The organism is Anaerococcus tetradius ATCC 35098 (genome assembly GCF_000159095.1).
In the GTDB taxonomy this organism is placed as follows: Bacteria; Bacillota; Clostridia; order Tissierellales; family Peptoniphilaceae; genus Anaerococcus; species Anaerococcus tetradius.
In genome coordinates this window covers 10,078-58,577 of sequence record NZ_GG666295.1, presented here as the reverse complement: position 1 = coordinate 58,577, position 48,500 = coordinate 10,078, and the positions used below count along the sequence as shown (strand labels likewise).

The window sequence follows — 48,500 nt, the reverse complement described above, 5'->3', positions numbered from 1 at the left end:
CTTCTATTAGTTAAGCTTTTCTTCCCTCTTAGCCTTGTTTTCTTTGGCTTTTTCTAAGAAATTTTCTTTAGCATAGGCTATGATATCATCTGATTCGTACATAGCCAGTCCATCAATCACCATACATGGTACTTGGACCTTGCCACCTATTTTTGCTAATTTATCTTGGTTTTCATAGCCAGTTGATGCATCTTCTGTATTATATGAAGGATATTTGATTATATCATTGTCCCTAAAAAAGTTTAAAACCTTTAGGCAATAAGGACAATCTGGTTTAAAATAAAGTTCAAAATCCCATTCTCTTATGATTTCTTTTCTCATAATAATCCTTTCTCTTACAAAACTTACCACTAATTACTTACTCAAAAGCTAGAAATTTATTCTTATAACTTTGGGCGGGCCTTGTAAGAAGTGTGAAGTAAGCTTATAGCCTTATCTGAACCAGGCTCACCCAAGAATTCGTCATATAATTTTTTTATATATGGGTTCTGATAAGACTTTCTTAACTTTTTAGACTCATCTAGTTGGTATAAGGCATTTGATCTTCTTTTAAGGATTGATAGGTCGCCATGGTGGAAAGGTTGACCGCCCCCACCAATACAACCTCCAGGACAAGCCATTACTTCTATAGCATCAAGGTCTATTTCTTTATTTTTAAGCTTTTCCAAAAGTTTTCTAGTATTACCGAGGCCATTTGCAACTGCAATTTTTATTTCTCTTCCATCAATATCAACACTTGCGTATTTGATACCTTCAAGACCTCGAAAATCCCTAAATTCGACTTTCTCTAATTCCTTTCCTGTAAGCATATCATAAGCAGTCCTTACAGTTGCTTCTATTACTCCACCACTTGTGCCGAATATATCACCAGCTCCTGTTGACTCGCCCATTGGATTGTCAAAGGCTTGATCTTCTAGGCTTGCAAAGTCAATTCCTACTTCTTTAATCATTTGGGCAAGTTCTCTTGTCGTTATGACCGTATCTACATCAGAAAATCCTTCATTTTCCAATTCATCTCTTTTAGCTTCGTACTTTTTGGAAATGCAAGGCATAACAGAAACAACTACGATATCTTTAGGATCTATTCCTTCTTTCTTGGCATAGTAAGATTTAGCTATGGCTCCAAACATCTCGTGAGGAGACTTGCAGGATGATGGAATATCAATCATATCTGAAAATTGTTGCTCCATAAAGTTAACCCAAGCAGGACAACATGAAGTAAGAATTGGAAGTCTTCCTTCACCCTTTAGCCTATGAATAAATTCGTTAGCTTCTTCCATTATGGTAAGGTCGGCAGCAAAGTTTGTATCAAATACCTTACTAAAGCCCAAGGTCTTTAGGGCTCTTACAATTTTGCCTTCGACATTTAAGCCTACTTCCATACCAAACATCTCTGCCAAGCTAACCCTCACAGCTGGTGCTACTTGGACTATGACATGCTTATCAGATGCTAAAAGCTTCCAGACTTCTGCCACATTATTCTTTTCAGTAAGGGCCCCTGTTGGACAAACTGATAGGCATTGACCGCAAAAGGTACAAGTTGTTTCAAACATAGACCTATTAAAGCTTGAGCCTACATGGGTATAAAAGCCCCTACCAACTTCTGCCAAAGCCCCTACTGTCTGGACTTCATTGCACATGGTCTCGCATCGTCTGCAAAGAATACACTTGTTAGGATCTCTAATTAAGGAATAAGAATTATCATCAATCGGAAGCTTTCTCATCTCACCCTTGTAGCGAATCTCTCTAATATTTAAGTCATGGGCAAGGTCTTGGAGAGTACAGTTTAAGTTCTTAGCACATTTTAGACAATCAGAAGGATGGTCTGAAAGAAGAAGTTCTACTATAGCCCTTCTAACCTTTATTACTCTTTGACTATCTGTTCTTATATTCATGCCTTCTTTTACAAAAGTTGCACAAGAAGGAACTAAATTGTTTTTATCAAGGTCTTCTACTAGGCACACCCTACAAGAAGCAAGCTTATTTACGAATTTTATATCATGAAGATCCATATGACAAAGGCTTGGGATTTTTATATTTAATTTTTTTGCTGCTTCGAGGATTGTCGTTCCCTTATCAACTTCTACTTCTTTGTTATTTATTCTCAAATTAACCATTTTTCCACTCCTAGCCTAGGCAAATTGCATCTATTGGACAATTTTCTTTGCATTGACCACACTTAATACATTTATCTTGATTTATCTCGTGTTTATTACGAACTTCACCACTTATAGCTTGGGCTGGACAAAGTCTCTTGCACTTGCCACAACCTATGCAAGCTTCTCCTATATCATAATTTAGTAGACTTAGACATCTTTTTGCAGGACAAGTCTTGGTTTTTCCTATATGAGCTTCATACTCATCATAAAAATATTTCATAGTAGAAATTATTGGATTAGGACTTGACTTACCTAGCCCACAAAGTGAAGTTTCGGCAACTATATGGGCCAATTCATCTAATTTATCAAGACTTTCTTGATCTGCCTTACCCTTAGTAAGATCATCTAACATTTCAAATAATCTCTTATTTCCAATTCTACATGGCGTGCACTTGCCACAAGACTCATCAACCGAAAATTCTAGGAAAAATCTTGCAACGTCGACCATACAGTCATCCTCATCCATTACAACCATTCCTCCAGATCCCATTATTGACCCTATAGCCTTTAGGGATTCAAAATCACAGGCCGTATCGAAGAGTCTTTTAGGAATACAACCGCCAGATGGCCCACCAGTTTGGACAGCCTTGGCTTCCTTATCAGCTTGGATACCTTTTCCTATATCATAAACTATAGTATTGATGCTTGTTCCCATAGCTACTTCTACAAGCCCTGCCCTCTTAACCTTACCGGATAGGGCGAAAACTTTTGTTCCTGGAGATTTCTCTGTACCAAAAGTCCTAAACCAGGCTGGACCCTTGTTGATTATTTGACCAATATTAGCTAGGCTTTCTACATTATTAATAACAGTAGGTTTGCCCCATAAGCCCTTAACTGTTGTCCTATACTCCTTATTGCGTGGCATACCACGCTTACCTTCAATAGACTCCATTAGGGCCGTTCCTTCACCACATACGAAGGCACCCGCTCCAAGTCTTAGTTCTATATCAAAAGAAAAATCAGAATCTAAGATATTCTCTCCCAAAAGATTATAGGCTTTGGCGTCTTTTATAGCTTTCTCTAGAGCTTTAACAGCCTTTGGATATTCAGCCCTTACATAAATAAATCCCTTATTAGCTCCAATAGCAAAAGCTCCTATTGCCATAGCTTCAAGGACAGAGTGAGGATCAAGTTCTAAGACTGACCTATCCATAAATGCACCAGGATCTCCTTCATCAGCATTGCAAATTATGTATTTAATAGGGGAATCTTCTCTATATGCTGCTTCCCATTTTCTACCAACAGGAAATCCTGCCCCGCCTCTGCCCCTTAGGCCTGAATCTTTAACTATATCTATAATTTCTCTTTGATCTAATTCGTAGATGGCCTTGTAAAGAGCTTTATATCCATCAAGGCCTATGTAATCTTCTATCGAAGATGGATCAATTATCCCACAATTCTTTAAGACAAGTCGTTTTTGATTTTCATAAAAATCTCCCTTGAGCTTAAAATTGCCCTTATCGTCAATATAAACTTTATTGTAGTCTATTTTTTCCCTTAGATTTGCTAAGGCTTTTTCCTTTAATTTGAATAATTCTTCTTTTTTCATCAACCGACCTTCCTTAGCTTATTGATAATATCGTCAATATCAGAAAGCTCTACATTTTCTCTGAACTCATCTCCGTCAATCATAACTACTGGACTTTTTCCACATTCACCGACACATCTTGCCTCACTCAGAGTGATTTTTCCATCTTGACTAGTATCTCCTACTTCAACTCCTAATTTATCTGATAAGGATTTAAGTATCCTATCTGCCCCATTTACATAGCAGGCAGTGCCTAAGCAAACACAAATCTCATGCTCTCCCTTGGCCTTTAGAGAAAATTGCGAATAAAAAGTTGCAACACCATAAATCTCACTTGATGAAACTCCAAGTTTAAGAGCCATAAGATCTACCACAGGCTCAGGTATGTATGAGAAAAGGTTTTGACACTTTTGTAGGGCTGGCATAACCGCACCCTTTACCCCCTTCATCGTATCTAAATAATTACTAAATTCATCAAATTTATCTTTATCGAGTTTATAACAGAAACTCATATTAACCTCCTTAGCGATTATCTTAATTTCATTTTAGCATATGAACAATTAATTGTCATCATGCTCGGTTATAAATCAAAATTTTGTCAAATATTGTTTTATAGGTAAACGTTTCTAATAATATTTAAACAAATATCATTTAATAGGAATTTCTGTAAAAGAAAAAGAGAAAAGCTATAGCGAATACTATAGTTCCCTCTCAAAATTTTCTTAGATAATATTAGATTAGTGAGTTTTAACTAGCATGAAAATATAAGGCTAGTCCTAAAAAAAACAAAAGAAAACCCAGAATAACATATACTTTCGAAAGCCTTATTGCGTAGTTTTCATCCTTGAGTCCTTTTTTATAATCCTTTTCAAAGCCATTGATCAAATGGTAGCTCTTTTTAAAGTATATCTTATAGGCAAATCCCAATAAAACTAAGCCCGTTATTGATAAAATAATAGAAAATATTTCCATCTATCTTCCCTCCACTAATAATTAACCAAAAATCATTAATAGATTATAAGAATATCCTCTGAACTCTTAAATAATCTATGAGCCTTCCTAGCCAATCATATAGGCTATAGCCAAAATTAACGTTCCTATGCTAATAAAAACACTTGCAATAAGCTCCATCAAATTCTCCAAATTTTTTTCATTTTTATAATTTTCATAGGTCTTTTTAATAGTAAGTATATAGCCAAGTGAAAATAATAAGAATCCAATAGCTCTAAGCATAGGTTTCCTCCCTTTCTAATATTATAACATATTAAAAAGTCGTCTGGAAATTTCCAGACGAGCTTTTATAGACTTACTATCTTGTAGTAGACTCTATTGGTAATTTTAAAAATTATATAGTAGCTTATTATAAATACTCCTATAATCATGAAAAAGTATCTTCCGTATTGCATAAATTGCATTACTCCAAAAAGAGCAAGGAGTTGATAGACTATCTTTGATGCGACTAGGGAGTTAAGTATCGCAAAGGCAAGGGGCACGAAGAAGAGATAGAAGATTTGTGAGGCTTGCGTCTTTTGGATTAATTTATCATCCAGCCCGATTTTTTTCATGATTTGGAATTTCTCCCTATCTTCATATCCTTCGCTTATTTGCTTGTAATAACTTACAAGTATAGTTGAGATAAGAAATATCAGAGCTATAACTGTTCCTAGGAAGACAAAGCCACCATATAATTCATAGGCTTCCTTTAAATATTGGTCTCTATACTCAACATTAAAGCCCTTATTTTTGGCATATGTTTCAAGGTTTTTCCTGTAAGTTTTCTTATCAATACCCTTAATATCCCAATTCGCTGAAAGATTAATCTCAGGACTCTTGTAGGTTTTTTCCTTTGAATTAAAGAGTTTAAGTTCACCTGCCAAATATTGCATTTCTTCTAAGTCCTTTACAACAAGACCATATGTTTCCACCGCAATATTTGATGGAATAAAGTTATCGACAAGCTTTATCTTATAGGTTTTATCTCCTATCTTGATTTTATCCTTCTTTAACATAAACTTTTGATTTCCTGTAAGTAGGACTTCTCCATCATTAAGTTTATAATCTTTGCCAATTCTCTTATTGTAACTATCAAGGTCACAAGCAAGAAGGAAATATGGAGAATGTCTCCCATCGCCTTTAAAGGTAGAAAATTTATTTCCATCTACTTGGGCTATTGTCATAAAACCATAGGATATAAAGTTATTTACTATCTGATTTTTATTTGTAACTGTATTATAAACTTCTTCTTCCAGCTTTTTCTTCTCTATTTCGAGATTATTCTGATTAATTGTTTCATGACTATCTAAGTTATATTCCCTAGGTACTGCATTTGTAGCAGAATATTCAATTCTATTGTAGATAGCAAGGGATGCAGAAATTGTAATAATCACACCTACACTCATAATCGAAATGCTTGCAAGAGAGATAGCATTTGACTTTATCCTATACGAAAGACCAGATATTGCCAAAAATCTCTCTTTTTTATAATAAGACTTCTTTTTCTTTTGATTTTTTAAATAGATTACTGAAAAGGAAGTAAAAAGTAGATAGGTCGCAAGCATTATAATTAGTGCAGCTAGGAAGAATAATCCTAAAGATTTTAATATTCCTTGGGTTTTTATAGCTATATAATAGCCTATGGCCAAACATATGAAGCCTAAAATCATTAATAGATATCTCGATTTTGGCTCTCCTTCTCCACTTTTTTGCCTTGAAAGAAGCTCAACTGGACTTGATGTATATATCTTATAACTTGTGCTTATTATAGAAATTAAGTAAGCGAGAAAAAGTAGGGCTAGAGTTTCTATCATAGCCTTAGATGAAAAAGGGTAATCCATCAGCCTACCACTTACATCTTTCATTAGTTTGTTTAAGGCTAGGAAAGTTACTTTACCAAAAATATAGCCACCAACAAGTCCAAGTATAGCGATTGCCAAAAAGACAAAAAAGCTTTCAATTGTAAGGATTTTTCTTATGTGTTTTTTCTCAAGTCCCAAGATAGCATAAAGAGCAAACTCCTTGTTTCGTCTTTTTGTCAAAAAATTCGTACTATAAATTAAAAATATAAAAGTTAATAGACCAATTATGACAATCCCTATATTTATAATCATGGGAAGACTTGCATGTCTAGTTCTTACATAGCCATTGTTAGCAAGGCTTGCCATGATATTAAAAAGCATAAGCATTATTCCTGAAGAAAGGACAAAGGGAAGATATATTAAGCTATGGGCCTTCAAATTCTTTAGGGCGAATTTATTTGCTATTTTAATATTCATAGTAACTCACCCCTAGCCAACAAAATTTGAGCCTTGTTGATTCTTTCCATAAATACCTGACGACTCTCATCTTCTGCCTTGTAAAGTTCGTGAAAAACTACCCCGTCTTTTATGAAAAGAACTCTTTTAGCGAAAGATGCAGCATTTAGAGAATGAGTAACCATAAGGACAGTTTGACCTAAATCATTTACTCTTGTAAACAAATCAAGAATCATATTAGAGGAAGAAGAGTCAAGAGCACCAGTAGGTTCATCAGCTAAAAGAAGTTCAGGTTTAGTAATGAGGGCTCTAGCAATAGCTATTCTTTGCTTCTGACCTCCAGAAATTTGGTAAGGGTACTTGTCAAGGATTTTCTCAATACCAAGTCTTTCTTTTAGATCATCAAGTCTTTTTATCATAAGATCTTCCTTCTCATCGGAAAGGACAAGGGGTAAATAAATATTATCTTTATTTGAAAATTGATCAAGTAGGTTGAAATCCTGGAAGACAAAACCAAGTTTTTTTCTTCTAAATGATGCTAGTTCATTATCCTTTAGTTTTGTCAAATCTTCTCCATTAAGATAAATATTTCCAGAAGTCGGCCTGTCAAGACTTGCTATGATATTTAAAAGTGTCGTCTTGCCTGCACCTGATTCTCCCATAATTGATATGAATTCACCTTTGTTAACTTCGAGATTTATATCTTTTAGAGCCTCTGTAGTAATATTTTTTGTCTTATATATGCGTTTAATATTTTTTAATTCTAAAATTGGCATAAGTTCCTCCTTTTTTCTTATATCTAAATTATAGGATAAAGAAAAATTTCTAGCATTTATCTAAACTTACAAAGTAGGTCCCTATCTTACATTTTTGTAAGATTGTTTGGAAAGATAAGAGAAAACTCACTACCAACATGAATGGTTGATTCAACTTCAACCCCAATATTTAATATTTTTCCGATTTTTTTAACTAAATATAGACCCAGACCGCTTGATTTCTGATTAACTCTTCCATTAAAACCAGAATATCCCCTATCAAAAATTTTCCTTAGATCTTCCGACCTAATGCCAATTCCAGTATCTATTACCCTTAGCCTATCCATAGAATAAGTTATAGATATAGAACCTTTTTCTGTATATTTCAAGGCGTTTGCTATAATTTGCTCAAGCATTATAGATAGAAGTTTACTATCGCTTATTATCTTTCTATTTATCGGTTCATAGTTAAGGGAAATTTTTTTATTGATGAAGATAATTGAATACTTTTTTAGAATTTCTTTTACTATTTCATCCAAATCAACATAATCTAAATCCATATCAGGGCCTCTATTAGAGATTCTAAGGTAGTTTATTGCCATGTTAGTGTATTGTTCAATAAAAAAAATCTCTTCCTTTAACCTTTTACTATCTTCGTCTGTTTTCTTATTTAAGATAAGCTTTGCAACAGTAATGGGAGTTTTGATTTGATGAGCCCACAAAAGAAAGTATTCCTCTAAGTCTTTCTTATTGCTGATAAAATCAGACCTTAGACTCTTATTTTCAAAAAGTAAGGCTTCATACTTATCTTTAATTATCAATTCTTCCTTATATTTAGAAAAATTAATTAATAAAAGTATGAGAACAAAAAAAGTAATTATTTGCAAAGCTAGAAAATAAAATATCATATCTAGCCCCGCCAAAATAAAAATACAAAGAAAAGTCAGGCTAAATATAGCAAATAATAATAAAACACTGGCTTGGCTTTTTATAAATCTTACAAATCTTTTCATATTTCCTCACTTAGATAATATCCCAAGCCTTTTTTAGTTTTAATCAAATCGGCCTTTCCTAAGTCTTTTAACTTCTTCCTCAACCTATTTATATTAACAGCCAAGGTATTATCATCAATAAAATTCTCACTTTGCCAGCATTTTTCTATTAAACTATCCCTACTTACAATTTCTCCCTGTGCTTGGAACAAACTTTCTAAAATCATAAGCTCCGTCCTGGTCAAGGAAATATCTGTGTTTTTATAAGTGACTGTAGCCTTCAATATATTTAATGAACAAGAGTCATAGAGCAAAATATCAGAAGCAAGCTTATAATCATAACATCTTCTTAGGATAGCTTGAATTTTCGCCCTCGTTACAGCAATATTAATAGGCTTAGTAATATAATCATCTGCACCAAATTGCATGGCCTGTATTATATCCATAGTTTCTGTGTGGGAAGATATGAAAATTATCGGTACTTTTGATACTTTCCTAAGCTCCTGCGTCCAATAAAAACCATTATAAGAAGGAAGAGAAATATCCATCAAAACAAGGTCTGGACATTTATCCATGACCTCATCCTTTACCTTATTAAAATCATCTATTTGACTTGTTTCATAACCCCAGCTTCTAAGCTCATCAGACAAAAGTTTTAGAATATTTTTATCATCCTCAACTATTAGAATCTTCACTCATAATCCTTTCTTCTTCCAAGAAAATCGCTATGTCTATCTTATACCACTTTCCCTTTAGCTCAATTTTGCTAATCTTTGCAAAAAGTTTCTTGCCATGATCCATAAGCCTAGCAAATATCACATTATCCCTTTGTGGTACATAACCAAGCTTGTTGCCTTCAGGATCTATTATTTTTATAGCCTGCAAATCATAAAGATTATCTTCTTCTCTCTGAAAATCAAGCCTAGAGGAAATATCTAGCTTTTCTATAAATTTTTCTATATTATCTATATAGCTTGTTCCTGCTATGTAGCTATCGAATAAGAAAATTTCAATCTTAGATTTTTGCTTCCTAGCTTTTTTTGTATGTTTTATTACTTTCAAGTCTTCTTTTCTAGTCATTTATAGACTCCAAGATTCCCTTAATTTCTTCTTCCATAGTCCTTATGGCTACTTCTAAGGATTCAATTTTTTTCTCAAGGACGGATTTTTTCTTATTAAAAGCTCTCTTATCTTCAAGGTAGATATTTAAGTTAAGGGGGTAATCATCATATAATCCTTCGATTGTTTTATTAATCGCTACAATTCCAGCTTCCAACCTCTTTTTTTCAGCATATAAGAGATCAGGAGTAAATAAAAAATAATCATCTAGATTGATATTATCAAGCATACTAGCAAGACCTGTAAGAAAGGAAAGATGATGGTTGGTGAAGGCTATGGATGCTTTTACATACAAATCCCATTCTTCTTCGCTGATATTAGGATTTACTAAGGGATTTATTTTTTCTATTATTTTTTTGTAGGCTTTATTAAGGTCCATAAAATCTCTCGCTGACAGAGACCTATGATTAATAAAATCATATATATCATTAATTCTTCCAAGTTTTTCAGATAGAAGATTCTCATCCTTTACAAATTTCTTAGAAACTACTTCAGAAATATATTTAAAATCTATGACTTCATCCTTGGCAAGATATTCTTCTATAAGTCTTTTCTCTTCCTTAAGTTTTTTGTAAGTTAGATTAAGATTCATTTCCTTATATTCCATCAGCCCAAAATTGTCATTATATTTAGCTTCAACACTTATAGCCCTGTGGGCAAGCAAATCATCATGGTCGAAGGCAAGCTCCATAAGCCTATCTCGCAAAATCTTAACTTCATCTCTTAACTCATTAACATTTGGAAAGTCTATTATATTTGTCATAATTTTACTCCTGTATTAATATTAGTTTATATTATCAGAGAAATTTTTACAAGAAGCTTATAGACATTAGAAAAATTTATGAACATTTTAAAGTTATGTATTTTATAGGAAAATTTCCCCAGATATCCACAATGTCTACTAAGCTTATAGTATGGCTCTAAAAAATAAATCGACCCTTATTATTTAAAGTCAAAGGAAATCTCAAAAAGCCTAAGGCAATCAGTTAGCCTATTTCAAGGATAGGTAAAATCTCCAGAATACTTTAAATGTAGGGACGATTTTTAAAGCATAATTTTATTTTTTATTTTTAATTCCAGCAACTTTTTGTAATAAATTTCATATTTAGTTGCAAAATCTCTGATTAATAGATTGCTATTTCCTAGTAGTTATTATCTTTAAAATACTTTTGTATTTATAAAATCCTCATCATTAAAATTATAGGGCCGACCCTTGGGGCTAGGTCAAGCTTAGTTAAAGTTTTACATATTATCTTTGATAGCGACTGCTACCATCCTAGCTTTTGCTCTTAGCTCATCTTTGGCAAACATTTGCATTTCAACTATAACTTTTCTCTCTCCTATTTCACTTGCCTTAGCAACCACCTTTACCACTTCTCCCATTGGAGTAGGTTTTTTGAAGTCTATTTCTAGTCTTGCTGTAATAAATCTTCCGATTACTGTATCAGCTGTTAGCTCAAGGCCCTTATCCTTGTGTTTAAAATATGCTGCAGCAGCTGTTCCATGGCAATCAAATATCATAGCTATCATGCCACCGAATAAGTTTTGTGGAACACCACCAGTATAGGCCTTATCAGGTACGATTTCTACAATTACTTCACTTCCGTCTTCATTTGGGTAGGATTTTAGATGTAGGCCATTTTCATTTTTAGCCCCACAGCCCCAACAATGTTGAAATCTTTCCCCATAAGTATCTTGGATTGCAATTTTTTTATTCATCATATATTTTCCTTTCTTATATTAAAATATGGACCTAAGCTCTTGATTAATTTCCCCTGGGAAAAATTCTTTGAATTCATCTGATGTATCATATAAATCCTTTAGATAATAGCTTCCACCTATATCATCAATTATTCCAATACACCTTCCCCTAAGAACCCTTGGTATGAGGCTTAGATCATCTAGATTATCACTTATTTTTTCTACTTTAATCTTAAAAGTCCAATCAGCTCCATAATCATATTTAAAATACATTTCATAAGCAATATCTAAATTTAAGCTCTTAAGCTTATCAAGAGGATTGTTCTTTTTCCTAATTTTGTTTTTGCCTTCCTTTTGTAGTTTGTAATTCATAAAATCAATAACCCCAGTTTGATAATTTTTAAAATTCATTCTAGGATCATAACCATCATCATAATCATCATTGAATTCATCGACATATCCAACTTCTTCTGGAGTAATTGCTTCATAGTTAAACTTTGATTTAAAAAAATTACCCCTATAAATTTGCTTAAAGGAGTCAATTCCAGTAGGAAGCCTCTTAAGCAATTTTCCTCTTTCATCGGTATTTTCTTTTATGAAGTCATTTAACTTTGTAGGTATTTCTAAGTGGTAAATATGGCTTACATCTGTATTAAAAATTATAAGCATGGTATCCATCAAATCTTCAATGGAATTATCCTCACTTATTTCAAATCTCCTCCATACTCTTGGTTTAAAATCTAAAAGTTCTGCTAGAAGAGTAAGTTTTCTCATTATATCTCCTTAATTTTCAAAATGAATTATATGTATCTGTAATTTTACACTAAATTGTAACCTATAAACATCACTATAGGAAACGCTAATATTAATAAAATATTAGCTAGGCCATAGACTATCGATTTTTCTCTTATAGCAAATAATACGCCTCCTATACCTAGGATTGGACAAATTATCAAAGTCGACATTCCTAAGGGTCTTAGATTTGTGTAGGCTTCGAATGTATTCGTCGGTATAAAATATGATATTATTAAAACGAATAGACCAAGCATAAATATAAGCATACTTATCTTATTTCTTTTCATAATAACTCCTTTTTTTCTTTATACCCCAATTTTAGACAAAAAAAATAGGAGTTATCAATAAATGATAATTCCTAACTTAATTTATTTACTAGCTGAAATTCCTGCCAGACAACCATCATTAACAGCTGTTGCAACTTGCCTTACTGCCTTGACTCTAACATCTCCTGCAAAATATAAGCCTTCGATATCACTTACAACTTCTGAATCAATAAAACCTAACTTATCTTTAGGAAGATCTAAATCTATAAAGCTTGTGTTTGGATTTTGACCAATCATTGCAAATATCTCTATTCCAGCCTTATCTTTAATTACTTCTCCATTAGCTAGCTCTACTTCTTCAATAAGGTCATTTTCTTTTCCTATCCTTACTAATTCTTCTGAAGTATGGACATTAATCTTTGAATTGCTTTCTATTGCTTTTTTAAATTCATTGATACACATAAGCTTATCTTGATTTTGAACCATATGCACTTCTTTAGCAAATTTAGCTAAATAGAGAGCTTCCTTAGCTGCTCCATCAGAACCACCATTTACTACAACAGTTTTTCCATGAACTTTTTCTTCATAGCCCCTTGCCCAATGGGAGATTTCATAACCCTTTGTGTCAACCGCTAGTTCTTTTGGACTAGAACCAGAAGCAACTATCACTTTTTTAGCCTCATATTCTGCCTTGTTTGTCTTTACGAGAAAATGATCATCCTTCTTAACTAATTTTATTACTTCTTCGTATTTTAAATCAAGTCCATAAGCTTTAATTTGATTTTCAAGTCTTTTCCTGAAGCTTTCTCCATCTTCATCTACAACAACTGATGTGTAGTGACTTACCTTGGAGACTTTTCCAATTAATCCGCCTACCTTTTCTTTTTCAAAAATTGTTAAGTCGCATCCCCTTGATTGCGCATATAATGCTGCGGATACACCGCTAGGGCCAGCTCCTATTATGATTAAATCTTTCATAATTTCCTCCTAATAAGATTATCTTTACAATAGTGTTATAGCACTTTATAAAATTATTGTCAATAGATACCTATTAATTTACTAGGAATTATATCCTTATAATCTTTTTTAACCTTTCTACAAGACTTGCCAAGATAAGTGCAGTTAAGGCAGAAGACATTACAATAAGTGGCATATAGACCATAGAAGCTTTAACTGGGCCTATATATTTGTTGACATAGGCATATATATATTTATCACTTGCTGCTGATAAGAGGTAAGCTGAGAAAGTCAGCGATGAAAAGTAGGATAAAAATTTAGCCAAAGTATTGTTTTTCTTGTTGGACATACTTGAATTTATTAAGATAAAAAACAAAGTAGAACTTAGGGTATTTTCTAAACTACCCCAGCTATTCCAGGCTTGTGATTGAAAATTTCCACCCTTTGACCTTAAAACATTATAACAACTATTGACTAATAAGACCAAAATTAGATATAATAAAATCTTTTTTGCCTTGATTTTATTAAAATCAAGGTATTTTCTCATATAAGCTCCTATATAATAGTAAGTTATGGGAAATAGATTTATCCACCAATCTGGCACGATGTGGCTTAAAGACTTGCTTGAGTTTAGGGTCTTGATACTTGATAAATCATATACATTAAAAACACTAGGAAGAATCGTTAATGCTAAGAATATAGCGAGAAGAATCATATGAACCCTCTTATCGCAAATTTCATGCCATATTAGATTTAGGAAAGGAGATAAGAAAAACAAGCCCAAATACATATTCACATACCATGCATAGTGCTTAAAGGCCAAAATATCCATGAGTATATTTTTTAAACTCAACTTCTCAAAGTCCTTCACACTTAATATCACAACAACAAAAACCATACTCAAGGCATAACTTATGAGGATGCCTATAATTTTTGTATAATATTTTTTTAGACTCGTAAAATCCATACTTATTTCCTTAGAAGAAACAAGATAACCTGTTAGCAACAAAAATAAAGGGACGCATATCATAAAACTCGTCCTTAAAAAAACTAAAAGATACATCCTGTATCCTACTATTGGATTTTTGTAAAAGTCGGTATTCAAAAAGAAATGAACGCCTACAACAGAAAAAAATGCCAGGATTCTCGTTATATCAAGGCCAAGATTTCTTCCTGATTTTTCATTTTTTATTTTTTCATCCATATAAACTCCTAGTGGGAAAAGAATCCCATTTATTGATAAATCTCTTGTTATGTTAAAATCTATCAAAATAAAAATCGCCCCAAAATTCATAGGCTTGTCACAAAAATTTCTAAAGCACAATTTTTCTTAATATTAATGAACAGACGATTTTATTTTTGATAGAATATTTAGGATCATCTCTATATTTGAAGGAGGTCTTTGATTTTTCCCATGTCTACATCCTTAATATTTTCATTCCTCCAACTTGGCATTTTATCCTTATCAACCATGACAGCCCTTATACCTTCTTTCATATATCCTTCATCTACAGAATAATTTAGGATTTTATAATCTAAGTCTATAGTTTCTTCATAGCTTAAATTCTTACAAAGAAAATATTTTTCAAATTGTAAGTAAAGCATAAAGCCAGGCCTTTGCTTGAAATCATTGTAAATTTCCCTGGCAAAATCATCATCTTTATTAGCTTCTATGGACTTATATATTTCCCAAGGACTGGATAATGAAAAATATTTATTGATATCTTCTCTTATATGGTCTATTTTGGAAACCTCGGCCTTATCTTCAATGCTTTTTAGATAGCTTTTGTATTTATCGACCAATTCCTTAGCCTCATAGTCCTTAGTTAAGGCTATTAATTTATCCAAGGCCTTTTTGTAATCGAAAGATGAAATTTTAAAATCACATAGCTTATTTGCTATCAAATCACTTGCACCTAAGCTTTTTCCACATAGACCCAAGTATTGGCCTAAAGCTTGGGGAAGGGTCGATAGAAACTTACAAACTCCAACATCAGGAACAAAACCAAGCCTAGTTTCTGGCATAGCCCAATTTGTAGTTTCATCTGTTATAATTATATCTGAATTGATACTAAGGCCTATACCACCACCCATCACTATTCCATACCAGTGGCTTATCACAGGCTTTTTATAAGTTGCTATATACTTATCAAGTTCAAATTCTTCTCTAAAGAACACACTCTTGTCTTTTTGGGAAGGCTTTAAGAGATAATCATTATAGACTTCTTTCAAATCTCCTCCAGAACAAAAGCCTTTCTCGCTAGTTGAATCAAAAAGAATTGCCCTAATTTCTTCATTCTCTTCCCATTTTTCTAGTATTTTTCTAATATCCCTAATCATAGCTAGAGTTAGGGCGTTTATTTTTTGAGGTCTATCTAAATATATTATTCCTAGTTTTTCTTTTATTTTTTCTTTAATCATATAAAGCCTATTCTAAAGTAAAATCCTTATTTAACGAAGCTCTTCCTATTCCTACCATATGACAAGCCCCCTCACTTATTGATTCCTCTGCCTCTTTCTTATTCTTTATTCCACCAGTCATCAATACCTTAACTTTTGTATTTTCTTTAATAGCCTTAGATTCTTTTGTAAAATAACCAATGTCATTATCAGAATGTTTCATAAAGCCGTTGATGCCACCTGATATATCTATAAAATCTATATATTCTTCCATGACTTTAACAGCCTTGATGGCATCATCTATTGTATTGCCGCCTTCTTCGTAATCACACGCCCCAAGTCTTACCATTATAGGAAAATCTCCTAAGGCTATTCTCATTTTCTTTAAAATTTCAAGTAGCACTCTGAGTCTATTTTCTAAACTTCCGCCGTATTCGTCATCTCTCTTATTTACTAGGGGAGAATAGAATTGATTTAAAAGATAACCGTGGGCACAGTGAATTTCAAGACCATCAAAGCCCATATCTTCAACTCTTTTACCAGCTTCTATGAACTTATCTTCTATATCCTTTATTTGATCTACTGACAATTCGCTTACACCATCTTCCTTGGTTGGTCCAAATTTTTCACCATCAAGTCTTGTAAGTCTTCCACAATGAGAAATCTGCATAAAGGCCTTGGCTTCTTCTTTGTGGATTACATCTTTTATCTTAATAAGATTTTCCCTATCGTAATTTTCATCAATAGCCATCTGCTTAGGGCTTGCCTTTCCTTTTATATCAACATAGGCGTGCTCTAATATAATAAGGCCAAAGCCTAACTTAGCCATGGATTCATAATAGTCAATAAGAGCGTCTGTTATTTTTCCATCTATTGAAGACTCCCTCGCCATTGGAGGAAGATAAATATTATTTTTAAATTCCATATAACCTTCTTTCTTTTTACTACCTTATAGCTTTACCCAAAATAAGAAAAATCAAGCAAATGATTAAATCCTAGCTTGATTTTCTCTTAGATTTTTTCAGTCTTACTTATATATAATTATATCTCTCATTTTACAAACTTATTTAAACATATTATTTTCTCAAATCTTTAATTTAAGTTTATTTTCTCAAATTTAAAGGAATGTAGTCTTTTACTTGATTTAGAGATTTATAGGCTGGTCTAATAATCTTTGAATCTTCTATTTGCTCAAGCCTATGGGCTGACCAGCCGACAGTCCTTGCAATAGCAAACATAGGAAGGTAAAGCTCCTCCGGTATATCGAGCATATCATAGACAAAGCCCGAATATAAATCGACATTAGCACATGGCGGATAGGCTCTATTTTGCCTTTGCATAATTAATTTTTGCCCTAGTTTTTCTACATTTTCTATAAAGATAAAATCTTTATCTCTTTTCTTTATTTTAGAAAGTTCTTTGGCTTTTTCTTTTAATAAAACCGCCCTAGGATCGGATAAGGTATAGACAGCATGGCCTAGACCATAAATTAATCCTTTTTTGTCAAAAGCTTTTCTATCTAGGATTTTTTCTAAATAACTTTCTACTTCTTCCAAATTCTCTATATCACAAACATTATTCCTTATATCCTTTAGCATCTTGCTAACTTTAAGATTTGCTCCACCATGTCTAGGTCCCTTCAAGGAAGCAAGACCTGCTGCCATGGCTGAGTAGGTATCTGTTCCAGATGAAGATACAACATGGGTTGCGAAGGCCGAGTTATTTCCTCCACCATGCTCAGCGTGAATTATTAGCATTAAGTCGAGTATTTCTGCCTCTTCCTTGCTATATTCTTGGTTAGTCCTAAGCATGGATAAGATATTTTCAGCTATTGTTTCATCTTCCTTAGGATTATGAATAATGAGGGACTTCTTATCAAAATTGTGGATTTTTACCTGATAGGAATAAATGGCAAGTTGAGAAATCTTGGATATCAAGGATAGGGACTGGCTAAGGACATTTCTAGCATCATTAGCATCTGGGTTTGGGTCATAAGTGTAGAGGGCAAGCAAAGACCTCATCATCTTATTCATAATATCAGGTCCAGGAACTTTCAAGATTATATCTTCAAAAAAATGTTCAGGAAGTTTTCTCTCCTCAACAAGTATATTCTTAAAGGAAGCTAGTTCTTCAATATTTGCTAGTCTATTAAATAAGAGTAGATAAATAACTTCCTCGAAACCAAGTCTTTTGTCACTTTCTATATCTTTTACAAGATTAGTTAGGGGATAACCCCTATAGAAAAGTTCACCCTCAAATGGGATTTTTTCTTCATTTTCTATTTTATAGCCACATACATCTCCAACCTTGGTTATACCTACAAGAACGCCTGTTCCATTCTTATTCCTTAGTCCTCTTTTGATGCGGTAATTTTCGTACGTCTCTTTGTCAATCTTGTTATTTTTAGCAATTTCATTTGCATAATAACAAAGTTTTTCTTCTTGAGCCTTATTCATTTCAATCACCTAAATTATTTATGATTGCCTCAGTAATGCCACTTGTTGTATTTGAGCCACCAAGGTCTTTTGTGTAGTTTTCTTTATCCTTTAGGGTTTCATATATGGCTTTTCTCAACTTATCTGCCTTGTCATTTTCTTTGATATCATCTAGAAGGAGGGCGAAAGTTAAAAGAAGAGCTATAGGATTTGCTAAGTTTTTGCCTGCTATATCAGGAGCTGAACCATGAATTGATTCATAGATTGCTATATCTTCTCCCTTGTTTACTCCAGGCATTAGCCCAAGTCCTCCGACAAGACCTGCTCCAAGGTCTGATAGAATATCTCCATACAAGTTTTCTGTAACTAGTACATCGAACTTTTGAGGATTTATTACCATTTGCATGGCGGTATTATCTACAAGAAGTTCTTCAAATTCTATATCTGGAAATTCTTTCGCAATTTTTCTTCCCATGTCAAGGAAAAGACCATCGGTTAATTTCATTATATTGGCCTTGGTGATTATGCTAACTTTCTTACGCTTATTTTCTCTTGCGTAGTTGAAGGCACTTCTAATAATTCTTTCGGATTTTTCCCTTGTGATGATTTTTATAGAATGAGCTTCATCTTCTGATATCATCTCCTCAACGCCAGCATAGAGGTCTTCAGTATTTTCCCTAAAAATCACCATATCAACTCCATCAAACTTCAAGTCAAGTGGACCAGGAGCCTTGATTGGTCTAATATTGGCATAAAGATCAAATCTTTTTCTAAGTTCCACATTGATTGACCTAAAACCATGACCTATTGGGGTTGTTATAGGGCCCTTGATGGCGATTTTATTTTTCTTTATCGAATCAAATAACCTTTGAGGTATGTATTCTCCTTCTGCTTCAAAAACAGAAAGACCTGCATTTATTTCTTCAAAATCTATATCTAACTTTAGGGCAGAGACAACCTTTTTCATTGACTCAGTTATTTCTGGGCCTATTCCATCACCCTTTATTAATGTAATTTTCATATCTACTCCAAATCCAAATTCTTTGCATAGTTTAAGTATCCACCAGCTTCTAGGACTTCTCTTTCCCTATCCGAAAAGTCAGCCTTTAACTTAATCTTAATGTTTTTTGTAAGGTCTTCTAGGATAAAGATTCCTTCTTTTAGGCTTTCTACTACTCTACTTATCCTTATATCATCATATTCTGAGATTTTTTCATAATCATCAGGATTGACAAATTCCAAAGGCAAGATAGCATTGTTAATCAAATTAGACCTATGAATTCTTGCGAAAGATTTTGCAACAACTGCCTTTACTCCCAAGTACAAAGGAAGAAGGGCTGCATGCTCTCTTGAAGAACCTTGACCATAGTTTTCTCCAGCAACTATAATCCCTCCCTTATTTTCTTCACATCTTTTCTTGAAATCATCAATCTTTGTTGTAAAAGCAAATTCAGAAAGATAGGCTATATTTGATCTGAAAGGCAGAAGTTTAGCATTTGATGGACATATATCATCAGTAGTAATTCCATCGCCCGCCTTATATATTACTTTCTTTTCAATATCAGATGCTTTTTCTGCCCTTGGGAAAGGCTTAATATTCTTACCCTTTATAGTTTCCTCTAATCTCTTAGATAAATCTTTTTCTGGCTTTATAAAGTAGGCTTGAGTTTGATTAAAACTTTCATCCTTATTAAATTTAGTCTCATAAGATAGTTCTTTAGGGTCTGCTATATAACCAAGTACAGCACTTACAGCACAAGTTTCTGGACTTGCTAGGTAAATTTGTGCATCCATAGTTCCAGATCTTCCCTTAAAATTCCTATTAAAGCTCCTTAAAGAAACTGCTCCTGCCTTTGGTGCTTGACCCATTCCTATACATGGCCCACATCCAGATTCAAGTATCCTAGCTCCAGCTTTTATGAAAGTAGCCAAGGCCCCATTTTCAGCAATTTTTTCCAAAATAGTAGCAGATCCTGGAGATATTACGAGCGATACGTCAGGATGAACCCTTCTTCCTTCAAGAATTGATGCGACTTTCATCAAGTCTTCGAAAGATGAATTTGTACAAGAACCAATTGCAACTTGGTCTACCTTTATCCTAGGAAGACTTTCCACCTCTTCAAATTGGTCAGGAAAATGTGGTTTAGCCACAGCAGGCTTAATCTCACTTAAATCTATGTCTATTGATTCATCATAATAGGCATCTTCATCTGCCTGTAGTTGTTTATAGACTTCCTCTCTACCATGAGCCTTTAGATAGGCTAAGGTATTTTCATCTGAAGGAAAGATTGAAGTGGTCGCTCCAAGCTCTGCTCCCATATTACAAATCGTCGCCCTATCAGTAACTGATAAGGATTTAACACCTTGGCCTGTATATTCCATTATAAAACCAGTTCCACCCTTTACTGTTAATTTGCCTAATATGTATAGGATTACGTCCTTGGCATTTGCCATAGGACTTAGACTAGATGTCAAATTAACCCTGTATATCTTTGGAACTTTTACAAAATAAAAACCCTTGGCCATGGCAACAGCTACATCAAGCCCACCAGCTCCAATAGCAAGTTCACCTAGCCCTCCACCAGTAGGTGTATGAGAATCAGATCCAAGGAGGGTATCACCTGGTTTTGCGAATTGTTCAAGATTTACTTGATGGCAGATTCCTCCGCCAGCCTTTGAGAAAGTTATACCAAACTTATTTGCTGCCGACTTGATAAACTCATGATCATCTGCATTCTCAAATCCTGCTTGAAGGATATTGTGATCGATGTAGGCAACAGAATTTTCTGTAGCAACATCTTCTATATCCATAGCTTCTAGTTGTAGGTATGCCATAGTTCCTGTCGAATCCTGAGTAAGGGTTTGATCTATCTTGATGGCAATCTCTTGACCAGCCTTTAGCTCTCCCTTTAACAAGTGATTTTTAAGTATTTTCATAGCTAATGATAAGCCCATAATGTTCTCCTTTACTCTGATAAGTTATTGTACTATAAAGACTACTATACTTTTAAATTTATAAAATTAAATTAATGATATTTTAATCCCTAGGTCTAATTAAAAAAACTCCTAGAAAGTAACTTAGTAAGATTCCCTAAGACCTTCTAGGAGCTTAATTAAAACTAATCTAACATAATTTTTTCTAATTCAAGTGGCTCTATGTATTTATCATTTTTATAGGCTCTCATATTTCCACCAGAGATTTCGTCTATAAGAGCTACTTTTCCATCTTCAAGCCTACCAAATTCAAATTTGATATCATAAAGGTCGAGGTCTTTTTTGGCTAATTCTTCCTTTACAATATCTCCAATCTTTAGGGCAAGATCTTTAAGTTGTTCGTATTCTTCTGCTGTCATGATATTTAATAAGATGAGGGCATCTTCAGTGATTAGCGGATCTTCTCTCTCATCATCCTTTAGGGTGATTTCCACATAAGGCTTAATCTTTGTTCCATTTTCTATATATTTGCCATATCTTCTTATAAATGAACCTACTGCATAATATCTAACTATAACTTCGACACCTTGACCGAAAACTTCTGCCTTTTTTACTACTGCTTCGTTTTTGTCTAAATCAGCTGAAACAAAGTGGGTTCTTAGGCCCTTGGCATTTAATTTTTCATAGAAGAATTTTGTCATACGAACAGCTTGATGGCCAGCACCTTCCATAGTAAGACCGACACTATTTGCACCAGGATCAAAGACTCCATTATTTCCAGTTACATCATCCTTGAATTTCAACAAATACTCTTTGTCATTTAATTTGTAAACGTCTTTTGTCTTGCCAGTATATACTTTTTGCATTTTTTACTCCTTATAAAATGATTTTAATATCTTTATTTCCTTTAGTAACTTTTCCAACAACCAAAGCCTTGCCATCTAGCTTATCCAAAGCTCTTTTTACATCTTTCTCGTCTACAAAAACCACCATACCAACTCCCATATTAAAGGTATGATACATCTCATCAGTGTCGATATTTCCCCATTCTTGAATTTTTTTAAAGATAGGGTCGACTTCTAAGTGTCTTAAATCAAATTCTACAGCTAAAGTATCCCTCAAAACTCTAGGGACATTTTCATAAAGTCCTCCACCAGTGATATGGGCTATGGCCTTAATATCGACCTTTTCTAACAAGGCTTCTATCTCTTTGACATAGATTTTGGTAGGAGTTAGAAGCTTCTCACCTATAGTTTGATCTTCATTAAACTTATCAGTAAGTGAAACTTTAGCTTGATTCATACTAGCCCTTACCAAGGAAAATCCATTGCTATGAACTCCCGAAGAATATAGACCTATGGCTATATCACCTTCCTTTAGCTTATCACCATTTATTAGCTTATCCCTATCACATATGCCGACTGCAAAGCCTGCCAAGTCATAGTCGTCCTCCTTGTAAATACCTGGCATCTCAGCAGTTTCTCCACCGATTAGGGCAGCTCCAGAATCCTTACAGCCTTCTGCAACACCTTTTACAAGCTCTGCCATCTTTTTAGGATCAAGTTTTCCAGTAGCTATATAATCTAGGAAAAATAGAGGCTTTCCTCCTTGACAAAGTATGTCATTAACGCACATTGCCACGCAGTCAATTCCAACTGTATCATGCTTATCCATCTCCATGGCAAGCTTAATTTTTGTCCCAACCCCATCTGTCCCACTTAGTAAGACTGGATTAGTTAATCCTTTAAGATTTGGAAGAAAGGCTCCAGCAAAGCCCCCTATGTCAGCTAGGACTTCTTTGCCATGGGTTTCCTTTACTATTTTTTTGATTAATTCAACTTCCTCATAGCCTTTCTCCTTATCTACCCCACTATCCTTATAAGTAAGTTTTGCCATTAAATTTCCTCTAGATTCTCATCATCTGCTATAACTTTTTCGAGCATTTCTTTCTTATAAGCCCTTAATTTATTTTTGAGACCTTCATCTTTTAAGGCTAGGATTTGTATAGCAAGAAGACCTGCATTGTCACCAGCATTTATAGCAACAGTAGCAACTGGAACTCCCTTTGGCATTTGAACCATAGATAAAAGTGCATCAAGGCCTCCTGTATTAGCTCCTCCAACAGGAACTCCTATAACTGGTTTTGTGGTCATTGCTGCCATAACTCCAGGAAGATGGGCTGCCATACCGGCGATTGCTATATAGACATCGCAATCATCTTTTTTCATAGTATCTTCTAGTACATTCAAGGCACGATGGGCTGAGATAACAGATACTTCATAAGAAATATCGAATTTTCTAAAAATACTTGTTGCCTTTTTTGCAATTTCTACATCGGAAGCTGATCCCATTATTAGTCTAACATCTGTCATTTTTCCTCCTAGTTTTTAGAATAGTTTGGTGATTCTCTAGTTATGGTAATGTTGTGAGGGTGATTTTCTATAAGGGAAGCTGAAGTAATTTTTATAAATTTAGCCTTTTCATAAAGTTCAGCCAAATTTTTGCTTCCAACATAGCCCATACCAGATTTAAGACCACCGAGTAATTGATAGACAACTTCTCCAACTGGGCCCTTATAGGCAACTCTACCTTCGACTCCCTCTGGCACATATTTTTTGGTATTGGTTTGAAAATACCTATCTCCAGATCCATCTTTCATTGCGGCAAGTGAACCCATACCACGGTATTCCTTGTATTGTCTGCCTTCATATAGGATAGTTTCTCCTGGAGATTCCTCAGTTCCTGCAAATAGGGAACCAGCCATAATTACAGCTGCTCCACAAGCAAGGGCCTTGGTAATATCTCCAGAATACTTGATACCCCCATCAGCTATAATAGGAATATCGTATTTATTAGCTTCTTTTACACAATCAATTATAGCTGTTATTTGTGGAACTCCTATGCCTGTAACAACCCTAGTTGTACAAATTGATCCAGGCCCTATGCCGACCTTAACTGCATCAACTCCTGCTTCTATAAGATCACGAGTTGCCTCAGCTGTTGCAACATTTCCTGCTATTAAATCGAGGTCAGGATATTTTTCCTTTATCTTTCTTACTGCCCTTAGGACATTTTTGGAATGACCATGGGCTGTATCGAGGGTAATCACATCTACCTTAGCACTAACAAGGGCATCTACCCTTTCCATCATATCATTAGTAATACCTACTGCAGCTCCTACAACTAATCTGTTGTTTGCATCTCTTGCAGATTCTGGGTATTGCCTAGATTTTTCTATATCTTTTATGGTGATAAGACCCTTTAGCTTATTATCCTCATCTACTATAGGAAGTTTTTCGATCTTACTTTTTTCCATAAGGCTTATAGCTTCTTTCATCTTGATTCCCTCATAACCTACAACCAAGTTATCTTTAGTCATTATTGTATCAATTAAGACCTTGGGATCTTCTTCAAATCTCACATCCCTATTAGTCAAAATTCCTTTTAGATACATTTCCTTATCCACTATAGGAACGCCGGATATCCTATAGTTCTTCATAATATCAAGGGCATCTTGGAGGATGTTGTCTGGGTGAAGGTAGAATGGATCGGTTATGACTCCATGCTCTGACCTTTTGACCAGATCAACTTGTCTGGCTTGTTCGGCTATTGGCATATTCTTATGGATTATTCCTATACCACCCTGTCTTGCCATGGCTATGGCCATCTGAGATTCTGTAACAGTATCCATACCTGCCGACATCATAGGTATATTTAGTTTAATCTTCTTTGTCAAATAAGTTGTCGTGTCTACCTCATTTGGCAAAACTTCCGAAGGGCCTGGTACCAAAAGGACATCATCAAAGGTTAATCCATCTCCTAAAAATTTCATCTTTCTTCCTTTCTAAAATAATTTACTGCATTTTCAAATAAACTTTCGCCACCAACATCATACACATTCTTAAATAAGTCATCGTCAATTCTTTCAGCATGGGCCATTCTTCCAAGAATTTTGCCATCTTCCGATAAAATTCCTTCTATATTGTAGTCAGAAGCATTAGGAGAAGACTCATAAATAGAGAAGATTTGATCCTTATCAAGAAGTTCTTCTAATTTATCTTTATTGATTATAAATCTTCCCTCCCCATGAGAGATTGGAAGTCTATAAGTTTTATTTAGATCAAGGCCCCTTGTCCATGGGCTGTTATTTGTCAAACATCTAGTATTTACAAAACTTGCTATATGGCGGGATGCTTTATTAAAGCTTAGGGTAGGATCATCTTCTTCTTGGACTTTTACTCTTCCATAAGGCAAGAGTCCTGTTTTTATAAGGGCTTGGAAGCCATTGCAAATTCCTAAGATCAATCCATCATTTTTTCTTAATAAGATATCAATTGCCTTGGCTATTTTTTCATTTCTTAAAATATTTGCCAAAAACTTAGCTGAACCATCAGGCTCATCTCCAAGGGAAAAGCCTCCTGGTAGCATAAATATTTGTGATTTTACTAAAAGCTTAGCAAGTTTATCAATTGATTCTTCTATATCACTTTCATTTTGATTTCTAAAGACAAAAATTTCTGTATCAGCCCCAGCCTTCCTGAAGGCCATCTCGCTATCAAGTTCGCAATTAGTACCAGGAGCTGTGAGTATTAAGACCCTTGGCTTATCAACTGGCATATCGGATTTTAATTTTCTGGGCACTGTTTTAGGCTTTAAAGCTTCACATCTTATATCATCATAGGCTTGGAAGATTTCATCTAGACCATGGAGATAGGATTGATTTAATTTTTCTTCATCAAGTTTAATGCCATTAACTATTATCTCCTCCTTAAAACTTCCGATATTTTCTATAAAATCACGATTATCCTTATATTCCACAAGGAAGGATCCAAACATAGGATTGTAAAGATTATCATAGTTTATTTCAAAGCCAGTGTTTCCAATAGCTTGTTCATACAAGTCTGCCAAAAGTCCCTTTCTAGTAAGGGCTATGGCTGAAATGATATTGCCACTTCTTATATCTTTATTTAGATTCTCAAAGTTATCTTTTAATTTTCTTAAATCTAAGCTTCCATCCTCCCTGTAGGGCGTTTTAATAAGTCCTATTCTTCCAAGTCCCTTTAGGTCATTTGTAATAATATTTTCTATATCTTCTGTAGTAACTGCAAAAGATATTAGGGTAGGTGGAACTTTAATATTTTCAAAAGTACCGCTCATCGAATCTTTCCCCCCTATAGGAGGTGTTTCAAAAAAGCTTGATACTTCGAAGGCTCCAAGGAGGGACTTGAGGGGTTTTGACCAAGCTTCGGGCCTATCCATTGATTCATAAAATTCTTGGAAAGATAATCTAATCTTAGATAGGCTTGATCCTACTGCTATTAATCTTGCTATAGACTCAACTACTGCATAATAGCCTCCCAAATACTGGCTCATATCAGAAAGTTTTGGATCAAAACCATAGGACATTAATGATACAGTTTTTGAAACTCCCTCATCTACTGGAATCCTTGCCGCCATGACTTGGGAAGGATTTAAGAGTTTTTTTCCTCCTAGGGGATTTAATACTGTATTTCTTCCTATGGATGGGTCAAAGATTTCTATTAAATTTCTCTTGCTTAAAAGATCAAGTTCCTTTATTTTTTCATAGAATTTTTTTGGATCATCATCCTTAGCCTTTAGGATACTAGGGACATCTTCACTAACATAAGCTACTTTTGCGTATCTTTCTGCCCCATCTGTGTTGATGAAATCATAAGAAAGCTTAGCTACTAGGCCATCTTCATAGAAAAGTGTCATAGTATTATTATCAGTTACTCTAGCAACTACACTTGCTTCAATATTTTCTTCCTTAGCATAGGCCATAAACTCATCTAAATCTTTCTTATCAATTACAAGGGCCATTCTTTCTTGGGATTCTGATATAGCTATTTCAAAAGGCTTTAAACCTTCATATTTTAAAGGAAGCTTGTCTAAGTAGATATCAATACCATCTGCCAGCTCTCCTATAGCTACCGCTACACCGCCAGCACCGAAGTCGTTACATTTTTTGATAAGCTTACTTACTTCACTTCTTCTAAAGAGTCTTTGGATTTTCCTCTCTTCTGGAGCATTTCCCTTTTGAACTTGGGCTGATTCTGTGTGAATTGAAGTAAGCTTGTGAGATTTAGAAGAACCTGTAGCTCCTCCTATACCATCTCTACCAGTCCTGCCCCCAAGAAGTATTACTAAATCCCCTGGAAGAGGGTCTAATCTTTTTACATTTTCCCTTGAAGCTATTGCAATAACTGCCCCACATTCCAATCTTTTTGCTGTGTAGCCTTCATGATAAAACTCATCTACAAGACCTGTGGCAAGGCCGATTTGATTTCCGTAGGAAGAATAACCTAGGGCTGCTTCTTTGGTAATTTTTGCTTGAGGAAGTTTTCCTTCTAGCCTATCTTCGTAGGCCTCTTTAATATTACCAGCCCCACTTAGTCTCATGGCTTGATATACATAACTTCTTCCAGAAAGAGGATCTCTTATAGCCCCACCCAGACAAGTCGATGCCCCGCCAAAAGGTTCTATCTCTGTTGGATGGTTGTGGGTTTCATTCTTAAACATCAAAAGATAATCTTCTAATCTTTCCTTCCCATCCCTAAGGACCCTCACTTTGGTGTAGACTGAGCAGGCGTTTATTTCCTTACTAACTTCTAGGTCCTCAAACTTTCCCTTAGCCCTCATGTATTTAGAAAGAATTGTGCCAAGACTCATAAGATTTATAGGCTTTGTGATGGATAAATCTTCTCTCATCTTTAGATATTTATTGAAAGATTCCTTGATGGCCTTATCTAATAAGGACTTAACTTCTATATCTATATCAAGATAAGTATTAAAAGTAGTGTGCCTACAGTGATCTGACCAATAGGTATCTAGAATTTTAATTTCAGTTTCATTAGGATCACGATTTTCGCTTCTAAAATAATCTCTAACTAGCCTTAAATCATCAAGGCTCATAGCCAGGGATTGTTCTTCGATAAATTGTCTTAACTTTTTTTCATCAAATTCCCTAAAGCCATGATAAGTAATATTTTCTAAGTTTTTCTGGCTACTTTTCCTAAGACTTGTGGGGATTCCTAAAAGCTTAACCCTGTGTGAATCGACAGGATTTATGATGAATTTCTCGATTTTTTCTAGGTCTTGATTACTTGCCCCTTCGATTTCATAAACTGTAGAAGCCTTCACTTCAAAGTCTGGATCATCAATTACAAGACAGGCTGTGTCTATGACCCCCTTTTCTCTTGGGTTAAATTGACCAGATAAGTATTGGCTAACTATGGTTTTTTTGAAATTTGCCTGAAGCTTTAGGGCCTCATCAAAGGCATAGGCCGTATCTACTGGAGCTTCAGCAAGGACAGTATATAACAATTTTTCCACATTATCATCACTTGTCTGAAGATCATATCTTTTATAAATTTTAAAAGCAGTCAAGGATATACCAAGGGTGGTCTTAATCTTTTCTTTTAGCTTGATAGATTCGAAATCAAATGGATCTTTTTTTCTTACATAGACTCTTTTTACTGAAGGACCTATATCTTTTCTATAGTATTTTCCTTCAAAATGAATTTTTTTAGCGTCTTCATAGACAGTCTTTATTAGTTCATCAAAGCTATCACCTACTGCTAGGATATTTAAAACCCTGCCCCCAGCTGTTAGGAATTTGCCATGATCTTTTCTTGTTCCTGCGTGGATTATCTTTGATTTAACCCCCTTATCGAAGCTAATCTCCTTAGCTGTTTCATAACTTGCTGGATAGCCCTCGGAGGCGAGTACCAGGCATAGGGCTTTTTTATTATTAATTTTAAGATCAATGTCTTTTAATTTTTGAGATGAAGTCGCCTTTAGCAAGTCCAAGAGATCATTGTCTATTAATTCTAATACAACTTGAGTTTCTGGATCACCAAATCTTACATTAAATTCTAGAACATAGATGCCAGATTCATTAATCATAAAGCCAATAAATAAGACACCCCTATAATTAATATTTTCTTTATTAAAGCCCTTAATAATCTTAGGCAAGACTTCTTCTTTGATTTTCTCCTTGAAGGCTTCTGCTTCTATGTTTGGAGCATAAGTTCCCATTCCGCCAGTATTAGGCCCTTTTTCGTTTTCGTAAATTTTTTTATGGTCCTTACTTGTTGGAAGAGGAATTATCCTCTTTGAGTCCGTTAGGCAAAGTAGACTCATCTCAAAGCCTTCCAGATATTCTTCTATAATCAAGACCCCATCTTTAGCTAAGACTTCATCTACTCTTTTTTCAAAATCCTTCTTGGAGGAGATTATATAGACACCCTTACCTCCTGCCAGTCCATCCCTTTTTAAAACAAGCCTTCCCTTATCTTCTAATAATTTTTCTCCATAAGCTAGGGCTTCTTTCTTACTAGTACACTTTAAGTAACTTGCTGTTTGGATGCCGTATTTGTTAAGAAATTCTTTAGTGAAGGCCTTGCTTGACTCAAACTTTGAAGCCTTCTTATTTACTCCAAATATCTCTAAGTCATTTTCCAAGAATTTATCGACTATGCCCAAGCAAAGGGGATTTTCCGGGCCTACAACTGTATAGTCTATTCTTTCTTCCTTGGCAAAGTCAACTAGCTTATCAATATCCTCTGCTCCAATTCCTATGTTTTTTCCAATATCCTCAGTTTTTGCATTGCCTGGTGCAAAGAAAAGCTTCCTATCATCTGCTTTAAGCTTTTCTCCTAGAGCGTGTTCTCTTCCTCCTGAACCTATAATTAAAATCTTCATAATTCACCTCAATGTTTAAAGTGGCGTGATTTACTAAATACCATGCTCATATCATATTCATTGCATTTATCAATTGAATCTTGATCTCTAATTGATCCACCAGGTTGGATGATTGATTCAATTCCCATTTCATGGGCAAGTTCTACTGTATCAGAAAAAGGGAAGAAGGCATCAGATCCAAGGACTGCTCCCTTGAAGTCTCTATCCTTAAAGTGGTCTTTGATAGATTCTAGAGCCCAAACTCTTGATTGTTGGCCAGCTCCACATCCTAGAGTCTTCATTCCCCTTGCTACTACTATGGCGTTGGATTTGACATATTTTACGACCTTTTGGGCAAATAGGAGGTCTTTAATTTCTTCTTTGCTTGGTTTTTTATTAGTTACTACATTTATCTCGTCTTTTCCAAAGTCCTTATCTTGAATTAAGACCTTACCATTTAGGTATCTTAATTCTTCCCTTACGGATTCATTATCGAAATTAACCTTGACGAGCCTAAGGTTTTTCTTTTTTCTTAAAACTTCCAAGGCTTCATCAGTAAAGTCCCTTGCAGCTATTATCTCAAGAAAGATTTCGTGCATTTTTTCGCTAGCTTTCTTATCAACTATTCCATTTACTGCAACTATTCCACCAAAGATTGATTGACTATCACATTCAAAGGCCTTCATATATGAATCATAAACACAACTTCCTACTGCAACCCCACAAGGTGATTGGTGTTTTAGGCAAACTACAGCATTTTCTCCTAACTCGTGGCAAAGCTCAATGGCTGGGTTTAAATCATTGTAGTTGTTATAACTCATCTCCTTGCCATGGATAACTTCTATATTTTCCATAAGTCCTTTCACAAAAGGATCATTGTATAGTCCTGCCCTTTGGCTAGGATTTTCTCCATAGCGGAGGTCTGATTCTTTCTCAAAACCAAAAGTCTTGTATTTACTCTCTTTACCTGTAAGTTTGGAAAAATATCTGCCTATAAGAGAATCATAAAAGGCTGTAAGATTAAAGGCCTTCATAGCGAGCCTTTGCCTATAAGCTAGGTCTATATCATCATTTTTTAATCTTTCAATCAATTCCTCATAATCCCTTGGGTCAGTAACAACTAAGACATCCTTGTGGTTTTTGGCAGCTGACCTTAACATAGATGGGCCACCTATATCTATATTTTCGATGATTTCTTCTGGATTACCCCCATCAAGAGCCTTTTGAAAGTCATATAGGTTAACTACTACTATGTCAATTGGCTTGATATTTAGCTTTTTGACTGTCGAAAGATGGCTGTTATTATCTCTTTTGTAAAGAATACCTCCATGAACATAGGGTGAAAGAGTTTTAACCCTTCCCTCTAATATTTCTGGGAAATTTGTAAGTTTTTCTATCTCAATTACATCAAGGTCTGCTTCTTTTATTGTTTGGTATGTTCCTCCAGTAGATATAAGCTCTACTCCCAAATCGCACAAATCTTTAGCAAGTTTTTCAATCTTCGTCTTGTCGGTTACTGATAATAAGGCTCTCACTTTCATCCCTCCAATTGTTTAATTACTTCTTTCAAGCTTTCATGTTCTACTTCTAATACCTTCTTGGCAATTGCTTCGGCACTTTGGCACTGGCTGATATCGACCTTTCTTTGAAAAATAATTTCTCCATCGTCCAAGTTTTCATTTACATAATGAATACTAACTCCGCTTATCTTTTCTTTGTTAGCAAAGACTGCCTTGTGAACATTCATCCCATAAAAACCCTTACCTCCATACTTTGGTAAAAGTGAAGGGTGGATATTTATGATTTTGTAGGCATCTATGATTTTTTTACTTACCTTTGGCAAATATCCTGCAAGGACTATCAAGTCTATCTCATATTCTTTAAGCTTAGCTAGGATTTTCTCATCATCCTTGCTTACCATATAGGCTATATTGTTATCTCTTGCATGTGCTAGGCCCTTGGCTTCTTTGTTTGCGACAATAAGCTTTATTTGGCTATTAAAATATTTCTTTCTTTGAGCTTCTATTAGGGCCAGAAGATTTGACCCGGTCCCAGAAATAAAAACTGCAAGTTTCATAAACATTCCTTTTCTATTGGATATTGTCCAGTAAAACAAGCCTTGCAATAATTTTCAGGCTTATCTATAAGCTTCATCAAATTTTCTAATGTAAGAAATTCTAGGCTATCAGCCCCAATTTGTTCTCGCATTTGCTCAAGGGAAAGATTAAAGGCTAAAAGCTTTTTTCTATCAGGAGTATCTACCCCATAAAAGCAAGGATGTGTGAAGGGAGGAGATGAGATTCTTATGTGGACTTCCTTAGCTCCTGCCTTTCTAATTCGTTTTATAAGCTTAGCACAAGTTGTCCCTCTTACAATTGAATCATCAACCAAGACTATTCTCTTGTCAGCTAGGACGGATTTTTGAGGATTTAGCTTTAGCCTTACGGCAATTTCTCTTTCCTTCTGACTAGATTTTATAAAAGTCCTTCCCATATATCTGTTTTTTACAAGACCAGAAGCAAAAGCAATACCAGACTTTTGTGCAAAACCAATGGCAGAAGGGGTTCCTGAATCAGGAACTGGACAAACAAGGTCGCAATCGACTGGGGCTTGTTCGTACAAAAGTTCCCCACTTCTCACCCTAAAGTTGTAAGCATTAATATTTTCTATGTTGGCATCAGGTCTTGCCGTATATATGTATTCAAAAATACAATGTTTACAATCTACCCTATCATAAGCTTGGTAAGACTTGATACCTTCCTTATCTACTACTACAATTTCCCCTGCCTCAATATCCCTATAATTATCAATATCAAGGACTTCCATGGCACAATTTTCGCTTGCAATAATTGTCGTTTCTTCATCATAGCCCAAAAACAATGGTCTTATCCCCATATAATCTCTAAAGCCTACGATTTTGTCTGGCATACATAAGACGCAAGAATATGCTCCTTTGATATCTGCCATTGCCTTTCTTATTGCCTTTACAATATCGCCCTCATAATATCTAGTTATTAATAAGAGGATTAACTCACTATCGGTATGGGTATGAAAGACCGTACCCATACTTTCTTCTTTTTTCTTTAAGTCATAGTAATTTATGAGATTACCATCATGACCTAGGGAAAGTTCATTATCCCTAGCAAAGCTTAGCAAGGGCTCGACATTATAGTTCATGTTTCTTCCCTCAGGTGAAGATCTAACATGACCTAGACCATATTCACCAGGAGTATCCACAAGATTATCATCATCAAAAATTTCATTAACCAGCCCCAAGGCTCTCATCCTACTTAGTCTCTTTCCGTCGGATAGAACCATGCCGGCTGCATCTTCTCCCCTGTGTTGGATTGAACATAAAGAATAATATAGCTTATGAGCCTTATCAATTTCACTTTTAATTCCTACTACACCACTCATATTCCAAAATCCTTTCCTATAAGAAATTAATTTACAAACGTAAAAAGAGAACCCAAAACAGGATTCTCTTGTAATTCATAGTCATACTTAACTAATGGAAATCTTAACTTTTTGATATAGACAAAGATAGAGTAACAAAGTAAAGCAAAAGCATTGTTTGTTTCAATTGTCATGTTGATTGAACATTTCTTTGTCATATACCCTCCATCTACCCTAAATTTTTTTATACATATATTATAAATAGTTTCATAAAAATTGCAAGTTTTTGGAAGTAATATATCAGTTTATAGTTTACTTACAAGTCCTTGCAAGGCTAAGCCCTTAGAACAAACCAACAATCTCGTTATTGGCGTCTAAATCAATTTTATAGGCATTAGCATCTTTTGGTAGACCAGGCATGGTCAAGACATTTCCAGTGTAGGCTACTAAAAATCCTGCTCCTGCATTAATTCTTATTTCTCTTATATTTATCTCATAATCCTCTTCGTTTATATTAATATTTGGGTCATCTGAGAGGGAATATGGAGTCTTGGCTATACAAATAGGCATTTGTTCATAGCCTAAAGCTTCTATCCTTTTAATATCCTTCTCACATTTTTTGCTATATACAAGACCCTTAGCCCTATAGATTTCTCTTGCAATTGTGGCTATCTTTTCTTTAATTGATTGCTTAGTATCATATAGGTATTTAAAATCATTCTTATTTTTGCAAAGCTCAACTAACTCTTTGGCGAGTTTAATGCCACCTTCTCCTCCATCGGTAAAGACACTTGTCTCAATGGCTTTTATACCAGTTTTTGATGTTAATTTTTTAAGGAGGGCTATTTCTTCTTCGCTATCACTTTGAAATTTATTTATGGCAACTAGGATATTATTGCCAAATTTTCTCATATTTTCGATATGGATTTCTAGATTTCTAAAGCCTTTTTCTAGGTAAGCTAGATTTTCCTTAGAAATTTCATCAATCCCTAAACCTGCGTGGTATTTCAAACTCCTTACTGATGTAACAATTACACATGCCGATGGACTAAGACCACCTAGCCTACATTTGATATCATTAAATTTTTCCGCCCCCAAATCAGCTCCAAAGCCTGCTTCTGTAATTACATAATCAGCTATAGCAAGCCCCGTTTTTGTAGCAAGGAGGGAATTGCAACCATGAGCGATATTTGCAAAAGGCCCACCATGGATAAGGGCTGGAGTATGCTCTATAGTTTGGACTAGATTTGGCTTTAAGGCTTCTTTCATGACTACACAAACAGAGCCAGTCGCCTTAATATCATCAACTGTAACAGGCTTATTGTTATAATCATAGGCTACAATCATCTTAGACACCCTTTTTTTGAAGTCCTCTATGCTTGTTGCAAGACATAAGACAGCCATCATCTCAGTTGCAACAGTTATATCAAACTTATCTTCTCGAGTAACCCCATCAGTCCTATTACCTAGGCCTATTACTATATTTCTAAGGGCCCTATCATTAAGGTCGACACATCTTCTCCAAACAATTTGTTTGGGATCTATGTTTTTTTCATTTCCTTGATAAATATGGTTGTCTAATATGGCAGCAACAAGATTAACAGCACTTGTTATAGCATGGAAGTCTCCTGTAAAATGAAGATTAATCTCATCCATAGGAAGGACTTGACTATAACCACCTCCTGCAGCCCCCCCCTTTCTTCCAAAGGAAGGCCCCATAGAAGGCTCTCTTAAAACTGATACTGCCTTCTTGCCAATCCTATTTAAGGCCATGGATAAACCGATGTTTAAAGTAGTCTTTCCTTCACCGCTTGGAGTTGGGTTTGTTGCAGTAACTAGGATTAACTTTGAATCATCTCTCATATTATTTGCATATTCCAAGGACAATTTAGCCTTGTAATTTCCATACTTTTCATAATTTGTAAGGGATAATTCCTTACAAAGCTCATCTATATCTTTTAATTTAACTTCCTTTGCAATTTCAATATCAGTCTTCATCTTAATTCCTTTCTTGTTTCTATTTTTATTAAACAAAAATTTCATAAAAGCCGTCATTTTGAATATACCATTTTATGAGTTATTTTTAAGTCAAATATTCATAAATTTACTTCCAAATCCCTAAAGCAAAAAATCCCCAGCAAGCGGGGATTAAATCTTATCTGATATTTAATTTATAATCAAAGGCTCTTTTTTTCTTTTTAAATAAGAATTCACCTTTTCTAATTGATGCCAAACATTCAGCCCTATTTCTTATTGCTTCAAATTCGTTTGGAGCATCCAAAACTATAAAGTTGGCAGGCTTTCCTGCATCAAGACCATATTCATCTTCTATATGCATAGTTTTTGCTCCATTGTAGGTAACGAGGTCTAGGTTTTTATCAAAATCTTTCTCTCTCATAAGTTGGGCAAGGTGGATTCCATTATCAAGTATATTCATAAGATTGCCATTGCCTGCTGGATACCAAAGATCTACTATGGAGTCTTGGGCAAAGCAAACATTTATACCATTATCTACAAATTCCAAAACCCTAGTAAGCCCCCTGCGTTTTGAATAAGTGTCTTGTCTTGCTTGCAAAAAGGCATTTTCTGTTGGAAGGGCTATGAAATTAAGTTTGGATTTCCTAAATAGGCCCATCATCCTAAAGGCATAGGAGTTATCAACTGAACCAAAAGAACATGTGTGGCTTGCAGTTGTTTTTTCTCCTATCTTATTTATCATGGCTTCAGCATTTAAAACTTCCACAAATCTTGCCATTACATCATCTGTTTCATCACAATGAACATCTATTAATTTATCATATTTTACAGCAAGACGGACAATCTCTTTGATTGATTTTTCTCCAAGCTCTCTTGACCATTCATTGTGAGGGATACCTCCTACTACTTCACAGCCAAGTCCTAGTGCTTCTTCAACTAAATCCCTGCCAGTTTTTCCTTCTTCTTCGTAAGAATACATTCCATTTTGTGGGAAGGCTACAACTTGGATAGTGATCTTATCTTTTAGTTCGTCACGAACTTCTAGGGCTGCCCTAATTCCTGTAAGCTTTGGATCAGTGCAGTCAGTTTGAGCCCTAATATATTGAGTTCCGTAGGATGCGCAATCTTCAACTGCCTTGTAGATTCTCTCCTTCATCTCTTCTTTAGTGGTTCCTTTTTTGAAGTCATTCCATAAATCAATGGCCTCAAAAAGAGTACCCGATTCATTTTTTACCTCATCAGTTTTTCCTATCATATAATAATCTAGGTGGAGATGGCTGTCAACATAAGGTGGAATTACGAGATTTCCATCTAAGTCTATTGTCTCTTCCGCCCCCTCAAGGTCATTACCAAAGGCAAGGAACTTACCATCTTCTACTAGAATTTCCGATTGATTTTCATGACCATATATTTTTGCGTTAACAAATTTTTTCTTCATATTTCCTCCTCCTAGGCTAAAATTTTCTTTGCCCTAAATGCTACAACAACACCACAAGCTAATAAGACTACCATTATTTTAAGCAAAATTTCCATAGAAAAATTTGCAAGAATTGCCCCCGACATGGAACTTGTAAACATTATAGTTATATTAAAGGTTGCCGATTGAAGCGAGGTTGCAACTGCTGCTGCATTCGCTGGAACTTGTCTTGCAACAGCTGTTTGAAACAAGGCAACTAGGGCCCCAAAACCAAGTCCCCACAAGAAAAATCCCACATGGCATAGGATACTTTCTCCTTTAAATAGGGCGAATATTAAAAATGCCAGCAAAGAATCTAAAAACAAAAATACTGTTAAATGTCTTAAATGCTTATCAATAACTTTGCCTGCAAGAATTACCGATAAAATAGATCCAATTCCAAAAAGAAGTTGGGCAAAGCCGATTCCCCTAAGATAATCTATGGATTCAATCAAATTAGTAATATAAGTATAGATGCCGTAGTTAGTGATGGATGCTATCGCCGTAAGAAACATAGCCAACAATACTCCCCTATTCTTAATTAGGGTAAGGGGTGAGTTTGATTTTTCTCTTTTTACCCCCTTCACATCAGAAAGCATAAAAAAACAAGCGATAGCTATACATAAACTTGTAAGGCTAATAGCCATAAACTCAAGCCTCCGACTAAGATTTCTTCCTATATATGTAAAAAAAGGGATACCAAGACTCATACCAAAAGTAGTTCCACTCATGATAACAGCAACCGCTTTTCCCTTGTGCTCTTCATCTGTAAGCTTCATTCCGAAAGCAGCAATCATTGGCCACAAGACCCCAGCACAAATTCCTCCGACTATCCTACCGACCAAGGCAAAAGTATATGAACTTGCAAGGCCTACTATTAAATTACTAATAGAAAAGCCTATTAGAAGAACAAGCAGTAATTTCTTCCTAGAAAATTCCACAGTCGCTGATATTAAAGGGATACCAAAAAGAGCACTAGCTATGGCATAAAAGCCTACCAGATTACCTGCTCCTGCTTCACTAATAGCTAAGCCGTCCATAAGCTCAGGTAAGATTCCAGAAGGAACTAGCTCAGTTGAAATAGCCATAAAGGTTACACTTGCCATAAGGATAAAGATTGGCCAGTGAAATATTTTATTTCTATTCAAATAAATACTCCTTTCAAAAAATAATAGCCAGAAGTCATCCTCCTAGCTAAGTTATTATACTATTTATTTTAAAAATAAGCAATCGCAAAGGCTTTCCTATGTATACAAAAATCATTTTTTGAAAGAAATTTCATACTTATAGGTTTTTTTAGTAGCATTTGTCCCTTTTTTTACAAAAATATCTTCGCTTACAACTTTTCCGCCACATTTTTCTGCTACTCGATTTGAAGCCTTATTGTCTTGGTTTACTTCTATAGTTACCTTATCTGCTCCACTTTCCATTGCAAAGGAAATTAATCCTTTAGCAATTTCAGTTGCATATCCATTATTCCATAAATCTTTGTGAATACAATAGGCAATATCATAGATTTTTCCATCATGACTTCTTATAAAACTGCAAGTGCCAACCCTTTCTTTACTATCCTTTAGAACTGGAATTAGATAGCAACATTCTTCATCATCACCCAGTTGTTCTAGTTCTTTAATGTAAGCTTCATCTATTTCTTCCATCGCTTCATCAGGAAGATACTTGCCCATCTCAGGGTCATTCCAAATTTTGTAAGCCCAAAGAGCATCTTCTTTTTGAAATCCTCTAAGTAAAAGTCTTGCTGTCTCAATATCTCTTATTTTCATAGAACCTTCTTTCTAAGACGAACTAAAATTTATTGAAAAAAAGCAAACATCCATGCTTTATCCTTACATAGATGCTTGCAATATTCCTAAGTCTATAAAACTATATCCTTACCTTCAAGGATTAAGTTCATATTTCTAGCTGAACACATGCTTCCACACATAGTGCAAGTTCCTTCTTCTTCTGGTTGAGATGATGCCCTATAGGCTCTACACTTTTCAGGATCTAGAGCTAGTTCAAACATGCCTTCCCAGTCAACTTTTTGGCGTCTTTTGCTCATTTCAAGATCCCATTTTCTAGCATCTTTTAATTTAGCAATATCTCCTGCGTGAGCGGCAATTTTTGCTGCAACTATTCCCTCTTTTACATCATTAACATCAGGTAGTCTCAAATGCTCTGCTGGAGTTACATAACATAGGAAATCTGCCCCACAGCTTGCAGCTATTGCTCCACCTATTGCACTTGTGATGTGATCATAACCTGGGGCTATGTCTGTAACAAGTGGTCCTAGGACATAGAAAGGTGCATTGTGGCAGAGTTTCTTTTCAAGTTTCATATTCATTTCGATATCATTGATTGGAACATGACCTGGGCCTTCGATTATAACTTGAACATCCTTCTCCCAAGCTCTTTTTGTAAGCTCGCCTAGGGTGATAAGCTCAGCTATTTGGGCAGGGTCTGTCGCATCGTGGATGCCACCTGGTCTTAGTGAATCTCCCAAGGATAGGGTAACATCATACTCTCTTAGGATATCCAAAAGTTCATCATAGTATTCGTAGAAAGGATTTTCTTGATTGTTCATCATCATCCAACCAAATAAGAGCGAACCTCCACGAGATACTATCTCATTAACCCTTCTATTTCTCATAAAAATATCAGCATTTGCCCTATTAATACCACAATGGATAGTTACAAAATCTACTCCATTTTCGGCATGGTTTCTAACTACATCGAGAAATTCACGAGCCTTTATGAAACTTAGTCCCTTATCCAAAAAACCAACCGCATCATACATAGGTACAGTTCCTATCATGGCTGTAGATTTTGCTATAAGTTGTTTCCTAAATTCTTGGGTCTTACCATAATTAGAAAGGTCCATTATTGATTCAGCTCCCATCTTTAGAGCCATATCTACCTTTTCCATCTCAAGGTCAAGGTCGTTTAAATCTTTAGAAATACCTAAGTTTACATTGATTTTTGTTTTAAGTCCACATCCGATTCCCTCTGGAGAAATTGAGTTGTGATTTTTATTTCTAGGAATTACTATCTCACCCTTGGCAATTTTTTCCAAAAGAAATTCTTCACTTACATTTTCTTTCTTAGCTACAATTTTCATCTCTTCTGTTACAAAACCATGTTTTGCAGCTTCCATCTGTGTCTTATACTTCATAAATTAAAAAAACCTCCTAAAGCACTAATAGGAGAATAAACATGCTTCATCCCTTGCAGGCATTATCCTGTCCGGTTTGATGGTCGAAGTCGAACTTCCTCTCAGCACATAGCTCCCATAGATCATTAATTTACAACTTATATTATAATAGAAAAAAGAGATTAAGTAAAACTTTTTACAAAATCTCTTTGAAATACATAGAAATTTCTAAGATAAAGAAAATTCCTAATTTTTAATTTCAAGCACAGCATCTATCGCCAACTCTAGGGCATAGGAAAAAGTATCTTCTGCCCAATTTCTCGGGTCATAATTTTCAACATCATGGAGGGTATCTGCCGTAAAGAGTATTTCACCCCAGATTACCTTTCTAAGTTTAGAAACAGCACTTAGGGCAGAACATTCCATCTCCACTACCCTACATCCTTCTTCAATCCTATATTTCACAAGTTCTTTACTTTCCCTATAAAAGCCATCAGTAGTCCATGTTACAGTTTCTATATAAGTTAAGCCTCTTTTATCAAAAAGAGATTTAATAGCATCAATTGCTTTTTGATTAACATCGACAAATCTTGAAGGCTTCATATAATGATAGCTAGTCCCCTCATCCCTTAGGGCCTTTGTTGGAATAAGGAAAACAGATTCTTCAATATCAACCAAAGCCCCACAAGTCCCAGCAGAAATTATCTCCCTCACTCCATAAGCAATCAGCCAATCCAAAAATTGACTGGCAGCTGCTGCACCCACTGGAGCTTGGGCAAGACATATTTCATGATCCTTATAATTTAAAACATAAACCGGATATACTTTTGTAGCTGACTCAAACTCGGCAATTTTTTTAGCCTTATTCTTCAAAGCATAATCATTAATTTCCTCGCCCAAAAAGGCATAGACACATTTTTTAGGCAATTTAATATCCAAATCTTCATGATTAGGCATTATGACAGCTACAGGACTATCATCAAATTCCAAAATAGGAAACTCATTTTTAAACAAAGTCATATCTAACATCTTCTCCTATAATTCATAAAATAAAACATTTCCTTTATTTTACTAGCAAGGAAGATTAAAAAAAAGTCTTTACTTAGCTAAGTGATTCTAAGCGTCCTAATTTTGCCAAAGTCTTTGATAAATATTGATTTTACTCTTCTTTAGAAATATAAAATTAGAGCTTTTTGTATATTTGTCAAAAAGTCTTCAAGATTTTTTCTTCTCACTAACTATAAATCTACACTTAGGAAAATTGGAACATCCCATAAATTTTCCATAGCTACCTTCTCTTTCTACAAGCTTTCCTCCACATCTAGGACAAATATTTTGTTTGATTTTTTCCTCGTTTTCTTTTTTCAAATTTTTAATTTCTCTAGTATGAGAAAAATCACTTTCCTTAGATTTATTCTTCTCTATTATTTCTACTATATTTTTAACATCATCTTCTGAAATGATTTCTTCACTTGAAAGTTCTTTGATTAGATCGCTCACATAGGCGATTTTACAGACCCTAGCCTTACTAACTTCAATAGAATCAATATTCGCCTCACCAGAAAAAGCTATTATTGAATGATAAAGCATTTGTGGATAAGCTTCTTTTATTACACTTTCTATAGCCTTGATATGAGCATAATTTTGAAAAATAGGATTCATAAAATAGTTTTTTTGCTTAAATATAACTTGCGTCCACTGTCTAGAATTTTCTTTACCATAGATTTTTCCCTTATAGCCCTTTGTTTCGATGACAAAGATTCCATAAGTTGAAACAACTATGTGATCAATCTGGGTTGAACTAGTATTATTGCTTGTGTTTTTTAATTTAATATCATGTAGTTTTCTATACTTTGACTTATCCAAATCTTTAAGCTTTACAGATACAGCAAGTTCTCCCAAAGCCCCCTTAAACTTAGACCTAAAGACTGTAAGAAGTAAAATAACACCGATAAAAAAGATTATTGATAAACTTAACTCCATAAGCTCCTCCTTTAAATAATTATAACACTTGTTAACTATTTCTGTCATCTAATAAATTTATCTAAATAATTACCTACAATATATGATTATTTTCCTTAATTAAGCTTAACATCTAGTTTTTTTATGGATTTTATATTATAATCATCAATAAGGAGGGGCTTATGGAAGAGAAAAGAAAACTCAAGCTAATTTTTTGTGCCTTTAGCCTTCTGATGCTAATTGGCGTTGTGGGTTATATGATTTTGCTAAAGGTAGGTTTTATAGATGCCTTGTACATGACAGTAATAACCATATCGACAGTGGGTTTTGGAGAAGTTGGTACAGTAAGCCCCCAATCAGAGATTTTTTCTATTTTCATGATATTTTTTGGTGTCGGTATAGTTGGTTATGCCTTTACAAGTGTTGTAGCTATGTTTGTTGAAGGTAAAGTAGGAGATCTGTGGAAGGGAAGTAAGATGGATAAGAAAATTTTAAGCCTAAATAATCACTATATTATTTGTGGGTCTGGTGAGTTGGCAGAAGTTATTATTAATAAATTTGTAAATGAGAAGCTCGACTTTGTAGTTGTAACTGATAAGCGTGATGACCTTGACGATTATAGTCACCACAATATCCTCGTTGTAGAAGGTCATTCTACAGAAGAAAGTGTCCTAGAACATGCTGGTATTGGAAGGGCTAAGGGCTTAATTGCCTGCCTTGACTCTGAGGTAGATAATATTGTTACAGTCCTTACTGCAAGAAACTTAAACAAGGACATCTATATTATCGCCAATTCTTTAAGCAAGTCTGGAGGAGAAAAGCTCCTAAAGGTTGGAGCAAACAAGACCCTATCTAGTATAGAAATAAGTGGTAATAGGATGGCTTCCCTCATGATTAAGCCAAATATAATATCTTTTCTTGATGTTGTTACTAAAATAGGCGACTTGGAGCTTGACCTAGAAGAAGTCTATGTCAAAAAAGGCTCCTATCTAGAAAACAAGAATTTGATAGAAGCTCAAATACCAAACAAAACCGGCCTTACAGTCCTTGCCATAAAAAAGATTACAGATGGAGAAATGATTTTCAATCCACCAAGCGATTATAGCTTAAAAATTGGCGATTGCCTAATAGTTCTCGGCAAGGAAGATCAGGTAGAAAAACTTAGGAATTTAGGTGATGAAAAAAAGAAAGCTAGCAATTAAGCTAGCTTATTTTTATAAGTATCATAAAAGTCTACTCCCAAGAGGGGCTATATTTTCCTTCTCCAATACAATCTTATAGCTTTACTAACTAAAAGTTGAAAGACTCCTACACTTAGGAGGGTTACAAACACCGCCTTATTTATAAAGCCTGCTAGAATTGCAAATAGAAATATAGCAAGAGATAGGTTAGTTAGGATAGGATAACCAGATTTAAGCCTTATAAGAATTTGCCTCTCGTCATTTTCCTCTATATACATTTGCCTTAACAAGCTATAATCATCTCTCGCCTTATTTATTTTTATAACTTTTCCAAAACAAAAAAGCTCCATACCAATAAGAAGTCCATATACAAAGCCAAAGATAAAATCATTATAGGCAAATTTATCTTTTAGAAAAGCTTCGCCAATAAATATAAAGATTATAGCTAGGCTTATGTAAAACTTATAGATTTTCTCCCTACTTTTTAATTCTTCACTATAAGTATCCAAATTCATCCTTCTACCTCCTCATATAATACAAAGACATCTTCAATCTTTAAGCCAAAATACCTTGCTATTTTGTAGGCTAAAGGCAGGGAAGCTATGTACTTCTCTGTTTCGATAGAAGTGATAGTCTGCCTTGTTACTCCGACAATATCCGCAAGTTCAGCCTGAGATAACTTTCTTTTCTTTCTTAATTCAGCTATTCTCGTTTTCACACTAAGCTCCTTAGAATAAAATGCAATGTACGCTTTATATTTATAGCATAGTCTACTTGTCTATTTTTGTCAAGTGAACTTGCTATTATCCGCAATTTTTATTTAACTTTAATAATTATCCTTAGCTAATATAAAAAAAGTCCTTCCTTTCTGACTTTATCCTTGCTAAAATCAAAAAAGGAAGGCTCTAGTCTTCTTCTAAGAATTTCCTAAGCTTTTTTGAGTATTCATTAGGATGTTCATGGAGGAATTGACCATGACCTAGACCTTCGAAGACTTCACTTTGCATATCACTTATATACTTTTTTAAGTTCTCCTCGCTTTTTTTGGCAATAGGCTCTTCACTTCCCCTCCAAAATAAAACAGGCTTTGTAAAATTTTTCAAGGACTCGGAGATTTGGTAATGGTAGAGATATTTTAAGGCATTTCTGATAGTCCTCTTACTTATTTTTTCATACATCATTTCGATTACACTTGTGTTATCCTTACCCAGCACCCAATCCAGGAGAAACTTTGGTATAGGCTTAGCCTTTTTAATTCTTCCTGTCCCAATAACAAAGGCCCAAGTATAAGGAAGTGCCATAAGGCCCAAGTTACAAGTAACTGCTCCATCCAATAAGACCTTCTCCACGCTAATATTCCCCCTGCTTATAAGCTCTACTGCTATTGTTGCCCCCATGGAAAAACCACAAAGACCATAAAGCCTTCCTCCCATCTTGCTTATTATGTAAGCCTCTAATCTATCTATATTATCTTCAAGCGAAAGCATATCATCATCTCTTGTCGGAGAGTGACCATCGAGTTCACAAAAAATCAAATAATAATCATTAAGATAAGGGATAAGTGGGCCAAAACATAGGTCATAGGTTGAACTAAGGCCATGAATAAATAAAAGTGACCTCTTATCTTTATCTCCATAACTAAGAAAATTCATATTTTTCTCCTAAAGTTCCCATAATTAAAACAAGGTCAAAAGATATCCGTCAAGAATGGCTACCAAAAAATACATAACTAAGGCTCTTAGGAAGGAAGCTAGATGTTTTTTAGGATCTTGGTAGAGGGACTTGTCTGGGATTTTGGAAAATCTTATCCTTTTTGTATTTCTCCACCACAACAAATCAATTATAAGTAGGTCAAAGAGATTAAGACCCTCTCCCAAAATTAATAAACTTAGGAAATTATCAGTAAAATCTCTGCTTCGAAAGGTTAAAGCCAAGAGGAAAAATAAAAATGTAAAGAAAATAAAATTACCAAAGAAAATGGAGAACTTTCCCCTTTCTTTATACTTACCCTGATATTCACCTATCCTACTAATAGCCTCTTGGACTTGATCTGGATAGGACATATAATTTTTCAAATTCTTCTCATCTGTACCAGTTCCAACAAAGCAGAGGATAAAAAACACAGCACACAAAATAAACAATTCAAGTAAAATCATGAACAAACTCCAAAACCTTCATATCTTATACCTTTTCCCAATTCTTTCATAAGAAATCATTAAAGCAAAAGAGACATAACTAAATATCCTTAAATGTGTTATTTTTTCTAATTAGATTTTTGCTAAGAAGATTCCATTCTCTATCATTATGGAAGGGGATTCATCTTATCATCAAAAAAATATAAGAGCTTCACAAAATCCACCTACATTTCTACTGATAGCTATTATCACTTATATTATACAACATATAAAAATCTAAATCTATTTAATTTTATTTACTTTTCCAATCATAAGCCCTAGTATGATATCTTCTAGTAAAAAAAAATGTATCAACCCAAAAGTGGGCTGATACATAAATTAGCTTATCTTATTTTCTCTTCTTTTTCTTTAAGGCTACTAGACCGCTAATAGATGCTAGTAGACTTAGGAGAGTTCCAGACTCTGATTCAATACCGGTCTTAACATTAGAAGAGTTTTTATTACTATTTTCTTTTCCTCTAGATTTTTCCTCAACAAGTTTTGATCCTTCGATAGAATCCCTTGATCCATCAGGGTAAATGATGTCAGCAGAGCCATCTTTATTTACCCTTACATCAGTTCCTTGTGGGAATTTATCCTTATTAGAATCCTTAATTGCCTCTTCTACTTGTCCTTTTTCTTCCTCACTAAGCTTATCTTTGTCATTAACCTCGATTTTCTTTTGTGGAAGTATAGGATCTATCCTATCGGCAATTGTAGTATCTTTTTGGCTATTAGCTTCTTTGCCATTCTCACTAATTAGATTTAATCTATCAGCATCAATCCTTGCTTCTTTGCCATTCTTCTTAACAATAACTGAACCATCAGCCCCTATATTAATGTCCTCAAGAAGTAAGTTAAGACCTGGATTTGCCTTTATTATAGCTTTCTTGATAGCTTCTTTGTCTTCATCAGATAAGTTTCTCCTATCCTTAACCCTTATAGAAGCTGGAATTTGTATATCTAAAGTAGAAGCATCTTCCTTGACAGTCTTAGATCCAGAAATCTTTCCTAGAATCTTTCCATTTCTATCTTTGATTATAAGAGAACCATCATCAGAAACTTCTATTGATGCATCTTTTGCCAAAGAAGGATTTGCCTTTCTTATAGCTTCTCTTACAGCCTCTTTTTCCTTAGCTGTTAATCGCTTGCTATCCTTAACTAGAACAAGTTCATCAGGAACCTTTATTAGGATAGCCTCGCCACTTTCTTGGCCGCCTTCTCCACTAGTAGTTCCTTGACCTTGGGATTTTTTCTTTACAGTTTGGGCTGGATTTAGTCTTCCAAGTTCACTTGAAGCTTTATCACTTATTATAACTGAACCGTCATTTCCTACACTTACTATTGCATCTGTTGGTAAATCTTTGTTAGCATCCCTAACAGCATTTTCTACTGCTGCTTTTTCCTCAGCTGTTAAGTTTGCTGGATCTATTACTTCAACTGGCTTAGCTGGAGCAAGTATTGTCTTAGCACTTGTTTGAGCCTTCTTAACAGTTTGGGCTGAGCTTAATTTCGCTTCTTTTCCATCTTTCTTAATTGTCACATTACCCTTATCGTCAACAGTGATATCTTTATCTTCTAACTTTAGATCAGGGTTAGCCTTTTTAATAGCTTCCTTAATTTTTCCTTGTTCTTCTGCTGTAACCTCGTCTGGATTTGTAACTTCTACTTGATTTTCTGGTGCTTTTACTGCTAACTTACTATCATCTTGCTTAACAGTTTTATCTGGACTTATCTTTCCAATTTCTTTTCCAGTCTTATCTTTAATTGTTACACTTCCATTATCGGAAACTTCTATTGTTGCGCCTTCTGGAAGGGTGCTATTGCCAGAGCCATCCTTGTTGGCATCTTCAACAGCTTTTTTGACTTTTCCTTTTTCTTCATCAGTTAGTGCTTTTGAATTTGCTACTATTACTTGGCTTTCTGGGGCTTTTACAGTTGGTGAAGCTTCGCCGTTTAACGCTTTTTCTGCATCTTCTAATGCTTTCTTAGCTGAATTAACTTCTTCTTGTGTTGCATTTGTTTTTGCAAGTACTTCCTTTGCATTTTCTAGGGCGTCGTCATAGGCTTTCTTCTTATCAGAATCAGCATTCTTGTATTTATCATTAGCTTTTGTCACATTTTCCTTGTCAACAATGGCTTTAAGCCCACTCTTGTCAACTGCTGGTGTAGCTTTTTTCTTAACTACATCTGACGCTGGAAGAATTGTTTCTTTGCCATCTTTCTTGACTACTACTGTACCATTATCTTTGACTTCGATTTGCTCGTCTGTAAGGTCAGTATTTGCTTTCTTAACTGCGTCTTTTACTGCTGATTTTTCTGTATCATCAAGTTTTTCTGGATTTGCAACTTCCGTGATATCTGGCGTTTTTACATCAGCTGATACAGTTTTGTCTTTACCAATTGTCTTTGCTTCTTCGCCAGTCTTTGTAACTGTTACATTACCTTCTTTGTCAACAGAAATTTCTCCATCTTTTAAGTCTGGATTTGCTTTTTTGACTGCTTCTTTGATGGCAGCTTTTTCGTCGTCTGTTAATTTTGCTGGGTCTTTTACAGCTACTTTTGATGGATCTTTTAGTGCAGTTTCTTCTCCAGTTGTAGCTTTTTTCTTAACTACATCTTTTGCTGGAATTGTTGTTTCTTTTCCATCTTTTGTTACGACTACTGTTCCATCTTCTTTAACTTCGATTTGGTCGTCTGTTAAGCCAGTGTTTGCTTTCTTAACTGCTTTTTTAACTGATGTTTTTTCATCTGGACTTAATTTTGATGGATTTTCTACTTCTGTAAGCTCTGGTACTTTTACATCTGTAGATACAGTTTTGTCTTTACCAATTGTCTTTGCTTCTTCGCCAGTCTTTGTAACTGTTACATTTCCTTCTTTGTCAACAGAAATTTCTTCATCTTTTAAGTCTGGATTTGCTTTTTTGACTGCTTCTTTGATTGCAGCTTTTTCGTCGTCTGTTAATTTTGCTGGGTCTTTTACAGCTACTTTTGCTGGGTCTTTTAATTCAGCTGGTGTTTTTGCTGTTGCTTTTCCGGATTGTGTTGATTCGTTTCCAGCCTCATCTTTTGCTTTTGCACTTACTTCTGTACCATCTTTTACTTTGTCTGCTGGTACTGTGATTACACCTTTGTCTGGATCTACTGTTACGTCTGATCCTTCTGGTACACTCCACTTGCCTGTTTGTGGGTCTTTTGTTGCTGTAACTAT

The 48,500-nt window shown here is 34.8% G+C and carries 44 protein-coding genes; 1 reads left to right on the top strand and 43 read right to left on the bottom strand.

Annotation, left to right across the window (positions count from 1 at the left end; genetic code table 11):
* Positions 1-6: 6 nt before the first annotated feature.
* The 38 genes from HMPREF0077_RS00240 to HMPREF0077_RS00065 all read right to left on the bottom strand — a co-directional run bounded on the left by HMPREF0077_RS00240 (position 7) and on the right by HMPREF0077_RS00065 (position 41,955).
* Positions 7-321 carry a glutaredoxin family protein gene (locus tag HMPREF0077_RS00240; protein ID WP_004835821.1) on the bottom strand — a complete coding sequence of 105 codons (315 nt, stop codon included), beginning with the start codon at positions 319-321 and terminating at the stop codon, positions 7-9.
* Positions 322-383: 62 nt separating this feature from the next.
* Positions 384-2,117, bottom strand: a complete 1,734-nt coding sequence (locus HMPREF0077_RS00235) for an NADH-dependent [FeFe] hydrogenase, group A6 (RefSeq protein WP_004835820.1) — start codon at positions 2,115-2,117, stop codon at positions 384-386.
* A gap of 10 nt (positions 2,118-2,127) precedes the next feature.
* Positions 2,128-3,708 (bottom strand): NADH-ubiquinone oxidoreductase-F iron-sulfur binding region domain-containing protein, encoded by a 1,581-nt coding sequence (locus tag HMPREF0077_RS00230; protein ID WP_004835819.1) that lies wholly within the window; start codon positions 3,706-3,708, stop codon positions 2,128-2,130.
* Positions 3,708-4,199, bottom strand: a complete 492-nt coding sequence (locus tag HMPREF0077_RS00225; protein ID WP_004835817.1) for an NADH-quinone oxidoreductase subunit NuoE family protein — start codon at positions 4,197-4,199, stop codon at positions 3,708-3,710. The genes HMPREF0077_RS00230 and HMPREF0077_RS00225 overlap by 1 nt, the downstream gene beginning before the upstream one ends.
* A gap of 235 nt (positions 4,200-4,434) precedes the next feature.
* Positions 4,435-4,659, bottom strand: coding sequence for a hypothetical protein (locus HMPREF0077_RS00220; protein WP_004835816.1), 225 nt, complete (start codon positions 4,657-4,659; stop codon positions 4,435-4,437).
* Between the two features lie 87 nt (positions 4,660-4,746).
* Entirely contained in the window at positions 4,747-4,920 is a 174-nt protein-coding gene (locus HMPREF0077_RS10725; RefSeq protein ID WP_004835815.1) for a hypothetical protein, read from the bottom strand.
* Between the two features lie 65 nt (positions 4,921-4,985).
* On the bottom strand, positions 4,986-6,959 hold the full coding sequence (locus HMPREF0077_RS00215; RefSeq protein ID WP_004835814.1) for an ABC transporter permease: 1,974 nt from the start codon (positions 6,957-6,959) through the stop codon (positions 4,986-4,988).
* The gene (locus tag HMPREF0077_RS00210) at positions 6,956-7,714 is read right to left on the bottom strand and encodes an ABC transporter ATP-binding protein (RefSeq protein WP_004835812.1); all 759 of its coding nucleotides are present in this window, start codon (positions 7,712-7,714) and stop codon (positions 6,956-6,958) included. Before HMPREF0077_RS00210 ends, HMPREF0077_RS00215 begins: the two co-directional genes overlap by 4 nt.
* A gap of 86 nt (positions 7,715-7,800) precedes the next feature.
* Positions 7,801-8,601, bottom strand: a complete 801-nt coding sequence (locus tag HMPREF0077_RS00205) for a sensor histidine kinase (protein WP_248596421.1) — start codon at positions 8,599-8,601, stop codon at positions 7,801-7,803.
* 101 nt (positions 8,602-8,702) lie between these two features.
* Positions 8,703-9,380, bottom strand: coding sequence for a response regulator transcription factor (locus HMPREF0077_RS00200; protein ID WP_004835810.1), 678 nt, complete (start codon positions 9,378-9,380; stop codon positions 8,703-8,705).
* Positions 9,361-9,765, bottom strand: coding sequence for an HIRAN domain-containing protein (locus tag HMPREF0077_RS00195; RefSeq protein WP_004835809.1), 405 nt, complete (start codon positions 9,763-9,765; stop codon positions 9,361-9,363). The genes HMPREF0077_RS00200 and HMPREF0077_RS00195 overlap by 20 nt, the downstream gene beginning before the upstream one ends.
* Positions 9,758-10,567: a hypothetical protein gene (locus tag HMPREF0077_RS00190; protein WP_004835808.1), complete on the bottom strand. Its 810-nt coding sequence runs from the start codon at positions 10,565-10,567 to the stop codon at positions 9,758-9,760. Before HMPREF0077_RS00190 ends, HMPREF0077_RS00195 begins: the two co-directional genes overlap by 8 nt.
* Before the next feature lie 479 nt (positions 10,568-11,046).
* Positions 11,047-11,523: a hotdog domain-containing protein gene (locus HMPREF0077_RS00185; protein ID WP_040349291.1), complete on the bottom strand. Its 477-nt coding sequence runs from the start codon at positions 11,521-11,523 to the stop codon at positions 11,047-11,049.
* Between the two features lie 21 nt (positions 11,524-11,544).
* The gene (locus tag HMPREF0077_RS00180; protein WP_004835806.1) at positions 11,545-12,279 is read right to left on the bottom strand and encodes an IS1096 element passenger TnpR family protein; all 735 of its coding nucleotides are present in this window, start codon (positions 12,277-12,279) and stop codon (positions 11,545-11,547) included.
* Positions 12,280-12,323: 44 nt separating this feature from the next.
* Positions 12,324-12,587, bottom strand: coding sequence for a hypothetical protein (locus HMPREF0077_RS00175; RefSeq protein WP_004835805.1), 264 nt, complete (start codon positions 12,585-12,587; stop codon positions 12,324-12,326).
* 81 nt (positions 12,588-12,668) lie between these two features.
* A complete protein-coding gene (locus HMPREF0077_RS00170; protein WP_004835804.1) occupies positions 12,669-13,544 on the bottom strand; it encodes an NAD(P)/FAD-dependent oxidoreductase in 876 nt (291 codons plus the stop codon).
* Between the two features lie 88 nt (positions 13,545-13,632).
* A complete protein-coding gene (locus HMPREF0077_RS00165) occupies positions 13,633-14,727 on the bottom strand; it encodes an acyltransferase family protein (protein WP_040349175.1) in 1,095 nt (364 codons plus the stop codon).
* A 179-nt stretch (positions 14,728-14,906) separates the two neighbouring features.
* Positions 14,907-15,944, bottom strand: coding sequence for an enoyl-CoA hydratase/isomerase family protein (locus tag HMPREF0077_RS00160; RefSeq protein ID WP_004835802.1), 1,038 nt, complete (start codon positions 15,942-15,944; stop codon positions 14,907-14,909).
* A 7-nt stretch (positions 15,945-15,951) separates the two neighbouring features.
* Positions 15,952-16,848 (bottom strand): NADH:flavin oxidoreductase, encoded by an 897-nt coding sequence (locus HMPREF0077_RS00155; RefSeq protein WP_004835801.1) that lies wholly within the window; start codon positions 16,846-16,848, stop codon positions 15,952-15,954.
* A gap of 178 nt (positions 16,849-17,026) precedes the next feature.
* On the bottom strand, positions 17,027-18,379 hold the full coding sequence (locus HMPREF0077_RS00150; RefSeq protein ID WP_040349174.1) for a citrate synthase: 1,353 nt from the start codon (positions 18,377-18,379) through the stop codon (positions 17,027-17,029).
* 1 nt (position 18,380) lies between these two features.
* A complete protein-coding gene (locus HMPREF0077_RS00145) occupies positions 18,381-19,379 on the bottom strand; it encodes an isocitrate/isopropylmalate dehydrogenase family protein (protein WP_004835799.1) in 999 nt (332 codons plus the stop codon).
* A gap of 2 nt (positions 19,380-19,381) precedes the next feature.
* Positions 19,382-21,313, bottom strand: coding sequence for an aconitate hydratase (locus HMPREF0077_RS00140; RefSeq protein WP_004835798.1), 1,932 nt, complete (start codon positions 21,311-21,313; stop codon positions 19,382-19,384).
* Between the two features lie 164 nt (positions 21,314-21,477).
* Positions 21,478-22,158, bottom strand: coding sequence for a phosphoribosylaminoimidazolesuccinocarboxamide synthase (locus HMPREF0077_RS00135; RefSeq protein WP_004835797.1), 681 nt, complete (start codon positions 22,156-22,158; stop codon positions 21,478-21,480).
* Positions 22,159-22,168: 10 nt separating this feature from the next.
* A complete protein-coding gene (gene purM / locus HMPREF0077_RS00130; protein WP_004835796.1) occupies positions 22,169-23,188 on the bottom strand; it encodes a phosphoribosylformylglycinamidine cyclo-ligase in 1,020 nt (339 codons plus the stop codon).
* Positions 23,188-23,664: a 5-(carboxyamino)imidazole ribonucleotide mutase gene (gene purE, locus HMPREF0077_RS00125; RefSeq protein WP_004835795.1), complete on the bottom strand. Its 477-nt coding sequence runs from the start codon at positions 23,662-23,664 to the stop codon at positions 23,188-23,190. Before purE ends, purM begins: the two co-directional genes overlap by 1 nt.
* 8 nt (positions 23,665-23,672) lie before the next feature.
* Positions 23,673-25,124, bottom strand: a complete 1,452-nt coding sequence (gene guaB / locus HMPREF0077_RS00120) for an IMP dehydrogenase (RefSeq protein WP_004835794.1) — start codon at positions 25,122-25,124, stop codon at positions 23,673-23,675.
* Positions 25,121-30,016, bottom strand: coding sequence for a phosphoribosylformylglycinamidine synthase (locus HMPREF0077_RS00115; protein WP_004835793.1), 4,896 nt, complete (start codon positions 30,014-30,016; stop codon positions 25,121-25,123). Before HMPREF0077_RS00115 ends, guaB begins: the two co-directional genes overlap by 4 nt.
* Positions 30,017-30,024: 8 nt before the next feature.
* Positions 30,025-31,530: a bifunctional phosphoribosylaminoimidazolecarboxamide formyltransferase/IMP cyclohydrolase gene (gene purH, locus HMPREF0077_RS00110; protein WP_040349288.1), complete on the bottom strand. Its 1,506-nt coding sequence runs from the start codon at positions 31,528-31,530 to the stop codon at positions 30,025-30,027.
* A gap of 2 nt (positions 31,531-31,532) precedes the next feature.
* Positions 31,533-32,072: a phosphoribosylglycinamide formyltransferase gene (gene purN / locus HMPREF0077_RS00105; RefSeq protein WP_040349173.1), complete on the bottom strand. Its 540-nt coding sequence runs from the start codon at positions 32,070-32,072 to the stop codon at positions 31,533-31,535.
* A complete protein-coding gene (gene purF / locus HMPREF0077_RS00100) occupies positions 32,069-33,412 on the bottom strand; it encodes an amidophosphoribosyltransferase (RefSeq protein WP_004835789.1) in 1,344 nt (447 codons plus the stop codon). Before purF ends, purN begins: the two co-directional genes overlap by 4 nt.
* A gap of 26 nt (positions 33,413-33,438) precedes the next feature.
* Positions 33,439-33,609: a hypothetical protein gene (locus HMPREF0077_RS10590; protein ID WP_004835788.1), complete on the bottom strand. Its 171-nt coding sequence runs from the start codon at positions 33,607-33,609 to the stop codon at positions 33,439-33,441.
* 124 nt (positions 33,610-33,733) lie between these two features.
* Positions 33,734-35,389, bottom strand: coding sequence for a formate--tetrahydrofolate ligase (locus HMPREF0077_RS00095; protein WP_040349172.1), 1,656 nt, complete (start codon positions 35,387-35,389; stop codon positions 33,734-33,736).
* Between the two features lie 157 nt (positions 35,390-35,546).
* The gene (locus HMPREF0077_RS00090; RefSeq protein WP_004835786.1) at positions 35,547-36,806 is read right to left on the bottom strand and encodes an amidohydrolase family protein; all 1,260 of its coding nucleotides are present in this window, start codon (positions 36,804-36,806) and stop codon (positions 35,547-35,549) included.
* Between the two features lie 11 nt (positions 36,807-36,817).
* Positions 36,818-37,972 (bottom strand): MFS transporter, encoded by a 1,155-nt coding sequence (locus HMPREF0077_RS00085; protein ID WP_040349171.1) that lies wholly within the window; start codon positions 37,970-37,972, stop codon positions 36,818-36,820.
* Between the two features lie 111 nt (positions 37,973-38,083).
* Positions 38,084-38,605 (bottom strand): GNAT family N-acetyltransferase, encoded by a 522-nt coding sequence (locus tag HMPREF0077_RS00080; protein ID WP_004835784.1) that lies wholly within the window; start codon positions 38,603-38,605, stop codon positions 38,084-38,086.
* A 92-nt stretch (positions 38,606-38,697) separates the two neighbouring features.
* Positions 38,698-39,993, bottom strand: a complete 1,296-nt coding sequence (gene thiC / locus HMPREF0077_RS00075) for a phosphomethylpyrimidine synthase ThiC (RefSeq protein WP_004835783.1) — start codon at positions 39,991-39,993, stop codon at positions 38,698-38,700.
* A gap of 225 nt (positions 39,994-40,218) precedes the next feature.
* Complete coding sequence (locus HMPREF0077_RS00070) at positions 40,219-41,001, bottom strand: nucleoside phosphorylase (RefSeq protein ID WP_004835782.1); 783 nt, start codon at positions 40,999-41,001, stop codon at positions 40,219-40,221.
* A gap of 186 nt (positions 41,002-41,187) precedes the next feature.
* On the bottom strand, positions 41,188-41,955 hold the full coding sequence (locus tag HMPREF0077_RS00065) for an NERD domain-containing protein (protein ID WP_040349170.1): 768 nt from the start codon (positions 41,953-41,955) through the stop codon (positions 41,188-41,190).
* Between the two features lie 161 nt (positions 41,956-42,116).
* Between HMPREF0077_RS00065 and HMPREF0077_RS00060 the strand changes: the two genes are divergently transcribed.
* The gene (locus tag HMPREF0077_RS00060; protein ID WP_004835780.1) at positions 42,117-43,136 is read left to right on the top strand and encodes a potassium channel family protein; all 1,020 of its coding nucleotides are present in this window, start codon (positions 42,117-42,119) and stop codon (positions 43,134-43,136) included.
* Positions 43,137-43,183: 47 nt separating this feature from the next.
* Here the strand turns inward: HMPREF0077_RS00060 and HMPREF0077_RS00055 are convergent, their stop codons facing one another.
* From HMPREF0077_RS00055 to HMPREF0077_RS10720, 5 genes are all read right to left on the bottom strand, one after another.
* Positions 43,184-43,630, bottom strand: coding sequence for a hypothetical protein (locus HMPREF0077_RS00055; protein ID WP_004835778.1), 447 nt, complete (start codon positions 43,628-43,630; stop codon positions 43,184-43,186).
* Positions 43,627-43,833, bottom strand: a complete 207-nt coding sequence (locus HMPREF0077_RS00050) for a helix-turn-helix transcriptional regulator (protein WP_004835777.1) — start codon at positions 43,831-43,833, stop codon at positions 43,627-43,629. The genes HMPREF0077_RS00055 and HMPREF0077_RS00050 overlap by 4 nt, the downstream gene beginning before the upstream one ends.
* Before the next feature lie 187 nt (positions 43,834-44,020).
* A complete protein-coding gene (locus HMPREF0077_RS00045; protein ID WP_004835776.1) occupies positions 44,021-44,767 on the bottom strand; it encodes an alpha/beta fold hydrolase in 747 nt (248 codons plus the stop codon).
* A 24-nt stretch (positions 44,768-44,791) separates the two neighbouring features.
* Entirely contained in the window at positions 44,792-45,271 is a 480-nt protein-coding gene (locus HMPREF0077_RS00040; protein ID WP_004835775.1) for a hypothetical protein, read from the bottom strand.
* A 367-nt stretch (positions 45,272-45,638) separates the two neighbouring features.
* Positions 45,639-48,500 (bottom strand): MiiA motif-containing surface protein (locus HMPREF0077_RS10720; RefSeq protein WP_040349168.1); only part of this gene is annotated, 2,862 nt, incomplete at its 5' end.

Bases quoted from the DNA above. Each gene is read 5' to 3' on its own strand.
- HMPREF0077_RS00165 (WP_040349175.1), bottom strand. From the start codon at position 14,727: ATGGATGAAAAAATAAAAAATGAAAAATCAGGAAGAAATCTTGGCCTT.
- purN (WP_040349173.1), bottom strand. From the start codon at position 32,072: ATGAAACTTGCAGTTTTTATTTCTGGGACCGGGTCAAATCTTCTGGCC.
- HMPREF0077_RS00080 (WP_004835784.1), bottom strand. From the start codon at position 38,605: ATGAAAATAAGAGATATTGAGACAGCAAGACTTTTACTTAGAGGATTT.
- HMPREF0077_RS00175 (WP_004835805.1), bottom strand. From the start codon at position 12,587: ATGAAAAGAAATAAGATAAGTATGCTTATATTTATGCTTGGTCTATTC.
- HMPREF0077_RS10590 (WP_004835788.1), bottom strand. From the start codon at position 33,609: ATGACAAAGAAATGTTCAATCAACATGACAATTGAAACAAACAATGCT.
- HMPREF0077_RS00210 (WP_004835812.1), bottom strand. From the start codon at position 7,714: ATGCCAATTTTAGAATTAAAAAATATTAAACGCATATATAAGACAAAA.
- HMPREF0077_RS00140 (WP_004835798.1), bottom strand. From the start codon at position 21,313: ATGGGCTTATCATTAGCTATGAAAATACTTAAAAATCACTTGTTAAAG.
- HMPREF0077_RS00225 (WP_004835817.1), bottom strand. From the start codon at position 4,199: ATGAGTTTCTGTTATAAACTCGATAAAGATAAATTTGATGAATTTAGT.
- HMPREF0077_RS00145 (WP_004835799.1), bottom strand. From the start codon at position 19,379: ATGAAAATTACATTAATAAAGGGTGATGGAATAGGCCCAGAAATAACT.
- HMPREF0077_RS00135 (WP_004835797.1), bottom strand. From the start codon at position 22,158: ATGCAAAAAGTATATACTGGCAAGACAAAAGACGTTTACAAATTAAAT.
- thiC (WP_004835783.1), bottom strand. From the start codon at position 39,993: ATGAAGTATAAGACACAGATGGAAGCTGCAAAACATGGTTTTGTAACA.
- HMPREF0077_RS00070 (WP_004835782.1), bottom strand. From the start codon at position 41,001: ATGTTAGATATGACTTTGTTTAAAAATGAGTTTCCTATTTTGGAATTT.
- HMPREF0077_RS00190 (WP_004835808.1), bottom strand. From the start codon at position 10,567: ATGACAAATATAATAGACTTTCCAAATGTTAATGAGTTAAGAGATGAA.
- HMPREF0077_RS00090 (WP_004835786.1), bottom strand. From the start codon at position 36,806: ATGAAGAAAAAATTTGTTAACGCAAAAATATATGGTCATGAAAATCAA.
- HMPREF0077_RS00060 (WP_004835780.1), top strand. From the start codon at position 42,117: ATGGAAGAGAAAAGAAAACTCAAGCTAATTTTTTGTGCCTTTAGCCTT.
- HMPREF0077_RS00150 (WP_040349174.1), bottom strand. From the start codon at position 18,379: ATGAATAAGGCTCAAGAAGAAAAACTTTGTTATTATGCAAATGAAATT.
- purE (WP_004835795.1), bottom strand. From the start codon at position 23,664: ATGACAGATGTTAGACTAATAATGGGATCAGCTTCCGATGTAGAAATT.
- HMPREF0077_RS00045 (WP_004835776.1), bottom strand. From the start codon at position 44,767: ATGAATTTTCTTAGTTATGGAGATAAAGATAAGAGGTCACTTTTATTT.
- HMPREF0077_RS00240 (WP_004835821.1), bottom strand. From the start codon at position 321: ATGAGAAAAGAAATCATAAGAGAATGGGATTTTGAACTTTATTTTAAA.
- HMPREF0077_RS00055 (WP_004835778.1), bottom strand. From the start codon at position 43,630: ATGAATTTGGATACTTATAGTGAAGAATTAAAAAGTAGGGAGAAAATC.
- HMPREF0077_RS00215 (WP_004835814.1), bottom strand. From the start codon at position 6,959: ATGAATATTAAAATAGCAAATAAATTCGCCCTAAAGAATTTGAAGGCC.
- HMPREF0077_RS00170 (WP_004835804.1), bottom strand. From the start codon at position 13,544: ATGAAAGATTTAATCATAATAGGAGCTGGCCCTAGCGGTGTATCCGCA.
- HMPREF0077_RS00155 (WP_004835801.1), bottom strand. From the start codon at position 16,848: ATGGAATTTAAAAATAATATTTATCTTCCTCCAATGGCGAGGGAGTCT.
- HMPREF0077_RS00195 (WP_004835809.1), bottom strand. From the start codon at position 9,765: ATGACTAGAAAAGAAGACTTGAAAGTAATAAAACATACAAAAAAAGCT.
- HMPREF0077_RS00160 (WP_004835802.1), bottom strand. From the start codon at position 15,944: ATGATTAAAGAAAAAATAAAAGAAAAACTAGGAATAATATATTTAGAT.
- HMPREF0077_RS00040 (WP_004835775.1), bottom strand. From the start codon at position 45,271: ATGATTTTACTTGAATTGTTTATTTTGTGTGCTGTGTTTTTTATCCTC.
- HMPREF0077_RS10725 (WP_004835815.1), bottom strand. From the start codon at position 4,920: ATGCTTAGAGCTATTGGATTCTTATTATTTTCACTTGGCTATATACTT.
- HMPREF0077_RS00230 (WP_004835819.1), bottom strand. From the start codon at position 3,708: ATGAAAAAAGAAGAATTATTCAAATTAAAGGAAAAAGCCTTAGCAAAT.
- HMPREF0077_RS00205 (WP_248596421.1), bottom strand. From the start codon at position 8,601: ATGATATTTTATTTTCTAGCTTTGCAAATAATTACTTTTTTTGTTCTC.
- HMPREF0077_RS00115 (WP_004835793.1), bottom strand. From the start codon at position 30,016: ATGAAGATTTTAATTATAGGTTCAGGAGGAAGAGAACACGCTCTAGGA.
- purF (WP_004835789.1), bottom strand. From the start codon at position 33,412: ATGAGTGGTGTAGTAGGAATTAAAAGTGAAATTGATAAGGCTCATAAG.
- HMPREF0077_RS00220 (WP_004835816.1), bottom strand. From the start codon at position 4,659: ATGGAAATATTTTCTATTATTTTATCAATAACGGGCTTAGTTTTATTG.
- HMPREF0077_RS00065 (WP_040349170.1), bottom strand. From the start codon at position 41,955: ATGGAGTTAAGTTTATCAATAATCTTTTTTATCGGTGTTATTTTACTT.
- HMPREF0077_RS00180 (WP_004835806.1), bottom strand. From the start codon at position 12,279: ATGAGAAAACTTACTCTTCTAGCAGAACTTTTAGATTTTAAACCAAGA.
- purM (WP_004835796.1), bottom strand. From the start codon at position 23,188: ATGGCAAAACTTACTTATAAGGATAGTGGGGTAGATAAGGAGAAAGGC.
- HMPREF0077_RS00095 (WP_040349172.1), bottom strand. From the start codon at position 35,389: ATGAAGACTGATATTGAAATTGCAAAGGAAGTTAAATTAAAAGATATA.
- HMPREF0077_RS00185 (WP_040349291.1), bottom strand. From the start codon at position 11,523: ATGAATAAAAAAATTGCAATCCAAGATACTTATGGGGAAAGATTTCAA.
- HMPREF0077_RS00235 (WP_004835820.1), bottom strand. From the start codon at position 2,117: ATGGTTAATTTGAGAATAAATAACAAAGAAGTAGAAGTTGATAAGGGA.
- guaB (WP_004835794.1), bottom strand. From the start codon at position 25,124: ATGAAATTTTTAGGAGATGGATTAACCTTTGATGATGTCCTTTTGGTA.